Consider the following 56,203-nt stretch of genomic DNA (forward strand, 5'->3'; position numbering starts at 1 on the left):
ACCGGCCTCGACGACGCACTCGTCGCCCAGCGCGATGCCGATGCCCGACTCGGCGCCGAGCAGGCAGCGCTCGCCGATCGAGATGATCTGCTTGCCGCCGCCGGACAGCGTGCCCATGGTCGAGGCGCCGCCGCCGATGTCGGTGCCGTCGCCGATGACCACGCCCGCGCTGATCCGGCCCTCGATCATGGAGGTGCCCAGGGTCCCGGCGTTGAAGTTGACGAAGCCCTCGTGCATCACGGTGGTGCCGGCCGCGAGGTGCGCGCCCAGGCGCACCCGGTCGGCGTCCGCGATCCGCACCCCGGAGGGCGCGACGTAGTCGGTCATCCGCGGGAACTTGTCGACGCTGGTGACCTGGAGGTGCTGGCCGTCGGCGCGGGCGTTGAGCCGCACCTTCTCCAGCTGGTCGACGGCCACCGGGCCCAGCGAGGTCCAGGCGGCGTTCGCCAGCAGGCCGAAGATGCCCTCCAGGTTCTGCCCGTGCGGCTTGACCAGACGGTGGCTGAGCAGGTGCAGGCGCAGGTAGGCGTCGTGCGCGTCCAGCGGCTTGTCGTCGAGGGAGGCGATGACCGTACGGACGGCGACGACCTCGACCTCGCGGACCGGGTCGGGGCCGATCGCCTTGAGGGCGGCGGCCCCCAGCAGTTCGGTGGCGCGCTCGTCGTCGAGGCGCTCGGTGCCGGCCGGGCCGGGGCCCTCGGCGGTCACGGCGACCAGCTCGGGCGCCGGGAACCAGGTGTCGAGAACGGTGCCGTCGGAGGCGACGGTGGCGAGCCCGGCGGCGACGGCGCCGGTGGTACGGGCGGTACGGGAGGAAGCAGCATCGGTCATGTTCGAAACCTAACCGGAGGGCGCCCGCGGTGGCGAACCGGTCTCAGCGATCGGGCCCGGTCCGTGCGGTCGCACAACGGCGTTCGTAGGGCCGCACAAGCCGCATCGCCGTGCCCCCGGGCGCCGCCTCAGCCCAGCACCCCGGCCAATCCGGCGCGTACCGCGGCGGGTTCGAAGGGCCGGCCGGTCAGCAGATGCTGCAGCAGCAGTCCGTCGGTGAACGCCACCACCGCCCGCGCGGTGCGCACATCGGCGATCCGCCGTCCGAGCAGGGCCACCATCTCGTCCAGGCACTCGGACGCGATCGGCCGTACCGCCGGATGCCGCAGCGCCGCCAGATACAGCTCGTACTCCAGCTCCACCCGCGAGCGGTCCTGCGCCAGGGTGCGCCCGACCAGCGCGGCCACCTCGTCGGCGAGCGGCGCCGTCGGGTCGATCGCGTCGACCCAGCGCGCGTAGTCGGCCAGCCACTCGCCGTTGACCTGCCGCAGCGCGGCGATCAGCAGATCGTCGAGGGTCGCGAAGTGGTAGGTCGTCGAGCCGAGCGGGACATCCGCCGCGGCGGCCACCGCGCGGTGGCTGAGCCCGGCGATCCCCCGCTCACCGACGACCGCGATCGCCGCCTCGATGATCCGCTGCCGACGATCGGGGTCGTAGCGCCGGGGCATCAGTGCGCCCCGTCGAGATTGAGCACCACGACCCCGGCGATGACCAGGAGCACCCCGAGGATCTTGAGCGCACTGGCGCTCTCCCCCAGGAACACCATCCCGATCGCCGCGATCACCGCCGTCCCGGCGCCGGACCAGATGGCGTACGCGGTCCCCACGCTCATCGACTTCAGCGTCTGGGCGAGCAGGGCGAACGCCAGCAGATAGCCGAGCGCGGTCCCCAGCGACGGCCACAGCCTGCTGAAGCCGTGGCTGTACTTCATCGAGGTGGTCGCCAGGATCTCGGACACGATCGCGCAGGCGAGCGTCAGATAGACCATGTGTACGAGCGTACACAACGTTGCGTACGTGCGTACATATCGCGGACTCAGCCGGCCTTGGGCGCCAGCCGGGCCAGGGCGCCCGCCAGCGCCTCGACGCGGCGCCGGCGCTGCGGGACGCCACGGCCGAGACCAAGGGGCTGCCGGCCCCCGGCGTGGGAGAGGGCCCCGCCACGGCGTCCGGACCGCGGCGGGGCTGAAACGCGACAAGGCCCCGGCATCGAGCCGGGGCCTTGTGCACGCGAGAGATCAGACGTTGAAGCCGAGCGCGCGGAGCTGCTCGCGGCCGTCGTCGGTGATCTTGTCCGGGCCCCACGGGGGCATCCAGACCCAGTTGATCTTCAGCTCGTTGACGATGCCGTCCGTGGCGGACTTCGCCTGGTCCTCGATGACGTCGGTCAGCGGGCAGGCCGCGGAGGTCAGCGTCATGTCGATGGTGGCGATGTTGGCGTCGTCGATGTGGATGCCGTAGATCAGCCCGAGGTTGACGACATCGATGCCCAGCTCGGGGTCGACGACGTCGTAGAGGGCCTCGCGGACCTCCTCCTCGGAGGCCGGCTTGGTGGTGGTCGGGCTCTCGGTCATGCGGTCTTCGCCTCCTCGGAGAGGGCCTTGGCCGTGGCGTCCTTCCAGGCCATCCAGCTCAGCAGCGCGCACTTCACGCGTGCCGGGTACTTCGAGACGCCGGCGAACGCCACCGCGTCCTCCAGCACCTCCTCCATCGCGTCGTCCGGCTCGACCTGCCCCTTGGACTGCATCAGCTCCAGGAACGTCTCCTGGATCCGCTGTGCCTCGCCCAGCTCCTTGCCGACCAGGAGGTCGTTGAGCACCGACGCGCTGGCCTGGCTGATGGAGCAGCCCTGGCCTTCGTAGGACACATCCTCGATCTTCGCGCCGTCGAGCCGCACGCGCAGCGTGATCTCGTCGCCGCACGTGGGGTTGACGTGGTGCACCTCGGCGTCGCCGTCCCGAAGACCGCGCCCATGGGGGTGCTTGTAGTGGTCCAGGATGACGTCCTGGTACATGGAATCCAGCTTCACGGCTCAGTCAGTCCCGTCCTCATCCGCTGTGCCTTGGTTAACCGAAAAAGTTGCGGACGTGCTCCAGGCCCTCGACCAGGGCGTCGACCTCGGCCGGCGTGGAGTACAGATAGAACGACGCTCGCGTGGTCGCAGGAATTCCGAAGCGCAGGCAGACCGGACGGGCGCAGTGGTGCCCCACCCGGACCGCGATGCCCTGCTCGTCCAGCACCTGGCCGACATCGTGCGGATGGATGTCGCCAAGGGTGAAGGAGATCGTCGCGCCGCGCTCCTCGGCCGTGCTCGGGCCGATGATGCGCAGGTCGGGGACCTCCAGCAGCCGCTTGACGGCGTACTCGGTGATCGCGTGCTCATGCGCGGCGATCTTGTCCATACCGATCGAGGTGAGGTAGTCCACGGCCGCGCCGAGGCCGACGGCCTGGGCGATCGGGGGCGTACCGGCCTCGAACTTGTGCGGCGCGGGCGCGTAGGTCGAGGAGTGCATGGACACCGTCTCGATCATCTCGCCGCCACCGAGGAACGGCGGGAGGTCCTCCAGCAGCTCCTGGCGGCCCCACAGGACGCCGATACCGGTCGGACCGCACATCTTGTGGCCGGTGAAGGCCACGAAGTCGGCCTGCAGCGCCTGCACGTCCAGCACCATGTGCGGGGCGGCCTGCGAGGCGTCGATGCAGACCAGCGCGCCGACCTCCTGGGCCCGGCGGATGATCGTCTCGACCGGGTTGACGGTGCCCATGATGTTGGAGACCAGCGTGAAGGAGACGATCTTCGTCTTCTCGGTGATGATCTCTTCGATGTTGGACAGGTCCAGGCGCCCGTCGTCGGTGATGCCGAACCACTTCAGCTTCGCACCGGTGCGCTGCGCGAGCAGCTGCCACGGGACGATGTTGGAGTGGTGCTCCATCTCCGTGATGACGATCTCGGTCTCGCGGTCCACCCGGTAGGGCTCTTCGGCCCAGCCGAGCATGTTCGCGACGAGGTTGAGCGACTCCGAGGCGTTCTTGGTGAAGATCACCTCGTTGCGGCTCGGCGCGTTGATGAAGGCCGCCACCTTGTCGCGAGCGCCTTCGTACAGCGCCGTGGCCTCCTCGGCGAGCACATGCACGCCGCGGTGGACGTTGGCGTTGTGGCGTTCGTAGTAGGCGTTCAGGGCGTCGAGGACCTGGCGCGGCTTCTGGGACGTCGCCGCGTTGTCCAGGTAGACGACCTTCTTCCCGTCGTGGATCTGGCGGTCCAGGATGGGGAAGTCCTTACGGATCGCCTCTGTGTCGAGGAGGCCCGGCAGCTGTGTCACGCGGTTGCGCCACCCTTCGTGTAAGCCTCGTAGCCCTCGGCCTCCAGCTTGTCGGCGAGCTCGGCGCCACCGGACTCGGCGATGCGGCCGTCGGCGAAGACGTGGACGTGGTCGGGCTTGATGTAGCGCAGGATGCGCGTGTAGTGGGTGATCAGCAGGGTGCCCACCTGGCCGGTCTCGCGGACGCGGTTGACGCCCTCGGAGACGATCCGCAGCGCGTCGACGTCCAGACCGGAGTCGGTCTCGTCGAGGATCGCGATGGCCGGCTTGAGCAGCTCCAGCTGGAGGATCTCGTGGCGCTTCTTCTCACCGCCGGAGAAGCCCTCGTTGACGTTGCGCTCGGCGAACGCCGGGTCCATGTTGAGGCGCTCCATGGCCTCCTTGACCTCCTTGACCCACAGCCGCAGCTTGGGGGCCTCGCCGCGGATCGCGGTGGCGGAGGTGCGCAGGAAGTTGGAGACCGAGACACCGGGGACCTCGACCGGGTACTGCATGGCGAGGAAGACGCCGGCCCGGGCGCGCTCGTCGACGGACATCTCCAGGACGTCCTCGCCGTCGAGGGTGACGGTGCCGCCGGTGATCGTGTACTTGGGGTGACCCGCGAGGGAGTAGGCGAGGGTCGACTTGCCGGAGCCGTTGGGGCCCATGATGGCGTGCGTCTCGCCCTGCTTCACGGTCAGGTCGACGCCCTTCAGGATCTCGCGCGGGCCGTTCTCGGCCTCGACGGAGACGTGCAGGTCGTGGATCTCAAGCGTTGCCATGGGTGACTCAGGACTCCTGGGTGACGGAGACGAGCACGTCGTCCCCTTCGATCTTTACGGGGTAAACGGGGACGGGGCGCGTCGCGGGAAGGCCGTTCGGCTTGCCGGTGCGCAGGTCGAAGCTCGAACCGTGCAGCCAGCACTCGATCGAGCAGTCCTCGACCTCGCCCTCCGAGAGGGAGACGTTCGCATGCGAGCAGATGTCGTTGATCGCGAACACCTCGCCCTCGGTGCGGACGAGGGAGACGGGGACGCCGTCGAGTTCCACCCGCTTGGGGGTGTCCTCCTCCAGCTCGCTGAGCGCCGCTGCGCGTACGTACGTCATACCGCGGACGCTTCCAGCTCGGCCTCGATCTTGCTCATCAGCCGCTCCTCGACGTCCGGGAGGCCGATCTGCTGGACCAGCTCGGCGAAGAAGCCGCGCACGACCAGCCGGCGGGCCTCGTCCGCCGGGATGCCGCGGGCCATCAGGTAGAACAGCTGCTCGTCGTCGAAGCGGCCGGTCGCCGAGGCGTGGCCGGCGCCGACGATCTCACCGGTCTCGATCTCCAGGTTGGGCACCGAGTCGACCCGCGCGCCGTCGGTGAGGACGAGGTTGCGGTTGAGCTCGTAGGTGTCCGTGCCGGTCGCCGATGCCTGGATCAGGACGTCGCCGATCCAGACGGCGTGCGCGTCCTCGCCCTGCAGGGCGCCCTTGTAGACCACGTTGGAGCGGCAGTTGGGCACCGCGTGGTCGACGAAGAGCCGGTGCTCGTGGTGCTGGCCCTGCTCGGTGAAGTACAGGCCGTAGAACTCGGCCTCGCCGCCGGGGCCCGCGTAGGTGACGCGCGGGTGGAGGCGGACGAGGTCGCCGCCGAAGGTGACGGCCACGGACTTGAAGGTGGCGTCCCGGCCGACCAGGGCGTTGTGCTGCCCGACGTGCACGGCGTGCTCGTCCCAGTCCTGGACGGAGACGACGGTCAGCTTGGCGCCGTCACCGAGGAGGTAGTCGACGTTGGCGGCGAGCACCGCGTCACCGGTGTGGTCGATGACGACGACCGCCTCGGCGAACGCGCCGAGCTCGATGACCTGGTGGCCGAAGACCGTACCGCCCTCGCCGTGGACGGCGATCCGGATCGGCTCGGTCAGCACGGTCTCCTTGGGGACCGTGACCACCGACGCCTTCTCGAACGAGCTGTATGCCTGGGCGGCGACCCGGTCCACGGGCTTGCCGGCCTTGCCGACCCGCGGGTCGGCGCGGTCGACCAGCTCGTGGGTGACGCCCTCGGGCGCGGTGATGTCCATCTTCAGGTCGGGGCCGCCGGCCGCCGCGCTGCCGTCGTGCAAGCCCTTGAGGCGCGCGAGGGGCGTGAAGCGCCACTCCTCCTCGCGGCCGTGCGGCACCGGGAAGTCCGCCACGTCGTAGGACGGCGGGGCGCTCATCCGGGTGGCGACGGTGGACTCCGCGGCCACCGCGATGGAGCCGGTGGTCGTGGAACCCGCCGGGATGTTCTGAGCCTCAGCCATGGCTGTCGTAGTGCTCGCTTTCTGCGTTCAGGGAGTCAGTCGCTGCTGGGGGCCGGGCGTCAGCCGACCGCGCCTTCCATCTGCAGCTCGATCAGCCGGTTCAGCTCCAGCGCGTACTCCATCGGCAGCTCACGCGCGATCGGCTCGACGAAGCCGCGCACGATCATCGCCATGGCCTCGTCCTCGGACAGGCCACGCGCCATCAGGTAGAAGAGCTGGTCCTCGCTGACCTTGGAGACGGTCGCCTCGTGGCCCATGGAGACGTCGTCCTCGCGGACGTCGACGTAGGGGTAGGTGTCCGAGCGGGAGATGGTGTCCACCAGCAGGGCGTCACACAGCACGTTGGACTTGGAGCCCGCGGCGCCCTCGCCGATCTCGACCAGACCCCGGTAGGAGGTGCGGCCGCCGCCTCGCGCCACCGACTTGGAGACGATGTTGGAGGAGGTGTTCGGCGCCATGTGGACCATCTTGGAGCCGGCGTCCTGGTGCTGGCCCTCGCCCGCGAAGGCGATGGACAGGGTCTCGCCCTTGGCGTGCTCGCCCATCAGGTAGACCGCCGGGTACTTCATCGTCACCTTGGAGCCGAGGTTGCCGTCGACCCACTCCATGGTCGCGCCCTCGTAGGCGACGGCGCGCTTGGTGACCAGGTTGTAGACGTTGTTCGACCAGTTCTGGATGGTCGTGTAGCGGCAGCGGCCGCCCTTCTTGACGATGATCTCGACGACCGCGGAGTGCAGCGAGTCCGACTTGTAGATCGGCGCCGTGCAGCCCTCGACGTAGTGCACGTAGGCGTCCTCGTCGACGATGATCAGCGTCCGCTCGAACTGGCCCATGTTCTCGGTGTTGATCCGGAAGTAGGCCTGCAGCGGGATGTCGACGTGGACACCCTTGGGGACGTAGATGAACGAGCCGCCGGACCACACCGCGGTGTTCAGCGACGCGAACTTGTTGTCACCGACCGGGATGACCGTGCCGAAGTACTCCTGGAAGAGCTCCGGGTGCTCCTTCAGCGCGGTGTCGGTGTCCAGGAAGATGACGCCCTGCGCCTCCAGGTCCTCGCGGATCTGGTGGTAGACGACCTCGGACTCGTACTGCGCGGCGACACCGGCGACCAGGCGCTGCTTCTCCGCCTCCGGGATGCCGAGCTTGTCGTAGGTGTTCTTGATGTCCTCGGGCAGGTCCTCCCAGGAGGCGGCCTGCTGCTCGGTGGAGCGGACGAAGTACTTGATGTTGTCGAAGTCGATGCCCGACAGGTCCGAGCCCCAGTTCGGCATGGGCTTCTTGTCGAACAGGCGCAGGCCCTTGAGACGGAGCTTGAGCATCCACTCCGGCTCGTTCTTCTTCGCCGAGATGTCGCGGACGACGGCCTCGGAAAGACCGCGCTTGGCGGAGGCGCCGGCCACGTCGGAGTCGGCCCAGCCGTATTCGTACTTGCCCAGGCCCTCGAGCTCAGGGTGAGCAGTCTCCGTGGGGAGCGTCATGCGGGGTTCCTCCCGGCCGTGCTTGCAGATGCTGTGGTGGTCTTTGTGGTGGTGCTGTGAGCGGGCTTGCCGGCACCGGCCTTCGGGACGAAGGTCGTGCACACCCCGTCACCGTGGGCGATGGTGGCAAGACGCTGTACGTGGGTCCCGAGCAAACGGGAGAAGACCTCGGTCTCCGCCTCGCACAGCTGCGGGTACTGCTCGGCGACATGGGCGACCGGGCAGTGGTGCTGGCAGAGCTGTTCACCGAGCTGCGGATTGGGGGCGCTGCGCGCCGTAGCAGCGTACCCGTCCGCGGTCAACGCCTTCGCAAGGGCCTCGGTACGGGCCTCCGGCTCGGCGCTCTCGACCGCCTCGCGGTAGCCCTCGGCCTGCTCGGCGAGGCGCGCGCGGGCGAACGCGGCGACCGCCGCCTCGCCCTTCTCGCCGCCGCCCGCGCTCTGCGCGATCCAGCGCAGCGCGTCGGAGGCGAGCTGGTCGTAGGCCTGGTCGAAGGCGTCGCGCCCGCAGTCGGTGAGGGCGAAGGACTTGGCCGGGCGGCCGCGCCCGCGCGCGCCGTAGACCCGCTTCTCGCGGGGCTCGACGACACCCTCGGCGACCAGCGCGTCCAGATGGCGGCGGACCGCGGCCTGGGTCAGCTCCAGGCGGAGCGCCAGCTCGGCCGCGGTGGACGGACCGTGGTCGAGGATGGAGCGGGCGACCCTGTTGCGGGTGCCCTGCTGTTCGTCGTGCGGCGCCGGGGCGGTCGCTCTCGCCTGCTCGGTGCGCCCGTGCGCGGAGGCAGCGGGCCCGGCGGTCTGGTCGACCACGGGCTCCCTCTGATCCTCGCTCGCGTATTTCACAACGCCATTGTTGCGTAATTCGTCAAACCGGTTCAAGCCTCGTCCACACCGTGGACTGGTGGCCTCTATCACTTAGGCATACCTAATTCAAGCCCCCTCTGGGAGCCCCGAAACCGGCTCCGACCTGCGGTGGTGCACCCCGGTGCGGACGGGCGCGACCATGGCGGACACGGCGGCCGAAAATCATGGCGCCGCACACCGCCGTATTGACCACCCCGGGCCCGCCGGGTCCCGTCGGCCCCCTGCGCCCGTCAGGCCCCGGGCGCCCCACATGGCGCCCGGCCCCGCGCCCCCTGGACGCCAAACCCCCGTTGATGACCACCCGGTCCGCCTTCGTAGACTTCCCGGCATGCGCAGCAGCTCCCCGGGGGGCGCCCCCCGGACCCCCGGCCGAGAGCCTGCCGTCGAGATCGTCGGCCTGGTCAAGCGATACGGGACCAAGACCGCCGTGGACGGGCTCGACCTGACCGTCGCCCGCGGGGAGGTCACCGCCGTCCTCGGCCCGAACGGCGCCGGCAAGACCACCACCGTCGAGACCTGCGAGGGCTACCGCCGCCCGGACGCCGGCCAGGTCCGCGTCCTGGGCCTGGACCCGGTCGCCGACGCCGCGGCACTGCGGCCGCGGATCGGCGTGATGCTGCAGTCCGGCGGCGTCTACGCGGGCGCCCGCGCCGAGGAGATGCTGCGGCACACCGCCACCCTGCACGCCCACCCCCTCGACGTCGCCGCGCTCATCGAGCGCCTCGGCCTGGGCTCCTGCGGCCGGACGCCCTACCGGCGGCTGTCCGGCGGCCAGCAGCAGCGCCTGGCGCTGGCGATGGCCGTGGTCGGCCGCCCCGAGCTGGTCTTCCTCGACGAGCCGACGGCCGGCCTCGACCCGCAGGCCCGCCGCGCGACCTGGGACCTCGTACGGGAGCTGCGCGCCGACGGCGTCAGCTGTGTGCTGACCACGCACTTCATGGACGAGGCCGAGCAGCTCGCCGACGATGTCGCGATCATCGACGGCGGCCGGGTGATCGCCCAGGGCAGCCCGGAGGAGCTGTGCCGCGGCGGCGCGGAGAACAGCCTGCGCTTCACCGGGCGACCGGGGCTGGACCTCGCCTCGCTGCTCAAGGCCCTGCCGGCGGACAGCGTCGCCACCGAGCCGATCGCCGGTTCGTACCGCGTGCACGGCAAGATCGACCCGCAGCTGCTGGCCACGGTCGCCTCGTGGTGCGCGCAGAACGGGGTGCTGCCGGACGCGATAGCCGTCGAGCGGCACACCCTGGAGGACGTTTTTCTGGAGCTCACCGGTAAGGAGCTGCGCGTATGAGGCAGAGCCACGCGTCTTTCGGCCGGGGGTCCGGGGGTTGTCCCCCGGGACGGCACAGCCTGGAGCTCACCGGTAAGGAGCTGCGCGTATGACCGCCACCGAGGCCGGTACCGCCGCCGGCACGTTCACCCCGCGGCCCGGGGCGGCGCCGCTGCCCCGGATGATCCGCGCGCAGGCCGCCCTGGAGACCAGGATGCTGCTGCGCAACGGCGAGCAGCTGCTGCTGACCGTGGTCATCCCGACGCTGCTGCTGGTGCTGTTCTCCGCCGTCGACATCGTCGACACGGGGGCCGGGAAGGCGGTGGACTTCCTCGCGCCGGGCGTCCTCGCCCTCGCGGTGCTGTCCACCGCGTTCACCGGGCAGGCCATCGCCACCGGCTTCGAGCGCCGCTACGGCGTCCTCAAGCGGCTGGCCGCCTCCCCGCTCCCCCGCTGGGGGCTGATGACGGCCAAGACCTGCTCGGTGCTGGTCACCGAGGTCCTCCAGATCGTGCTGCTGACCGTCATCGCCTACGCGCTGGGCTGGTCCCCCCGGGGAAACCCGCTCGCGGTCGTGCTGCTCCTGGTGCTCGGTACGGCGGCGTTCTCCGGCCTCGGTCTGCTGATGGCGGGAACCCTGAAGGCCGAGGCGACCCTCGCCGCCGCCAACCTCGTCTTCCTCCTGCTGCTCGTCGGCGGCGGGGTGATCGTCCCGCTGGAGAAGTTCCCGGACGCCGCCCAGTCGGTGCTCGGGCTGCTGCCGATCTCCGCGCTGTCGGACGGGCTGCGCGAGGTGCTCCAGCACGGCGCCGGAGTGCCCTGGGCCGACCTCGGCATCCTCGCCGTATGGGCGGTGCTCGGGCTGGGCGCGGCGGCGCGGTTCTTCCGCTGGGAGTAGGTCCGGGAGCGGGACACCTTTCCACGCCCCGGACCCCTCGTGCCGCGTCTTCCCCGGGAGCCGACTCCCCGGGACCCCTCGCGCCGCGCCTTCCCCGGGAGCCGACTCCCCGGGACCCCTCGTGAAAACTTGCACAAGCCGCCGCCTACGATGTCTTCCGTGCCGAACACGCTGAATCCCTTTGAGCTGATCGCCCGTCGCTGGCAGCCGTCCGCGGCCTTCGTACGACGGGCCGCGCTGGCGACCGTCGTGATGGCCGTGATCATCGTCGTCACGGGCGGCGCGGTCCGGCTCACCCAGTCCGGACTGGGCTGCTCGACCTGGCCCAAGTGCACGCCGGAGAGCCTGACCCCGACTGCCGCGATGGGCATCAACGGCCTCATCGAGTTCGGCAACCGGATGCTGACGTACGTGCTGTGCGCCTTCATCGGGCTGTTCATCGTGGCCGCCCGGACCCGCGCGCCGCACCGCCGCTCGCTCACCCGGCTCGGCTGGGGGCAGTTCTGGATCGTCATGGGCAACGCGGTCTGGGGCGGCATCGTGGTGCTGACCGGGCTGAACCCCTACCTCGTCGCCGCGCACTTCCTCCTCACCACCGCCCTGCTCACGGTCTGCGTGCTGTCCTGGCAGCGCGCCAAGGAGGGCGACGAGGAGCCGCGCGACCTGGCCGCCCGCCCGGTGCGGCAGCTGGCCTGGCTGCTGGTCGTGGCGACCGCCGCGCTCACCGTCATCGGCACGGTCGTCACCGGCGCGGGCCCGCACGCCGGCGATGCGCACAAGGTCCACCGCATCCCGCTGGACTGGCAGGAGATCACCCAGCTGCATGTGGACTTCGTCTACATCGTGGTCGGGCTGAGCGTCGCGATGTGGTTCACGCTGCGCGCCGTCAAGGCCCCGGCCGCCCCGCGCCGGCGGGTCCTGGAGCTGCTCGGCTGCCTGGCCCTGCAGGGCGTCTTCGGCTACGTCCAGTACTTCCTCGGCCTGCCGGAACTCGTCGTCGGCCTGCACATGTTCGGCTCGACGCTGGTGTGGATCTGCGTCCTGCGGGTGCTGCTCGCACTGCGCGACCGCGGTCCCGTACCGGAGGCGGCCGACGAGGCCGAGGAGCCCGGGGCGTCGGAGCCTCAGCGGGCCGCGGCGGCCTCCGCGCCCAGCCGGTAGACCCGGCGCGCGGTCCCCGACGCGACCATCTCCGTGATGCGCCGCCCGTCCTCGGGGCCGCACAGCCCCTCGGTGGTCCACTCCCGTACCAGGCGCTCCATGGCGCGGACGAAGAACCGGGCCCCGGTCACATAGAGCTCCGGCAGCCCGCGGGCCCCCGAGGAGAACAGCAGCTTGCCGAACGGCGCCTGGGGCAGGGTCTCCTCGGGCCGGGGGCCGGCGTCGGCGTAGACATGGGCGTGGGCGGCGGCGAGCTGCGCCGCCCGGCGGTGGTGCGGGACCGCGGGGAGCAGGACGAGATCCGAGCCGATACCGGTGGTGGCGCGCAGGAAGGCCGCCAGGGGGCGCGGGTCGGGGCCGTGGAGCTGTACGGGCAGGCCGGTGGCCACCGCGCTCCACAGCAGATGGCGTACGAGCGCGGGCTCGGCGAGCCGGTCACCGGGGCGGCGGGTGCGCAGCCAGCGGTCCGCGGCGCGGCGTACCTCACCGGCCTCGGGAGCGGTGCCGTCGCAGTAGGTGGCGCCGGAGGCGAAGGCGGTGGCGTGCTGCGCCGCCGCGTAGAGGGCCTCGGCGGTGTAGCCGATGAAGGAGTCGACGCTGCCGGAGGTGTCGGCGACCTGCTCGGCAAGCGGCTCCAGGCGTACGACCTCATGGGCGCGGGCCTCGGCGGCGGTGGCGATCTCGGTGGCCGAGGTCAGCTCGCTGGGAGTGCCGGCCTCCAGCAGGAAGGTGCCGATGCCGGAGCCCCGCAGCAGCATCCGGCCGGCTTTGTAGGCGCCCACCTCGCGTCTGCGGGCCAGATAGCGGGCCGGCGGACAGTGCGGCTCCAGGCCGAGCAGCGGGGGGCACCAGCGGCGTATCGCCAGGCCGATGAGGCTGTCGAAGTAGCTGGTGCCGGCCGGCGCCGGGGCGTGCGCGCCGACCGCGGCCGCCAGATGGGTCTCGAAGGAGCCGAGGCCCAGCTCGCCGTGCACCGCGCCGTGGCTGTACCCGTCGATGAGCGGTGGCTGATCTACCAGGAAGGGAAGGCCGTCCATCCGCTCCTCCTCGCCGAAAGCCCACCGGGGCGGCCGAAGCGCCGCGCCCGGTGGGCTTAACGGAGGAGGTGGTGGTGAGGTAGCGGGCTCCGCTTGTGGCGTGCGCCCCGGAGCCGCCCTGCGGGGCCGTCAGGGGTTAGCCGGACCGCCCACCTGGATGCCCGCCATCCGGGACCACTCGTACGGGCCGGTGCGGACCTTGGCGGCCAGCTCGCCGTCGAAGTCGTCCTGGAGGGTGACCCCGGCCTTGGCTGCGGCCTCCTTGGCGGAGTCGAAGCTGTCCGCGACGAGGTTTCCCCACTCGCCGTTGGCGCCGACGAGGGCGATCCGGGTGCGGCCGCGGCCGATGTGCGCGAGCTGGCCCTCAGCGGTGCCGCCGTGCGACTGGGCGAAGGCGCGGATCTGCTGGGCGAGCTTCGTCGTGCGCCGGTCGGCCTTGCCGGTGGCCGCCGCCGGCTGCTCGTCCGCCTGCTGGGTGTCTGCCATGCACAGCATGCTACCCGCCAGTACTGCTTTTTGTGGGGGTGATCCCCCACACCCTCTACCTGAGGAAGGGATCCACGGCGACGGCGACGAACAGCAGGGAGACATAGGTGATGGACCAGTGGAACAGCCGCATCTCCTTGAGCTTGGCGCCCGTGATCCCGGCCTTGGCGCGGGACTGCAGGGCGTGCGCCTCCTTGAGCCAGAAGGCGCCGCAGGCGAGGGCGACCGCGGTGTAGAACCAGCCGGTGTAGCCCAGCGGCTGCAGCAGCAGCGAGACGGCGACCATCACCCAGCTGTAGGCGACGATCTGCCGGGCGACGGCCTTGTTGCCGGCGATGACCGGCAGCATCGGCACGCCGACCCGCTCGTAGTCGTCCTTGGCCTTCATCGACAGCGGCCAGTAGTGCGGCGGCGTCCAGAAGAAGATGACGAGGAAGAGGACCAGCGCCGCCCAGGAGACCGAGTCGGTCACCGCGGACCAGCCGATGAAGACCGGCATACAGCCCGCGATGCCGCCCCAGACGATGTTCTGCGAGGTGCGCCGCTTGAGGATCATCGTGTAGACGACGACGTAGAAGAGCAGCGCCCCGAGCGACAGCATCGCCGACAGCGGGTTGACGAGGAACCAGAACCAGGCGGTGGAGCCGACCGCGAGGACGGACGCGAAGACCAGGCACTCGCGCGGCGAGACCATGCCGGTGACCAGCGGCCGCTGCGAGGTGCGGTCCATCAGCGCGTCGATGTCGCGGTCGATGTACATGTTGAAGGCGGCCGCGCCACCGGCGGAGAGGTATCCGCCGACGCAGGTCGCCAGCACGAGCCACAGGTCGGGGACGCCGCCGGCCGCCAGGAACATCACCGGAATCGTCGTCATCAGCAGCAGCTCGATGACGCGCGGCTTGGTGAGTTCCACGAACGCCTTGACGCGGGCACCGGGCGAGCGGTGATCTGGGCCCCCGGGGCTCTGGGAGAGCTCCTCCATGGCCTGAACGGCAGGGGAGGCACCCCCACCCGCAGGACGGGATTCGACGGCCGTCACGCACACCCCTGGAAGTAACATCAGCGGCTCCCGCCGCGGAAGAGATAAGGCATGCAAGCCCTTCCGGCCGTGTAAACCCGGCAAAGCTTGCGCGTACCACGCCACTTTAGACGTTGGCCATACAGCGATCTTCGCGGGGGTCGGTCGTGTTGGGGCCGGGACCGCAGGCCGGCGCCGACGGGATTTCCCGGACGTTCGCCCGATGTTCGGGAGGCGAACGCGACCGGTGCCCGGCACTCTGGTCGTATGGGCTGCCGGATCCGGGCCGGGAATGCCGAGGGTCCTGATGTGGTTGCCCAAAGCGACGAGCCCCGCGGGCCCGCCCCCGACCGATTGAGCGTCCGGAGCGCCGACTGAGCACCGACTGAGCGCCGAAAACACCGACTGAGCGTCGAAAAGGCGCACGCACCAGCGGGGGTAGGCTCGACACCGCCTGGCGGGCATACCGTCCGCGGCATTCGACATGTGGAGAGGAGCCCTGACTCAGGGTGAGCACCAAGCCGACCACCACAGATTTCGAGTGGACCGAACTGGACCAGCGGGCGGTGGACACCGTCCGCGTCCTGGCCATGGATTCCGTGCAGAAGGTCGGTAACGGCCATCCCGGTACGGCCATGAGCCTGGCGCCGGCCGCCTATGTGCTGTTCCAGAAGCTCATGCGGCACGACCCGGCGGACGCGAACTGGACCGGCCGCGACCGGTTCGTCCTCTCCGCGGGGCACTCCAGCCTGACCCTCTACATCCAGCTCTACCTCGCCGGCTACGGCCTGGAGCTGGACGACCTCAGGGCCTTCCGCACCTGGGGCTCGAAGACCCCCGGCCACCCGGAGTACGGCCACACCACCGGCGTGGAGACCACCACCGGCCCGCTGGGCCAGGGTGTCGCCAACGCCGTCGGCATGGCGATGGCGGCCCGCTACGAGCGCGGTCTGTTCGACCCCGAGGCGGCGCCGGGCACCTCTCCGTTCGACCACACCATCTACGTCATCGCCGGTGACGGCTGCCTCCAGGAGGGCATCTCCGCCGAGGCATCCTCCCTGGCGGGCCACCAGAAGCTCGGCAACCTCGTACTGCTGTGGGACGACAACCACATCTCCATCGAGGGCGACACCGAGACCGCGGTCTCCGAGGACACCCTCAAGCGCTACGAGGCCTACGGCTGGCACGTCCAGCGCGTCGAGCAGCTGCCCAACGGCGACCTGGACCCCGCGGGTCTGGCCAAGGCCCTTGAGGCCGCCAAGGCCGAGACCGGGCGCCCGTCGTTCATCGCGGCCCGCTCGATCATCGCCTGGCCGGCCCCCCACGCCCAGAACACCGAGGCCGCGCACGGCTCGGCGCTGGGCGAGGAGGAGGTCGCGGCCACCAAGCGCGTCCTGGGCTTCGACCCCGAGCAGCACTTCGAGGTCGCGGACGAGGTGCTCGCGCACACCCGCGCCGCCCTCGACCGCGGCCGCGACGCCAAGAAGGAGTGGGAGAAGTCCTTCGCCGCCTGGCGCACCGCCAACGCGGAGCGCGCCGCGGAGTTCGACCGGATCGCCGCGGGCGAGCTGCCCGAGGGCTGGGAGGACCACCTCCCGGCGTTCGAGACCGGCAAGTCCGTGGCCACCCGCGCCGCGTCCGGCAAGGTGCTGCACGCGCTCGGCGCGGTGATCCCGGAGCTGTGGGGCGGCTCGGCCGACCTGGCCGGCTCGAACAACACCACGATCGACAAGACCTCCTCGTTCCTCCCGGCGGGCAACCCCCTGCCGGAGGCCGACCCCTACGGCCGCACGATCCACTTCGGCATCCGCGAGCACTCCATGGCCGCGGAGATGAACGGCATCGCGCTGCACGGCAACACCCGCATCTACGGCGGCACCTTCCTGGTGTTCTCCGACTACATGCGCAACGCCGTCCGGCTGTCGGCCCTGATGCACCTGCCGGTGACGTACGTGTGGACGCACGACTCCATCGGCCTGGGCGAGGACGGCCCGACGCACCAGCCGATCGAGCACCTGGCCTCGCTGCGCGCCATCCCGGGGCTGAACATCGTCCGCCCGGCCGACGCCAACGAGACCGCCATCGCCTGGCGCGAGATCCTCAAGCGCTACACCAAGGAGTACGGCGTGGGCGCCCCGCACGGCCTCGCGCTGACCCGCCAGGGCGTGCCGACGTACCCGGCCAACGAGGACGCCGCCAAGGGCGGTTACGTCCTGTTCGAGGCCGCCGGCCCCGACGGGCAGAGCGCCGCGCCGCAGGTCGTGCTGATCGGCACCGGATCCGAGGTGCAGCTCGCCGTCGAGGCGCGCGAGCAGCTGCAGGCCGAGGGCGTGCCCACCCGCGTGGTCTCGATGCCGTCGGTGGAGTGGTTCGACCAGCAGGACCCGGCCTACCGGAACAGCGTGCTGCCGCCGTCCGTCAAGGCCCGGGTCGCCGTCGAGGCCGGCATCGGTCTGACCTGGCACCGCTTCGTCGGTGACGCTGGTCGGATCGTGTCGCTGGAGCACTTCGGCGCCTCGGCCGACGGCAAGGTCCTCTTCCGCGAGTTCGGCTTCACCGCCGACGCGGTCGCCGCCGCCGCGCGCGACTCCCTGGCCTCGGCCGCGGAGCTCGAAGCCGCCGCGCGCTGACGCCCGTACTCAACCAGTAGGAGATGCAAGAACCCATGACAGACGCACTCAAGCGGCTCTCCGACGAAGGCGTCGCCATCTGGCTGGACGACCTGTCGCGCAAGCGCATCACGTCCGGCAACCTCGCCGAGCTGATCGACCAGCAGCACGTCGTCGGCGTCACGACGAACCCGTCGATCTTCCAGAAGGCGATCTCCTCGGGTGACGGCTACGAGCAGCAGGTCAAGGACCTCGCCGCCCGCAAGGTCACCGTCGACGAGGCCATCCGCATGATCACGACGGCGGACGTCCGGGACGCCGCCGACATCCTGCGGCCGGTCTTCGACTCCACCGGCGGCCAGGACGGCCGGGTCTCCATCGAGGTCGACCCGCGGCTGGCGCACCAGACCGTGGCGACCGTCGCCGAGGCCAAGCAGCTGGCGTGGCTGGTGGACCGCCCGAACACGCTGATCAAGATCCCGGCCACCAAGGCGGGCCTGCCGGCGATCACCGAGGTCATCGGCCTCGGCATCAGCGTCAACGTCACGCTGATCTTCTCGCTGGAGCGCTACCGCGAGGTGATGGACGCCTACCTGGCCGGTCTGGAGAAGGCCAAGGCCGCGGGCCTGGACCTGTCCCTGATCCGCTCGGTGGCGTCGTTCTTCGTGTCCCGTGTGGACAGCGAGATCGACAAGCGCCTGGAGAAGCTGGGCACGCAGGAGGCCAAGGCCCTCAAGGGCAAGGCCGCGCTGGCCAACGCCCGGCTGGCCTACCAGGCGTACGAGGAGGTCTTCTCCTCGGACCGCTGGGCCGCCCTGGACAAGGCCGGCGCCAACAAGCAGCGTCCGCTGTGGGCCTCGACCGGCGTCAAGGACCCCGACTACAAGGACACCCTGTACGTCGACGAGCTGGTCGCCCCGGGCACGGTCAACACCATGCCGGAGGCCACGCTGGAGGCCACCGCGGCCCGCGGCGAGATCACCGGCGACACGGTGCGCGGCGCGTACGCGTCCGCCAAGGCCGACCTCGACGCGATCGGGCAGCTCGGGATCTCCTACGACGACGTCGTGCAGCTCCTGGAGGACGAGGGCGTGGAGAAGTTCGAGGCGGCCTGGAACGACCTGCTCAAGTCCACTGAGGCGGAGCTCAAGCGCCTCGCTCCCTCGGAGGGCTGATCTCCCTTGTCTGGTTCACACGGAGCCAACCCGCTTCGTGACGCCGCGGACCGACGGCTCCCGCGTATCGCGGGGCCGTCGGGCCTGGTCATCTTCGGCGTCACGGGCGATTTGTCCCGTAAGAAGCTGATGCCTGCCGTCTACGACCTGGCCAACCGCGGACTGCTCCCGCCGGGTTTCTCGCTCATCGGGTTCGCCCGCCGCGAGTGGGAGAACGAGGACTTCGCGCAGGAGGTGTACGAGGCGGTCAAGCAGCACGCCCGTACGCCGTTCCGCGAGGAGGTCTGGCAGCAGCTGGTCCAGGGCTGCCGCTTCGTCCAGGGCAACTTCGACGACGACGAGGCATTCGAGACGCTCAAGGCGACCATCGAGGAGCTCGACAAGGCGCAGGGCACCGGCGGCAACTTCGCCTTCTACCTGTCCGTGCCGCCGAAGTTCTTCCCCAAGGTCGTCCAGCAGCTCAAGAAGCACGGGCTGGCCGACCAGAAGGAGGACTCCTGGCGCCGCGCCGTCATCGAGAAGCCCTTCGGCCACGACCTGGAGAGCGCGCAGGAGCTCAACCGGATCGTCCACGAGGTCTTCCCGCCCAACGAGGTCTTCCGGATCGACCACTACCTGGGCAAGGAGACGGTCCAGAACATCCTGGCGCTGCGGTTCGCCAACACGATGTTCGAGCCGCTGTGGAACCGCGGCTATGTCGACCACGTCCAGATCACGATGGCCGAGGACATCGGCATCGGCGGCCGGGCCGGCTACTACGACGGCATCGGCGCCGCCCGCGACGTCATCCAGAACCACCTCCTCCAGCTGCTCGCGCTGACCGCGATGGAGGAGCCGGCCTCCTTCGACGCGGACGCGCTGGTCGCGGAGAAGACCAAGGTGCTGGGCGCCGTCCGGCTGCCCAAGGACCTCGGCAAGGAGACCGTGCGCGCGCAGTACGCGGCGGGCTGGCAGGGCGGCGAGAAGGCCGTCGGCTACCTCCAGGAAGACGGCATCGACCCCAAGTCGAAGACCGACACCTACGCCGCGATCAAGCTGTCGATCGACAACCGCCGCTGGGCGGGCGTCCCGTTCTACCTGCGCACCGGCAAGCGGCTGGGCCGCCGGGTCACCGAGATCGCGGTGGTCTTCCAGCGCGCCCCGCACTCCCCCTTCGACCACACCGCCACCGAGGAGCTGGGGCAGAACGCCCTGGTCATCCGGGTGCAGCCGGACGAGGGCGTGACCGTGCGGTTCGGCTCCAAGGTCCCGGGCACCTCGATGGAGGTGCGGGACGTGTCGATGGACTTCGCCTACGGCGAGTCCTTCACGGAGTCCAGCCCGGAGGCCTACGAACGGCTGATCCTCGATGTGCTGCTGGGTGACGCCAACCTCTTCCCGCGACTGGAGGAGGTCGAGCAGTCCTGGCGCATCCTCGACCCGATCGAGGCGTACTGGGACCGGCACGGCAAGCCCGCGCAGTACCCGGCGGGCACCTGGGGCCCCATCGAGGCGGACGAAATGCTCGCACGAGACGGACGGAGCTGGCGTCGGCCATGAAGATCGATCTGACGGAAACCACGGCCAGCAAGATCAACAAGGCGTTGGTCGAGGGCCGTCGCGCGGTCGGCACCCCTGCCATCGGCATGGTGCTCACCCTCGTCATCGTCACCGACGAGGAGAACGCCTACGACGCCCTCAAGGCGGCCAACGAGGCGTCCCGTGAGCACCCCTCGCGCACCCTCGTCGTCATCAAGCGGGTCAGCCGGTCGCCGCGCGACCGGGCCAAGGCCCGCCTGGACGCCGAGGTGCGGGTCGGCACGGACGCCGGCACCGGCGAGACGGTGATACTGCGGCTCTACGGCGAGGCGATCGACCACGCCCAGTCCGTGGTGCTGCCGCTGCTGCTGCCGGACGCCCCGGTCGTGGTCTGGTGGGCGGTCAACGCCCCGCTGGACCCCGCCAAGGACCCGCTCGGTGCGCTGGCCCAGCGCCGGGTCACCGACGCCTACGCCGCCGAGCAGCCCGTCCGGGAGCTGAGCGCTCGCGCGCAGACGTACACCCCCGGCGACACGGACCTGTCCTGGACCCGGATCACCCCGTGGCGCTCGATGCTCGCGGCGGCGCTCGACCAGGCCCCGTGCACGGTCACCTCGGCCGAGGTGGAGGGCGAGGAGTTCAACCCCAGCTGCGAGCTGCTCGCCATGTGGCTGGCCAGCAGGCTGAACGTCCCGGTCACCCGCAAGGTGTCGGCCGGCCCCGGCCTCACGGCCGTACGCATGGAGTCCAGCGGCGGCTCGATCGTGCTGGACCGCCCGGACGGCTCGCTGGCCACGCTCTCCATGCGCAACCAGCCGGACCGCGCGGTGGCGCTCAAGCGGCGGGAGACCTCGGAGCTGCTCGCCGAGGAGCTGCGCCGGCTCGACCCGGACGACATCTACGCCGGCGCGCTGAAGTTCGGCGTGGACCGGCTCGGCGACCCCTCGGACGAGCCCGCGGCCGGGGATCCGGCGCCGGACGCCGGCGAGGGCGCCCAGGACAAGCCGGCGGCGAAGAAGGCGACCGCCAAGCCCGCCAAGAAGGCGGCCGCCAAGTGAGTGCTCCGCAGGTCGTCGTCCACCGCGACAAGGAGCTGATGGCCAAGGCCGCGGCGGCCCGGCTGATCACGAAGATCGTGGACGCCCAGGCCACCCGCGGCTTCGCCTCCGTGGTCCTGACCGGCGGGCGCAACGGCAACGGGCTGCTCGCGGCCCTCGCCGAGGCGCCCGCCCGGGACGCGGTGGACTGGTCGCGGCTCCATCTGTGGTGGGGGGACGAGCGGTTGCTGCCCGACGGCGATGCCGAGCGCAACCACACCCAGGCCCGCGAGGTGCTGCTGGACAGCGTCCCGCTGGACCCGGCCCGGGTGCACCCCATGCCCGCGTCCGACGGCCCGTACGGCAACGACGCCGACGCCGCCGCCGAGGCGTACGCGGCCGAACTCGCCGCCGCGGCGGCCCATGAGACCGCCTCACCGCCGGCCGGTGCCGGGGGCGGCCCGGTGCCGACCTTCGACGTCCTGCTGCTGGGCGTCGGCCCGGACACCCATGTCGCCTCGCTCTTCCCCGAGCTGCCGGGCGTACGGGAGACGGAGCGGACGGTGGTAGGTGTGCACGGCGCGCCGAAGCCGCCGCCCACCCGTGTCTCCCTGACCCTGCCCGCGATCCGCGCGGCGCGGGAGGTCTGGCTGCTGGCGGCCGGCGAGGACAAGGCCAACGCCGTGGCCATCGCGCTCTCCGGCGCCGGCGAGGTGCAGGCCCCCGCGGCCGGCGCCCGGGGCCGCAACCGGACCCTGTGGCTCCTGGACGAGGCGGCGGCCACCCGGCTGCCGCGCGAGCTCTACCCGCCGGCCTCGGCCTGAGAGGCATCTTCCGCCGGCAAGGGCCCCACACCTGACGGTGTGGGGCCCTTGCTCATCCGGCAACTATCAATGGGGCAACCCCTACGGCGAGACACCCCGTCCGCGAGAGCGGCGCCGACTCAGGCGCAAAGGGGTGCTCAACGGCCGCGCAGCTCGCGGTACTTGGCGACCAGGCCGGCCGTCGAGGCGTCCAGCCCCGGCACCTCGGCGCCTTCGGTCAGGGCCGGTTCGACCCGCTTGGCGAGGACCTTGCCGAGCTCCACGCCCCACTGGTCGAAGGAGTCGATGTTCCAGACCGCGCCCTGCACGAACACCTTGTGCTCGTAGAGCGCGATCAGCTGGCCCAGCACCGAGGGGCTGAGTTCCTTGGCCAGGATCGTGGTGGTGGGGCGGTTGCCCTGGAAGGTCTTGTGCGCCACCAGCTCCTCGGCCACGCCCTCGGCGCGTACCTCGTCCGGCGTCTTGCCGAACGCCAGCGCCTGGCCCTGGGCGAAGAGGTTGGCCATCAGCAGGTCGTGCTGGGCGACCAGGCCGGGCCGGAGGTCCTCGACGGGCTGCGCGAAGCCGATGAAGTCCGCCGGGATCATCTTCGTGCCCTGGTGGAGCAGCTGGTAGTAGGCGTGCTGGCCGTTCGTGCCGGGCGTGCCCCAGACGACGGGGCCGGTCTGCCAGCCGACCCGATTGCCCTCGCGGTCCACGGACTTGCCGTTGGACTCCATGTCCAGCTGCTGCAGATAGGCGGTGAACTTGGAGAGGTAGTGGCTGTAGGGCAGCACCGCATGCGACTGGGCGTCGAAGAAGTTGCCGTACCAGATGCCGAGCAGACCCAGCAGCAGCGGGGCGTTCTCCTCCGGCGGGGCGGTGGTGAAGTGCTCGTCGACGAGGTGGAAGCCGGCCAGCATCTCGCGGAACCGCTCCTTGCCGATGGCGATCATCAGCGACAGACCGATCGCGGAGTCGTACGAGTAGCGGCCGCCGACCCAGTCCCAGAACTCGAACATGTTGTCCGTGTTGATGCCGAACTCCGCCACCTTCTCGGCGTTGGTCGACAGCGCCACGAAGTGCTTGGCCACCGCGTCGGTGTCGGCCCGCAGGCCGGTCAGCAGCCAGTCGCGGGCCGAAGTGGCGTTGGTGATGGTCTCGATGGTGGTGAAGGTCTTCGAGGCGATGATGAACAGCGTCTCGGCCGGGTCCAGATCGCGCACCGCCTCGTGCAGATCGGCGCCGTCCACGTTGGAGACGAAGCGGAACTGCATGTCCCGGTGGGTGTAGGCGCGCAGCGCCTCGTACGCCATCGCCGGGCCCAGGTCCGAGCCGCCGATGCCGATGTTGACGACCGTCCTGATGCGCTTGCCGGTGTGGCCCTTCCAGTCGCCCGAGCGGACCCGGTCGGAGAAGGTGCCCATCTTCGTCAGGACGGACTGCACCGCGGGGACGACGTTCTCGCCGTCGCTCTTGATGACCGCCGAGCCCGGCGCGCGCAGCGCGGTGTGCAGCACGGAGCGCCGCTCGGTGATGTTGATCTTGTCGCCGCGGAACATCGCGTCCCGCAGCCCGGCCACGCCGCGCGCCGCGGCCAGTTCCCGCAGCAGCCGCAGGGTCTCGTCGGTGACCAGGTGCTTGGAGTAGTCCAGGTGCAGATCGCCGACCTGGAGGGTGTAGCGCTCGGCGCGCGCGGGATCCCGCTCGAACAGCTCGCGCAGATGCACCTCCCCCAGCTGCTCGCGGTGCTTGCTCAACGCGGTCCACTCAGGCGTCTGGTCGAGCCTGCTGCGGCCTTCTGCGTTCATCTCGGACATCAGCCTTCTTCATCTCGTAGCGGCCCCGCCATCTCCCAACCTAATTGATCAGCGCGCCGTATGAGGCATCTGTCCCCCGCCCGACGGGAGGCTGTCGGGGGTCTGAAGAACGGGTGGCGGCGACGGCGGCCGACGGCGCCGGGGAGTTGGGTCCGCACATACGCGGCCGGCCCGGCCGGAGGGCGTGTCCCTCCGGCCGGGCCGGCCGAGTGCGTACGGGTCCCGTCAGATCTCGCCGCGGAGCTTGGCGAGCGCCTCCGCGAGGATCGCCTCGCCGTCGGCGTCGCTGCGGCGCTCCCGGACGTAGGCGAGGTGGGTCTTGTAGGGCTCGGTGCGCGGCGGGTCCGGCGGGCTGTCCCGGTCCTTGCCGGCCGGGAAACCACAGCGCGGGCAGTCCCAGGTGTCCGGAACCTGCGCATCGCCGGCGAAGCTGGGCTGCGTCTCGTGCCCGTTGGAGCACCAGAAGGAGATGCGGATGCGCGGCGCGGACTCGCCGCGCTCGGCCTCCCCCATCGGCCCCGCCCCGACCCGACTTCCTCGGATCGCGTTGCCACTTGCCACGGTCGTAACTCCCTGCGTAATGGTGCTGCCACGCCTTCACAGCAGCTGCGCTGCGGAACGCCCCAGTCTACGTAAGGCCCAACGCGCGTCCAGTGAGCGGAGTTACCCGTCCAAGGACGCCGCCCTCATGATAGGCCGCGCCTCCGACGGTATGTCAGCTCCCGAGCTTCATCAGGACACCGAGGACGACAATGCAGGCGAACCACAACAGACCGATCACAATGGTGATGCGGTCGAGGTTGCGCTCGGCGACCGAGGAGCCGCCGACGGAGGACTGCATGCCGCCACCGAACATGTCGGACAGGCCGCCGCCCTTCCCCTTGTGCATGAGCACCAGCATCATCATCAGCAGGCTGAAGACGATGAGGGCGATCGAGAACCCGATGACCACGGCTGGACCAACTCTCTAGGACTGACGGACGGACGTACGGATCAAGACGTCTGGATCAAGACCCATGGAACAAATGGTGCGGGGCCGGGACGGCGCATACACCGGTCCCGGCCCCGACAGGGTACGACGAGGGCTCGCCCTCGTCATAGCTGCTACTGGTCGCGGAAGCGGACGATCTTCACGAATTCCTCCGCGTCGAGGGCCGCGCCGCCGATCAGCGCACCGTCCACGTCCGGCTGCGCCATGATCGCGGCGACGTTGCCGGACTTGACCGAGCCGCCGTACTGGATGCGGACCTTGTCGGCCAGCTCCTGGCTGTAGAGCTCGGCGAGGCGGCCGCGGATCGCCCCGCAGACCTCCTGCGCGTCCTCGGGGGTGGCGACCTCGCCGGTGCCGATGGCCCACACCGGCTCGTAGGCGATCACGATGGTCTCGGCCTGCTCGGCCGGGATGTCCTTCAGACCGCCGTCGACCTGGGCGAGGGTGTGCGCGACCTGGTTGCCGGCCTTGCGGACGTCCAGGCCCTCGCCGACGCACAGGATCGGCGTGAGGCCGTTGCGGAAGGCGGCCTTGACCTTGGCGTTGCAGATCTCTTCGTTCTCGCCGTGGTACTGGCGGCGCTCGCTGTGGCCGACGGCCACGAACGTGCACTTGAGCTTGGCGAGCATGGGGCCGGCGATCTCACCGGTGTAGGCACCGGAGTCGTGCGCCGAGAGGTCCTGGGCGCCGTACTTGATCTTGAGCTTGTCGCCGTCGACCAGCGTCTGCACCGAGCGCAGGTCCGTGAAGGGCGGCAGCACCGCGACCTCTACGGCGTCGAAGTCCTTGTCGGTGAGGGCGAAGGCGAGCTTCTGGACGTGCGCGATGGCCTCAAGGTGGTTGAGGTTCATCTTCCAGTTGCCCGCCATCAGCGGGGTGCGGCCGTTGTTGACAGCGTTCACGGTGTTTCAGTCCTCCAGAGCGGCGAGGCCGGGGAGCGTCTTGCCTTCGAGGTATTCGAGGCTGGCGCCGCCACCGGTCGAAATGTGGCCGAAAGCATTCTCGTCGAAGCCCAGCAGCCGGACCGCGGCGGCACTGTCGCCGCCGCCGACGACGGTGAAGGCCGGCGAGTCCAGCAGCCCCTGCGCGACGGCCTTGGTGCCGCCGGCGTAGTCGGGGTGCTCGAAGACGCCCATCGGGCCGTTCCAGAAGACCGTGCCCGCGTCGGCGAGCTTCGCGGCGTAGAGCTCGCGGGTCTTCGGGCCGATGTCCAGGCCCTCCTTGTCGGCCGGGATGGCGTCCGACGCGACGGTGTCGGGGTTCGCCGGGGCCTTGGTCTTCAGGTCCGGGAATTCGGCCGAAACCAGCACGTCGACGGGGAGCACGAACTCCACGCCGCGCTTCTCGGCCCGCGCCAGGTACTCCAGGCAGGCCGGGACCTGGTCCTCCTGCAGCAGCGAGATACCGACCTCGTGGCCCTTGGCCTTGAGGAAGGTGTACGCCATGCCGCCGCCGACCAGGATGCGGTCGGCCTTCTCCAGCAGCTGGTCGATGACCGCGAGCTTGTCGGAGACCTTGGCGCCGCCGAGCGCGACCACGTAGGGGCGCTTGACGTCGTCGGTGAGCTTCTTCAGCACGCCGACCTCGGTGGCGATCAGATCGCCGGCGGCGTGCGGAAGGCGCCGGGGCAGGTCGTAGACGGAGGCGTGCTTGCGGTGCACGGCGCCGAAGCCGTCGCCCACGTACAGGTCCGCGAGGGCGGCGAGCCGGTCGGCGAAGGCGCCCCGCTCGGCGTCGTCCTTGCTGGTCTCGCCCGCGTTGAAGCGGAGGTTCTCCAGCACGGCGACCTGGCCGTCGGCCAGGCCCGCGACGGCGGCCTCGGCGGCCTCCCCGACGGTGTCCGTGGCGAATGCCACGTCCTTGCCGAGGATCTCCCCCAGCCGCACGGCCGCGGGGGCCAGCGAGAAGGCCGGGTCCGGGGCGCCCTTGGGACGTCCCAGGTGGGAGGCGACGATCACCTTGGCGCCGCGCTCGGCGAGCTTGGCGATCGTCGGGGCGACGGCGCGGATCCGGCCGTCGTCGGTGATGGTGGTGCCGTCCAGCGGCACGTTCAGGTCGGCGCGGACAAAGACCCGCTTACCCGCTACCTGGAGGTCGTCGATCGTCTTCATGAGGAGTGACTCCATCACATGGGTCGGTCGGTCGCGGAACGGGGCCCGTACGACGCCTCATCGCGTCGTACGAGCCCCGTCCTCACATCTCGGTGCCTCGGCTGTGAACCAGGGTCAGAGCTGGCCGCCGACGAAGGCGGTCAGGTCCACCAGGCGGTTGGAGTAGCCCCACTCGTTGTCGTACCAGCCGACGACCTTGACCTGCTTGCCCTGAGCCATCGTCAGCTGGGAGTCGAAGGTGCAGGAGGCCGGCCAGTTGACGATGTCCGAGGAGACGATCGGGTCCTCGGTGTACTCCAGGATGCCCTTGAGCTGGCCCTCGGCGGCCTTCTGGAAGGCGGTGTTGATCTCGTCCTTGGTGACCTCGCGGTCGAGCTCCAGGACGAGGTCGGTGACCGAGCCGGTGGGGACCGGGACGCGCATGGCGATGCCGTCCAGCTTGCCCTTGAGCTGCGGGAGGACCAGGGCGGTGGCCTTGGCGGCACCGGTCGAGGTCGGGATGATGTTCTCCGCGGCGGCGCGGGCGCGGCGCAGGTCGCTGTGCGGGAAGTCCAGGATGCGCTGGTCGTTGGTGTAGGCGTGGACCGTGGTCATCATGCCCTTGACGATGCCGAAGTTCTCGTCGAGGACCTTCGCCATCGGCGCCACACAGTTGGTGGTGCAGGAGGCGTTGGAGATGACGTGGTGGTTGGCCGCGTCGTACTTGTCCTGGTTGACGCCCATCACGATGGTGATGTCCTCGCCCTTGGCGGGCGCGGAGATCAGGACCTTCTTGGCGCCGGCGGCGAGGTGCTTGGCGGCGTCCTCGCGCTTGGTGAAGATGCCGGTCGACTCGATGACGATGTCGGCGCCGAGCTCGCCCCAGGGGAGCTGCGCCGGGTCGCGCTCGGCCATCGTCTTGAAGGTCATGTCGCCGACCGTGATGGTGTCGTCGGTGTGACTGACGTCCTGCTTGAGACGACCCAGAATGCTGTCGTACTTCAGCAGGTGGACCAGGGTGGCGTTGTCGGTCAGGTCGTTGACACCGACGATCTCGATGTCCGCCCCCTGCTCCAGGAGCGCGCGGAAGTAGTTACGACCAATGCGGCCGAATCCGTTGATGCCTACGCGGATCGTCACGAACCGATCTCCTCGTTGGTACGCCGGCGCAGTTACCGGCGAGCTGTATGGGATGTCCCCGACCGCCTCCGACCCTACCCCCTGAACGAGACGTACGTGACATTGACATCGGCGCCCAAAGGTGCTCAAGTGAGCGACCTTCAGCCCCTCTGACGCCCGTTCCGTCCGCGCTCGCGAAACACCTCCGCATACGACCGCGCCCCCGGCGCCCTGTGCGGGCGCCGGGGGCGGGTGACGACGAAGGACGCGGCTTCCGTTCAGCCGACCATGCCCTCGGCGAGCTCCTCGGTGAGGTTGGACTCGGTGCCGGGGATGCCGAGGTCCTGGGCGCGCTTGTCGGCCATCGCCAACAGGCGCCGGATCCGGCCGGCGACGGCGTCCTTCGTCAACGGCGGGTCGGCGAGGGCGCCCAACTCCTCCAGCGAGGCCTGCTTGTGCTCCATGCGCAGCCGGCCGGCGGCCGCCAAGTGCTCGGGGACCTCCTCGCCGAGGATCTCCAGGGCCCGCTGGACCCGGGCGCCCGCGGCGACCGCGGCCCGCGCCGAGCGGCGGAGGTTGGCGTCGTCGAAGTTGGCGAGGCGGTTGGCCGTGGCGCGGACCTCGCGGCGCATCCGCCGCTCCTCCCACGCGAGCACGGACTCGTGGGCGCCGAGCCGCGTCAGCAGGGCGCCGATCGCATCACCGTCACGGACGACGACGCGATCCACCCCCCGCACCTCGCGGGCCTTGGCTCCGATGCCCAGCCGGCGGGCGGCACCGACCAGCGCCAGTGCGGCCTCCGGCCCGGGGCAGGTGACCTCCAGCGAGGAGGAGCGGCCGGGTTCGGTGAGCGAGCCGTGGGCGAGGAAGGCGCCGCGCCAGGCCGCCTCGGCGTCGCAGGTCGCGCCGGAGACCACCTGCGGGGGCAGCCCGCGGATGGGGCGGCCGCGGCCGTCGACCAGGCCGGTCTGGCGGGCCAGCTGATCGCCGCCGGCCACCACCCGTACGACATAGCGGCTGCCGCGCCGCAGGCCGCCGGGGGCCATCACCACCAGGTCGGAGCTGTGCCCGAAGATCTCCAGGATGTCCTTGCGCAGCCGCCGGGCGGCGATGCCCGTGTCCAGCTCCGCCTCGATCACAATGCGCCCGCTGACCAGGTGCAGTCCCCCCGCGAAGCGCAGGATCGACGAGACCTCCGACTTCCGGCAGCAGGTCCGGGTGACGGGGAGCCGGGAGATCTCATCCTTCACCGCAGCCGTCATCGCCATGGGCCGATCCTTCCATGCATCCGAAAAATACGGTCGTACGCGGCTGCCAGCAGCTCCGGGTCGTGCCGGTCGGGGGCTCCCCCGGCGTGCGACCGGGCGTCGTCTCCTTGTGCCGCGACCGCCGCCAGCTCGACCTCGCTGCCGACGAGCTGCTTGGCGGCAACCGTCAGACCTTCGATGTCGGGCACGGCGGCCCTGTCGGCCAGCACCACGTCGAAGGCGAGTTTAGGGGCGTGTCGGGCCAAAACCTCCAAATGACGCTGCGGGGAGAAGCCATCGGTTTCGCCGGGTTGCGGCGCGAGGTTGAGTGAGAGGACCTTCCGGGCCTTGGTCTCCTGGAGCGCCTGGAGCAGCTCCGGCACCAGCAGATGGGGGATCACCGAGGAGAACCACGAGCCGGGGCCGAGCACCACCCAGTCGGCGTCGCGCACCGCGGCGACCGCCTCGGGGACGGCCGGCGGGTCCTCGGGGACCACGTGGACCGACTGCACCTCACCGCGGGTGAGCGCCACCGTCGCCTGGCCCCGGACCGTGGAGACCTCGTCCGGGCGGTCCGGGTCGTGGCCCCTGACCTGGGCCTGGAGCTCCAGGGGCACCGCCGACATGGGCAGTACCCGGCCATGGGCGCCGAGCAGCTTGCCGACCAGGTCGAGCGCCTGGACATGATCGCCGAGCTGCTCCCACAGGGCGACGATCAGCAGATTGCCGACGGCGTGGTCGTGCAGCTCGCCCTCGCTCTGGAAGCGGTGCTGGATGACCCGGGCCCAGGTCTGGCCCCAGTCGTCGTCCCCGCAGAGCGCGGCCAGCGCCTTGCGCAGATCGCCCGGCGGCAGCACGCCCAGCTCGTCGCGGAGCCGGCCGCTGGAGCCGCCGTCGTCGGCGACCGTGACCACGGCCGTCAGATCGCCCGTGATGCGACGCAGCGCGGTGAGCGAGGCGGACAGGCCCATGCCGCCGCCGAGCGCCACCACCTTGGGGGTGGCGCCCTTCGTCGTACGGACGCTGGGGACGAATCTGCGGACCCGGCGAAGCCGTGGTGTGCGCCCGCTCACTCGCGCCCCATGTCCCGGTGGACGACGACGGTTTCCACCCCTTCGGAGACCAGGCGGCGGGCCAGCTTCTCCGACATCGCGACGCTGCGGTGCTTGCCGCCCGTACAGCCCACGGCGATGGTCACATAGCGCTTGCCCTCCCGGCGGTAGCCCTCGGCGACGATCCGCAGCAGCTCGGCGTAGCCGTCCAGGAACTCCTTGGAGCCGGGCTGGCTGAACACGTAGTTCGAGACCTCGTCGTTCAGGCCGGTGAACGGGCGCAGCTCGGGGACCCAGTGCGGGTTGGGGATGAAGCGGCAGTCGATGACCATGTCGGCGTCGACCGGCAGGCCGTACTTGAAGCCGAAGGACATCACCGTGGCGCGCAGCTCGGGGACCTCCTCGCCGGCGAACTGGGCGTCCATCTTGGCGCGCAGCTCATGGACGTTGAGGCTGGAGGTGTCGATGACCAGGTCGGCGTCGCCGCGCAGCTCGCGCAGCAGATCGCGCTCGGCGGCGATCCCGTCGACGATCCGGCCGTCGCCCTGGAGGGGGTGCGGGCGGCGCACCGACTCGAAGCGGCGCACCAGGGCCTCGTCGGAGGACTCCAGAAAGACGATGCGGCGCTTGACGTTCTGCGCGTCGAGGGTGGCCAGCGACTCCTTGAGGTTGGCGAAGAAGCGGCGGCCGCGGACGTCGACGACGACCGCGATCCGGGCGACGTTGCCCTGCGAGCGGGCGCCCAGCTCCACCATCGGCGCGATCAGCTCGGGCGGGATGTTGTCGACGACGAACCAGCCCAGATCCTCCAGGCACTTCGCTGCCGTGCTGCGGCCGGCGCCGGACATCCCGGAGATGATCACCAACTCGGGGATCGCGGCGCTCTCTCCCTGGTCGGACTCGCCGACCGTGCCCGTACTCACCTGTGCACCGTCTTTCTCGGTTTGCTCTTCGTGCGGTGTGCTCATCGTTCCTGCCCCCGTTCTGCCGACAACGCGGCCGGTGGGACCCCGTCATCCTCAATGATCTCTCCTGTGGCGGTGTTCACCGCAGGGGCGGACGGCGCCGCCCCGGCCAGCGCCGCGGCGACCGTCTCCGCGGTCTTGCGCCCGACGCCCGGGACCTCGCAGATCTCGTCGATCGTCGCGGCCCGCAGCCTCTTCAGCGAACCGAAGTGCTTGAGGAGCGCCTGGCGGCGGGTGTCGCCCAGGCCCGCGACGGTGTCGAGCGGCGAGGACTTCAGCCGCTTGGTGCGCTTGCTGCGCTGGTAGGCGATGGCGAAGCGGTGCGCCTCGTCGCGGACGCGCTGGAGGAGGTAGAGGCCCTCGCTGCTGCGCGGCAGCACCACCGGATCGTCGTCCTCGGGCAGCCAGACCTCCTCCAGGCGCTTGGCCAGACCGCAGACGGCGACATCGTCGACGCCCAGCTCGTCCAGGGCCCGGCGGGCGGCCGCGACCTGGGGGGCGCCGCCGTCGACGACCACCAGCTGGGGAGGGTAGGCGAACCGCTTGGGGCGGCCATCGTCGTCGACGGGGCCGCCGGCGGTGCGGTCCGCGTCCACCTGGCCCTCGCCCTCCACCGGGGCGTCGCCGTCCGGCTCCTGTATCCACTCCCCCGACTTCTGCTTCTCCTGGAGGTAGCGCTTGAAGCGGCGGCCGACGACCTCGTGCATGGACCGGACATCGTCCTGGCCCTGGAACCCCTTGATCTGGAAGCGGCGGTATTCGCTCTTGCGGGCGAGACCGTCCTCGAACACCACCATCGAGGCGACGACGTCGTCGCCCTGGAGGTGGGAGATGTCGAAGCACTCGATGCGCAGCGGCACCGAATCCAGGCCGAGCGCCTCGGCGATCTCCTCCAGGGCCCGGGAGCGGGTCGTCAGGTCGGAGGCCCGCTTGGTCTTGTGCAGGGCGAGCGCCTGCTGGGCGTTGCGGCCGACCGTGGCCATCAGGTCCTTCTTGTCGCCGCGCTGCGGGATGCGCAGCGAGACCTGGGAGCCGCGGCGCTGGGTGAGCCACTGCGCGACCGGCTCGACGGGCTCGGGGAGCGCCGGTACCAGGACCTCCTTGGGGACGGCGTCGCCCCGCTCCTCGCCGTAGAGCTGCTGGAGGGCGTGCTCGACGAGGTCACCGGTGGTGACGGCCTCGACCTTGTCGGTGACCCAGCCGCGCTGTCCGCGCACCCGTCCGCCGCGGACGTGGAAGATCTGGACGGCGGCTTCCAGCTCGTCCTCGGCGACGGCGATCAGATCGGCGTCGGTGGCGTCGGCGAGCACCACGGCGCTCTTCTCCATGGCCCGCTTGAGCGCGCCTATGTCATCCCGCAGCCGGGCGGCGCGCTCGTACTCCATCTCCTCGGCGGCGTCCTGCATCTGCTGCTCCAGCCGGCGGATGTACGCGCCGGTGCGGCCCGCCATGAAGTCGCAGAACTCCTCGGCCAGTTCGCGGTGCTCCCCGGGGGAGATCCGGCCGACACAGGGAGCCGAGCACTTGCCGATGTAGCCGAGCAGGCAGGGGCGGCCGATCTGCGCGGAGCGCTTGAAGACACCGGCGGAGCACGTGCGCACCGGGAAGACGCGGAGCATCAGGTCGACGGTCTCGCGGATGGCCCAGGCATGGGCGTACGGGCCGAAATAGCGCACGCCCTTCTTCTTGGCGCCGCGCATGACCTGGGCGCGCGGGAACTCCTCGTTGAGGGTGACCGCGAGATACGGATAGCTCTTGTCGTCGCGGTACTTGACGTTGAAGCGGGGGTCGAACTCCTTGATCCAGCTGTATTCGAGCTGGAGCGCCTCGACCTCGGTGGAGACGACGGTCCACTCCACGGAGGCGGCGGTGGTCACCATCGTGCGCGTACGCGGATGGAGGCCGGCCAGGTCCTGGAAGTAGTTGGCCAGGCGCTGGCGCAGGCTCTTGGCCTTGCCCACGTAGATGACCCGGCCGTGCTCGTCGCGGAACTTATAGACCCCCGGCGAGTCGGGGATCTGTCCCGGCTTGGGTCGGTAGCTGCTGGGGTCTGCCATGAACACCACCCTACTGACCGCCACCGACAATCACGGTTTCCGGATCGCTCCCGTTCGCTCCCGGGCAGCCGCGGGACGGCGCCGCGGGGGCCGCGGGCCCTGCGGGCTGCGGCAGCTGCGGCGCGGCGAGAGCGCCCGACGGGGCGGGGGCGGGAGGGGCCGGGAGGAGCCGGGGCAGGGTGTGGGGTGCGGCGGGGAGGGCAGGGGGAAGCGGATCGATGGGGGCGTCAAGGGCCTTGGCGGGAGGCGGAGTCCGGCCCTGACGGGGCGGAGTCCGGCCGTGGTGGGGCGGAGTCCGGCCGTGGTGGGGCGGAGTCCGGCCGTGGTGGGGGACGAAATCGGCTGTGGTGGGGGGCGGAGTCCGGCCTGGCGGGGCGGTGGAATTCGGCCGTGGTCGTCGCCTCCCCCACCCCCGAACCCTCCCCCGCCCCCTCCCCTATGGGGGAGGGGGGAGGGGGCGGGGCACAAGCCACGTCGGCCGCCGCACCGGAGCCGACGTGTCGCTCACCGCGCCCGGCCGCCGACCGGCCGGGCCGGCTCGCCGGCGGGCCGGGTCAGTCGCCGCGCCGCCTGCGCAGCGCCACCGTGGCGGACAGCCCGAGGGCGAGCGCGGCGGCGAGGGCCGCCACCGTCGTCGCGGCGGTCACCGGCAGGGCGTCGTCCGTGAGCGCGCCGGCCTCGGCGGGCTTCTGGGCGGCGGCCGCGTGCCCCTTGTCCGCCGGCTTCTGCGCGAGGGGCGCCCCGGCCGCGGGCGCCCCGGCGCCGGGGGCGGCCTCTCCGTAGCCGCCGGCCTCGCCCCGCTTGTCGTACGCGGAGCCCGGGAGCTTGTCCCCGTACGCCTTGGCCACCCGCTTCTGGTAGGCCGCCACGGTGGTGCCGGCCGCGCCGACGGCCTTACGGGCCTCCGCGTCCAGCGGCTCGATGCGGTCGCCGCGCTGCACGTACCAGGCGTCGATCTGCGGCTCGTGGAAGACGGTGCCGGCCCGGTCCCGGGCGGCCCCGGCCGCGGTGTAGCGGGCCTCGTCGTCACCGCTGGCGATGTTGACGACCTTCCAGACACCGCCCCGGCGCACGGTCCACACGGACGCGGTGCGGCCGTCGGCGGCGACGGCCTTGCTGGCGAGGAACTCCAGGCGGGCGACGGGGGCCTTGCCGCTGCCTCGGACGAAGTCCGGTGACAGGACGTAGACGGGCACGGTGGCGCCCTCGATGTGCGGGGCGGCCTTCGTGGCGCCGGGGGCGGCCGCGGGGGCGCCCCCGCGCCTGCCCTCGGCGGCGAAGAAGCGGGCGAGGGTGTCCAGGGTCGCGTCGGAGGTGGCCGCTTGGCGGGCGGCGGTGACGCTCGCCCGGGCCGGCGCCTGGGGTCCGGGCACGGGGGCGGCCAGCGCGGCGTGCGGGGCGAGGCCCATGAGGGCGGTGGCGAGGGCGCCGGTGGCGACGGCGCGGACGGCGGTGCGCTGCGTCATGGCCTCAGGCTCCTATCCGGTAGAGGGAGTGCGTCCAGGAGAAGGAGCTGCCGTTCACGTAGTAGTCAAAGTCGCCCCAGTTGTAGCGGTCGTTGGAGCCCCAGGGGTCACCCCAGTAGATCCAGTTGCGGTCGGTGTCGTAGCCGTAGACGACGTGCATATGGCCGCCTCCGGAGGACCACTGGATGCGGGTCTCGACGGGCCGGTTGGCGTTGATCTCGCTCTGGACGGTGCCGTAGCGGAGCCACCCCGACACATATGAGCCGGAGTTGATCCCCATCGCGTCGAACGCGGTCTGCACATTGCCGAGGGTCGCCTGGTTGTTGGGGCATGTGCTGCCCTGCTGGCGGTTGAACGCGGCGTTGCAGAACTCGTTCTGGCTGTAGTTCCTGCCGTACCAGGTCGCGATGGTGTTGCCGGAGGCCGCCCAGCACCAGTTGGACCGCTCCTGGGCCTGCATGGAGATGTTGAGGCGGTTGGCGGCGCGGGGTGCGGTGGCGTGCGGGGAAGTGGTGGAGGCGGTGGCAGTGGCGCGGTGTGATGCGGTGGCGGTGCGCGCAGAGGGCGCTAGGGGCGTGGCCGCGGTGGCGGTGGCCCCGGGGAGCGCGGTCAGTACGGCGGCCGTGAGCGCCGCCGCCGACAGCCATCTGCGGTGGGGACTGCGTGCGTGGGGTGCACGGGTCATGGCGTTCCTCCCGACTGGGGGGTGAGGGGGAGAGGAGCGCATCCGGATGCTTGCGAGGAGCATCGGGTGTTGTCGCAGGCAGGTCAACACGCTTCAATGCGAGGTGACATGGGGGTGTGGACGGACGGGCCCGGATGTGAACGGCCGATGCCCGGCGTACTGCAGTGAACAGGCAGGAAGAGCACGCGGCGCGCGATCCGGTTGTGAACGTTCACCTGCGCGCCGGAGGATTGAGGCAATGGCACAGGACACCCCCCAGTCGGCGGAGCTGGCGCAGCTGCTGCGGACCGGCCCCTTCCATCTCGCACTGCGCTCCGCGCTCACCGCCCGGGGTCTCGCCCTCACCCGCGTCCAGCACAAGCTCGCCCAGCGCGGTGTCACCATCGGGGTGACCAGCCTGAGCTACTGGCAGCAGGGCGCCCGGCGGCCGCAGCGCCCCGAATCGCTACGGGCGGTGCGCGCGCTGGAGGAGGTCCTCGACCTGCCCGCGTACTCGCTGCACCGGCTGCTGGTCCCGGAGGGCGGGCACCGCCCGGAGGCCGAGCGGCCGGCCGCCCGCTCGTACCGCTCGCTGGTGGTGCCCGCCGACGCGCTGCAGCGGCTCTTCACCGAGCTGGAGACCCCCGCGGACGGCGGGCTGCACACCGTGGGGCATCACGAGCGGGTCCGCATCGGGCCCGAACGCCAACTGATCGAGCGGGAGTCGCTGCAGGTGGTGCGCGCCCACCGGGACGGCGTGGACCGCTATATCGCCATCCATCGGGGCGAATCCGGCTGCGAGCCGGCCCGGGTGCGGGTGCACCCCGGGGAGAACTGCCGGCTGGGCCGGGTGCGGGGCGACGACGCGGCCGGTGTGGTGGTCGCCGAGCTGCTCTTCGACACCCGGCTGCGGGCCGGTGACACCCATGTCTTCGGCTACGCCTTCGAGGACGGCAGCGGCGGACCGAGCACCGAGTACCTGCGCGGCTTCAGCTTCGCCGGCGGCCAGTACGTCCTTCAGGTGCGCTTCGACGAGGCGGCGCTGCCGGTGCGCTGCCGCCGCTTCACCCAGGCGTCGGCGGGCGCCCCGCGCAGCGCCCGGCAGGAGCTGACCCTCAGCGGCCGGCACCGCGCCGTGCACCTCGTGGAGCAGGGGGTGCGGCCCGGGATACTGGGCATCGGGTGGGATTGGGGATAGAGCCAGTATCGGGTGGGATGGGGGATAGAGCCAGTATCGGGTGGGATGGGGGATAGAGGCAGCATCGGCTGCGATGGCCCGGGCGGGATGGGGATCGGGTGCCGGCCGCCGGGACCGGGAGGTTGCGGGGCGGCGCTCCGCGGCCGCCTCAGCCCGCGATCAGCTTGCCACCCTTGACCCGGACCGGGACCTCCTCCAGCGGGCGGGTCGCCGGGCCCTGGGCGACCTCGCCGGTGGCGACCTGGAAGCGGCTGCCGTGCAGCGGGCAGACGCCCTGCTCCTTCTCGATCTTGTTCAGGATCGCGCCCATGTGCGTGCACACGGTGCTGAAGCACTTGAACTCGCCCTTGGCGGGCTGCGAGACCAGCAGCCGCTGGTCGCCGTAGATCTTGGCGCCGCCGACCGGCACCTCCGAGGCCGGGCCCAGCTCGATGGGCGCGTCCGAGGCCGGACGGTTCGACTTCTGCTCCCCCGAAGCACAGGCGGCGGCACCGAAGCAGGCCGCGCCCACGAGCGCAGCCCCGCGCAGCACGGTCCGGCGGTCGGGGGACGCGGTCATGTCGTAGCTCCTGATCAGTGGGTGGCGCCGGCCTCCGACGATACCGGGGCGCTCTGCGCGCCTCCGCGGCGGTCCGCCCTGCCCAGCAGCAGGTCCGCCGCACCGGCCGCAGCCGCGGGGAGACCAGCCCCTCCAGGAGCGGGGTGAGGGCGATGTCGTTCCTGATGAAGAGCATGGCGCCGGAGATGACCCCGGTGCCATAGCCCCACAGGATGCCGCCCAGGGCTCCGAAGACCCAGATCAGCGCGTTCTTGAGGCGTGCGGGCACGGGGTCGGCCCTGCTGCGGGGCGAGGTGGATCTTGCGGCCGGTGCCGGCCCGGAAGCGGGCGACCGCCTCGTCGAACCCGTCCGGGCCGTGGACGTCGCCGACCAGCGCGTCGAGGTCGAGGCCGGCGGCGAGCAGGTCGATGGTGGGCTGGAAGCTGTGGTGCACCGCCATCGAGCCGATGATGTCGATCTCGTGGTGGTGGACGCGGTACGGCGACCAGCTCCGCGAAACCGCCGGCGCGGGTGACGCCGATCGCGGCGCAGTCCTCGCAGAGGTTGCCGCGGCCGATCCGGCAGTAGCGGCAGGCACCGCACGGCATGTTGGGGTCGACCGCCACCCGGTCGCCGACCGCCCGGTCCGCCACCGCCGCGCCGACGGCCACGATCTCCCCGGTCAGCTCCTGCCCGGGGATCAGCGGGCAGGACGCGGCGGGCAGCTCGCCGCCGAGCAGGTGCATGTCGGTGCCGCACAGCCCGCAGGACGTGACGCGCACGACCACCTCGTCGGGCTCCGGGTGGGGGGCGGACAGTTCGGAAACCGCGGCGCTGCCCGGATTGCCCGGTGCGGTGACCACGAGAGCGCGCATGAAGGCGCCTCCGCACGACGTCGTGCGGGTGGCGATGCCCGGACCGTACAGAAGACGACGCCCACACGTAAACGCTTGCGTAAGCGTTTACGTGTGCTGGCGGATACGCGTAATGTGGTCGACTCGCGGGCCGGGCCGTGCAGGAGCGGCCGTGGGCGCCGCCGAGGCGCCCCGCACGCGGGGAGGAAGCAGCCGGATGACGACGATGGTGGATGTGGCGCGGCGGGCGGGGGTCTCCGTCGCCACGGTCTCGCATGTGCTCAACGAGACCCGGCCGGTGCGCCCGGACACCCGGGCCGCGGTGCTCGGCGCCATCGAGGAACTCGGCTACACCCACAACACCCTGGCCCGCTCACTGGTGACCTCCCGCACCCGCTCGATCGGCCTCGCGGTCTCCGCGATCAGCAATCCGTACTTCACCGAGATCCTCCAGGGCGTCGAGGCCGGTGCGCTGGAGGCCGGCTACAGCCTGCTGCTCGCCGATCCGCACGACGACCCGCGCCATGAGCGCAAGGTCGTCCAGCTGCTGCACGAGCGGCGGGTGGACGGCATGATCGTCGCGCCGTCCGCGGAGCCCGCGGAGACGGTCGGCTATCTGGCCCGGCGCGGAGTCCCCACCGTCTTCCTGGACCGGCTGGTCGGTGACGAGTACGACCAGGTCTGCGCCGAGAGCACCGGTCCGGTGCGCCAACTGGTCGAGCACCTGGCCGACTTGGGGCACACCCGGATCGGCCTGGTGGCCGGGCTGCCCGGACTGAGCACGACGACCGAGCGGGTGCAGGGCTACCGCGAGGGGCTGCGCGCCCGCGGCCTGCCCTTCGCGCCCGAGCTCCTCGCCGGCGGCAACTCCGAGGCGGACGGCGCCCAGGACGCCACCCGCCGGCTGCTCGCCGCACCGCAGCCGCCCACCGCGATCATCACCGCCAACAACGCGATGACGATCGGCGCGCTCCGGGCGCTGGGCGCACTGGGCCTGGAAGTGCCCCGGGACATCGCGCTGGCCTGCTTCGACGACTTCTCGTGGGCGGACCTGTTCACGCCCCGGCTGACCGCGATCGCCCAGCCCGGCAAGGACATCGGGGCCGCGGCGGTCCGGCTGCTGCTGGAGCGCCTGGAGGATCCGGACCGTCCGGCGCGCACCCTTCGTCTCCCCTGCGCGTGGGTGCACCGTACGTCGTGCGGCTGCGCCGAACCCGCCCCGGCCGCACCCCCGACCGCCCTGGAAAGGAACCGCACCTCGTGATCGTCGTCGCCGGCGAGGCGCTGATCGACCTCGTCCCCAGCCCGCAGGACCCCTCTCCGGACGGCCGGTTGCCTCTGGACGGCCGGTTGCCGACGCTGCTGCCGCGGCGCGGCGGCGGGCCGTACAACACCGCCGTCGCGTTGGGGCGGCTGGGCTCGCCCGCCGCCTTCTGCTCCCGGGTCTCCACCGACACCTTCGGCGAGGCGCTGCTGCACGGGCTGCACGACGCCGGGGTGGACACCTCGCTGGTGCAGCGCGGCGGTGAGCCGACCACGCTCGCCGTGGCGGACATCAGCCCGGACGGGTCGGCCGGCTACGGCTTCTACGCCGACGGCACCGCCGACCGGCTCTTCGCCCTGCCGCCGGCGCTGCCCGACACGGTCCGTGCGGTGTCGCTGGGCACCTGCTCGCTGGTCCTGGAACCGGGCGCGAGCGCATATGAGTCGCTGCTGCGCCGGGAGGCGCGGCGTGGGGTCTTCACCGCGCTCGACCCCAATATCCGGCCCGGTCTGATCCCCGACCCGGACGCCTATCGGGCCCGCTTCCGCTCCTGGCTCCCGGATCTGGCGCTGCTGAAGCTGTCGGAGGAGGACGCGCTGTGGCTGGCCGGGACGGACACCGGTGGGGGCTGGGACGCGGTCGGCGCTGCCGCCCGGGAGTGGCTGGGCGCCGGGCCGGCGGCGATCGTGGTCACTCGTGGCGGTGCGGGGCTGACGGTGCTGACGCGGGACGGCGGTGAGCTGACCGTGCCGGGCGAGCGGGTGACCGTCGTCGACACCATCGGCGCCGGCGACACGGTCAATGCGGCGCTGCTGCACCGCCTGGACGCCCATGGCGCCCTCTCGTACGAGGCAGTCGCCGCGCTGGGCGCCGACGCCTGGCAGGACACCCTGCGCTTCGCCGCCCGCGCGGCCGCCATCACCTGCTCACGCGCGGGCGCGGAACCGCCGTTCGCCACGGAGTTGGCGGCGTAGGAACACCGGGGACCGGTCGTTCGCCATGAGGTCGGCGGCGTAGCGCGCCTCGGATCGGCCGGGTGGTGTGCTGACGGCGGCGGGCCGCCACCGCGCCCTTGGTACGGGAGCGGTGACGGCCCGGCCGGAACGTCCCCTCGGCGTCAGGAGCTTCGGCCGGCCCGCGCCGTCGTCTTCCTGGCCGTGGTCTTCTTCGCCGCGGTCTTCTTGGCGGCCGGCTTCTTCGCCTGCGCCGGCACCGGCGCGGCGTCGCTGACGCGGTCGCCGAGGATCTCCCGCAGGAACTTGCCGGTGTGGCTGGCCGGGATCGACGCGATCTCCTCCGGCGTGCCCTCGGCGACGACCATTCCGCCGCCGTTGCCGCCCTCGGGCCCCATGTCGATGACCCAGTCCGCCGTCTTGATCACATCGAGGTTGTGCTCGATGACGATCACGGTGTTGCCCTTTTCGACCAGCCCGGACAGCACCTTGATCAGCTTGCTGATGTCGTCGAAGTGCAGACCGGTGGTCGGCTCGTCCAGGACATAGACCGTGCTGCCCGTCGAGCGCTTCTGGAGTTCGCTGGCCAGCTTGACCCGCTGGGCCTCACCACCGGAGAGCGTCGGCGCGGACTGGCCGAGCCGGACGTAGCCGAGGCCGACCTCGTTGAGCGTCTTGAGATGCCGGGCGATGGTCGGCACCGCCTCGAAGAAGCTCAGCGCCTCCTCGATGGGCATGTCCAGCACCTCGGCGATGGACTTGCCCTTGTAGTGGACCTCCAGCGTCTCGCGGTTGTAGCGCGCGCCGTGGCAGACCTCGCACGGCACGTACACATCCGGCAGGAAGTTCATCTCGATCTTGATCGTGCCGTCGCCGGAGCAGTTCTCGCAGCGGCCGCCCTTGACGTTGAAGGAGAAGCGCCCCGGCAGATAGCCGCGGACCTTGGCCTCCATCGTCTCCGCGAAGAGCTTGCGGACGTGGTCGAAGACACCGGTGTACGTGGCCGGGTTCGACCGCGGGGTGCGGCCGATCGGCGACTGGTCGACATGCACGACCTTGTCCACCAGATCGTCGCCGGCGACCCGGGTGTGCCGTCCCGGGACGGACTTGGCGCCGTTCAGCTCGCGCGCGAGGTGGGTGTAGAGGATGTCGTTGACCAGCGTCGACTTGCCGGAGCCGGAGACGCCGGTGACGGCGGAGAACACCCCGAGCGGGAAGGAGACGTCGATGTCGCGGAGGTTGTTCTCCTTCGCGCCGTGGACCGTCAGCTGCCGCTTGGGGTCGGCGGGCCGCCGGATGTCCGGTGTCGCGATGGCCTTCTTGCCGGACAGATACTGCCCGGTGATCGACTCCTTGTTGGCCAGCAGCTGCTTCATCGGGCCGCTGTGCACGACCTTGCCGCCGTGCTCACCGGCACCGGGGCCGATGTCCACGACCCAGTCGGCGACCTTGATGGTGTCCTCGTCGTGCTCGACGACGATCAGGGTGTTGCCCATGTCGCGCAGCCGCACCAGCGTTTCGATCAGCCGGTGGTTGTCGCGCTGGTGCAGGCCGATCGACGGCTCGTCCAGGACGTAGAGCACGCCCACCAGGCCGGAGCCGATCTGGGTGGCGAGGCGGATGCGCTGGGCCTCACCGCCGGAGAGGGTGCCGGCCGCGCGGTTCAGCGAGAGGTAGTCCAGGCCGACGTCGACCAGGAACTTCAGCCGTTCGTTGACCTCCTTGAGGACCCGCTCGGCGATCTTCTTCTCGCGGGCGTCGAGCTTCATGTCCCGCAGGAAGTCGGCGCAGTCGCTGATCGACATGGCCGCGACCTCGGCGATCGACTTCTCCTGGACCGTCACGGCGAGCACGATCGGCTTGAGCCGGGTGCCCTCACAGGTCGGGCAGTGCACCTCGCGCATATAGCCCTCGAAGCGCTCGCGGCTGCTGTCGCTCTCCGCTTCGGAGTGCCGCCGCTTGACGAACGGCACGGCGCCCTCGAAGGGGGTGGTGTAGGCCCGCTCGCGGCCGTACCGATTGCGGTAGCGCACCTCGATCTGGGTCTTGTGGCCGTGCAGCAGGGCTTTCTTGGCGCGGGCCGGCAGCCCGGCCCAGGGGATGTCCGTACGGAAGCCGAGGGCATCGGCCAGCGCGCCGACGAGGCGGCCGAAGTAGTCCTTGGTGTGGCCGTGCGACCAGGGGTGGAGGGCGCCCTCGTCGAGGGAGCGGTCCTCGTCGGGGACGATCAGCTCGGGGTCGACCTCCATGCGCGTACCGATACCGGTGCAGTCCGGGCAGGCGCCGAAGGGCGAGTTGAAGGAGAAGGAGCGGGGCTCCAGCTCCTCGAAGGACAGATCGTCGTAGGCGCAGTACAGATGCTCCGAATACATCCGCTCGCGCTGCGGGTCGTCCGGCTCCAGATCCACGAAGTCGAGGATGACCATGCCGCCGGAGAGCCCGAGGGCGGTCTCAACGGAGTCGGTCAGCCGCCGCTTGGCGCTCTCCTTGACCGTGAGGCGGTCGACGACCACCTCGATGGTGTGCTTCTCCTGCTTCTTCAGCTTGGGCGGCTCGGAGAGCTGGATCGTCTCACCGTCGACCCGCGCCCGGCTGTAGCCCTTGGTCTGGAGGTCGGAGAAGAGATCGACGAACTCGCCCTTGCGCTCCCGCACCAGGGGGGAGAGCACCTGGAAGCGGCTGCCCTCGGGCAGCTCCAGGACCTTGTCGACGATCGCCTGCGGCGACTGCCGGGCGATGGGGCGCGCGCACTCGGGGCAGTGCGGCTTGCCGATGCGGGCGAACAGCAGGCGGAGGTAGTCGTAGACCTCGGTGATCGTGCCGACGGTCGAGCGCGGGTTGCGCGAGGTCGACTTCTGGTCGATCGACACCGCGGGGGACAGGCCCTCGATGAAGTCCACATCGGGCTTGTCCATCTGCCCGAGGAACTGCCGGGCGTAGGAGGAGAGCGACTCGACATAGCGCCGCTGCCCCTCGGCGAAGATCGTGTCGAAGGCGAGCGAGGACTTGCCCGACCCTGACAGCCCCGTGAAGACGATGAGGGAATCGCGGGGGAGGTCGAGCGAGACGTTCTTGAGATTGTGCTCGCGAGCGCCACGGACGATGAGACGGTCGGCCACGCCGGTCGGCACCTTTCTTGGAGGGGGCGGGAGCCGCGGCTCTGCGTCCGCCGCTCGGTGAATGAGCAGAGGCGGCGAAGCGAAGCGGAGCGGAGCCCCGCCCCAGGGTATGGGGCCCGCCACGGCACTGTCTTTGGGATGCCACACACGAGCCTATAGCACGCGCATTCGATTTACGGGGTTCGCAAGCCCTCTTCACCCAAACGTGTGGCGGCCCCACATCCTTCCCGCCCCGCCGCACGCCCGTACGCTGCGCAAACCCCGCCACCCCGGCGGTTCAGCGGTCTCCGGGCAGCGCCCGCTCCAGCGCATCGAACGTCCGCCGCAGCACCTCGACCTGCTCAACGGCCACCTCGTCCGCCGGGTCACCGCGCAGCTGCCGGCCGGCGGCCTCGGCGTACGCCACGCGGATCCCCGCGACGATCAGCGCCGCGGCCAGCCGGGAGCCATGGCCCGGCCGCGCGGCGTCACCGCCCGCGGCCTCGGCGAGCAGCCCGGCGAGCGCGTCCTCCAGCTCCTCGACCGCCTCGCGGCCCCGCGCGCGCAGCGCCGGCGAGTCCAGCACCGTACGCCAGAAGTGCTCGAACCCCTCCCCCACTCCGCCCAGCGGATGGCGCTGCTCCACCAGCTCCGACGTCAGCCGGCGCAGCGCGGCCAGCGGCGACTCGCCCGCGCCGCGCTCCCGGACGGCACGGGTGAGCAGCTCCAGCGCCTCGGGGATCCGGTCGAGGAAGAGGTCCTCCTTCCGCGGGAAGTAGTTGAAGACGGTCATCGTGGACACCTCGGCGGCGCGGGCCACCTCGGCGACGGTGACGTTGTCGAAGCCGCGCCGGATGAACAGCAGCGTCGCCTCGCCGGAGATCCGCTGCCGGGTGCGCAGCTTCTTGCGCTCGCGCAGCGTCAGCCGGCCGTCCTCCTCGCCGAAGCCGGTCTCCGCTTCCTGGCCGGCGATCCATCCGCCACCTGCCGTCCCCGCGCCGTCGCGCCGCTGCTCATCCACCATGCCCGGAATCCTAGGCCGCCCCTTCGAAAATTTTGTAGTCGCAAAAAACTTTTAGTGGCTACACTCTCGCCCATGAACCATGACGCAGACGTAGTGGTGGCAGGGGGCGGCCCGGTGGGGCTGATGCTCGCCTGCGAACTGGCACTGGCCGATGTCCGGGTCGTCGTCCTGGAGCGGCTGACCGAGGTGGACACGACGATCAAGGCGGGGGCGATCAACTCCCCCAGCGCGGAGGCCTTCTACCGGCGCGGATTGCTGCCCGACCTGGCGGAGGTGCAGCGCGCCGCCGTCGAGAAGTTCAGCTCGTTCCTGCGGCAGCGGCAGGCCGCGGGCGCGTCCGGGGTGCAACGGCCTCCGAAGTTCGCCGGGCACTTCGCCGGCATCATGCTGCGCGGCGATCTGCTGGACGAGTCCGACCCGGACTTCGAGGCCCCCGGACCGGCCTCCGAGGTCGGCCTCGTCCCCCAGGAGTCCCTGGAGCGGCTGCTCGCCGACCGCGCCGCCGAACTGGGCGTCGACCTGCGCCGCGGGGTGACGCTGAGCGGTTTCGACGCCGACGAGGACGGCGTGCGCGTCCACACCTCCCACGGGTCGCTGCAGACCGGTTGGCTGGTGGGGTGCGACGGCGGGCGCAGTACGGTTCGCCGGCTCGCCGGCTTCCCGTTCCCGGGGACGGACCCCGAGATCACCGGCCATCAGGCCATCGTGGAGATGTCCGGATCCGAGAAGCTGGGGGCCGGCTGGAACTGGACCGGGACCGGCACCTACGCGCACGGCCCGATTCCCGGCCGGATCCTCACCGTGGAGTTCGACGGACCGCCCGCGGACCGCGAAGCGCCCGTTACCGCCGAGGAGTTGCAGGCATCCCTGCGGAACGTCTCCGGTGTCGAGGACGTCGAGATCCACAAGGTGCTCTCGGCGACCCGCTTCACGGACAACGCCCGCCAGGTGCCCGACTACCGGGCGGGGCGGGTGCTGCTGGCCGGCGACGCGGCGCATGTGCACTCGCCCTTCGGCGGCCAGGGGCTGAACCTCGGCATCGGCGACGCGATGAACCTGGGCTGGAAGCTGGCCGCCACGGTGCACGGCTGGGCGCCTGAGGGGCTGCTCGACACCTACACGGCCGAGCGGCACCCGATAGGCGCCTGGGTGCTGGAGTGGACCCGGGCCCAAGTGGCGCTGATGCGGCCGGAGTCGCACGCCCGGGCGCTGCGCACGGTGCTCACCGAGCTGACCGGAACCGTCGCCGCCACCACCTTCTTCGCCAAGAAGATCTCCGGTGTCCAGCATCGCTACGACCTGCCGGGCGATCACCCGCTGACCGGCCGCAGCGCCCCCGACCTGGAGCTGGCCGACGGCAGCCGGCTCGCGGACCATCTGCGCGGCGGGCAGGGGCTGTTGCTCGACCTCGCCGACGACGAGGGGCTGCGCAAGCGCGCCGCCGGGTACGACTCCCGTTTGCGGGTGCTGACCACCGCCTGCCCGGGGCGGCCCGACCTGGCCGGCCTCCTGGTACGGCCGGACGGCTGCACCGCCTGGGCGGCGGACATCCCGGACTCGGCCACCGCCCCGGACGACCTGGGCGCCGCGCTCCGCCGGTGGTTCGGAACCCCCGAAGCGTCGGCCTGACCACCGGGAGACACCGCGGGCGGCGTCCCATCGGCCCCCGGGCCGCCACGCGCCGCCCACCCCGCCCGCGTACGCCCCCGAACGGCGCGGACGACTCCCGAACTCGCCTTCGTGGCGCTAGCGTCGGACCATGACCGTCACCCCGCCTGACTTCCCGCACGACGTGGCCGCCGTACGCGAGGCCACCGAACGGCTGCTGGTCTCGGTGAGCAAGCTCGACGACACGGCGATCGGCGAGCCGTCGCTGCTCCCCGACTGGACCCGCGGCCATGTCCTGGCCCATCTGGCACGCAACGCGGACGCGCTGGTCAACCTCCTCACCTGGGCGCGTACGGACGTCCCCGCGCCGATGTACGCGAGCGCCCGGGCCCGGGACGCCGACATCGAGCGGGACGCCGACCGCCCGCTGGCGGCGCACCTGGAGGACCTCAAGGAGAGCGCCGAGCGGTTCGACGCCGCCGTGGACGGGCTGCCGGAGGAGCGCCGGTCCTACGAGGTCGAGATGCGCAACGGCGTCGTCGAACGGGCCGACCGGCTGCCGCTGCGCCGGCTCGCCGAGGTGGAGCTGCACCACCTCGATCTCGGTGTCGGCCACACCCTCGACCAGCTGCCGACGGGCTTCGTCGACGGCTACCTCGCCTTCCTCGCCACGATCAAGTTCGCCGGCCACCGGGATCTGCCGGCCCTGGAGCTGCGCACCGACGACGGCCGCCGCTGGCGCACCGGCCGCACGGCGGCCGCCCCGGGCACCGAGGCCGCGTCCGTGGTGGTCTCGGGCTCCGCGACGGCGCTGGTGGGCTGGCTCACCGGACGCGGCGACGGCTCCGCGCTCGACAGCCACGGCTCCGACCTGCCTGTCGTACCCCCGCTCTAGAGTGGACTCATGGGCTATAGCGGAGCAGTGAAGGTCGGCGGAGCGGCCGACGTGCACGAACTGTCCGACCTGATGATCTCGAAGGTCGCGGTCGGCCGGATGGACAACAACGCCTATGTGCTGCGGTGCCGTGCGACCGACGAGCAGCTGCTGATCGACGCGGCCGCCGATCCGCACACCCTTCTCGCGCTGATCGGCGACAGCGGCATCGCGTCCGTCGTCACCACACACCGGCACGGCGACCATTGGGGCGCGCTGCGCGAGGTGGTCGACGCGACGGGTGCGCGCACCTACGCGGGCCGGTACGACGCCGAGGGCATCCCCGTGCCCACGGACGTCCTGGTCGACGACGGCGACACGATCACCGTCGGGCGCGTCACGCTGACCGCGCGCCATCTGGTCGGCCACACCCCCGGCAGCATCGCGCTGGTCTACGACGACCCGCACGGCGCGCCCCATCTGTTCACCGGCGACTGCCTGTTCCCCGGGGGCGTGGGCAACACCTGGGGCAATCCCGAGCACTTCGCCAGCCTGATCGACGGTGTGGAGAGCAAGCTCTTCGGCGAACTCCCCGATGAGACCTGGGTCTATCCGGGGCACGGCAACGACACCACGCTCGGCGCGGAGCGACCGCATCTGGCGGAGTGGCGCAAGCGGGGCTGGTAGCGAAGGACTGATGGCGCGACGGCGCCCGGCCCCACTCCGTTCGGGAGCGGGGCCGGGCGCCGTCGGTGGTGCGCCTGGGACGTCGAGCCTCAGGCGTCGACGGGCTCCTTGCCGGCGGCCGCCTTGTCGGCCTCGGCCGCCGCCTGCTTCTTCGAGGCGCGCAGGCTGGTGATCGTGGTGACGACGAGCACGGCGCAGATGACGCCCAGGGAGACCGGAATGCTGATCTCCGGCACGGCCACCCCGGACTCGTGCAGTGCGTGCAGCACCAGCTTCACGCCGATGAAGCCCAGGATGATCGACAGGCCGTAGGAGAGGTGGACCAGCTTCTTCAGCAGCCCGCCGATCAGGAAGTACAGCTGCCGCAGGCCCATCAGGGCGAAGGCGTTGGCGGTGAAGACGATGTACGGGTCCTGGGTGAGGCCGAAGATCGCGGGGATGGAGTCCAGGGCGAACAGGACGTCGGTGGTGCCGATCGCCAGCATGACGATCAGCATCGGCGTCATCAGCCGCTTGCCGTTCTCGACGATGAACAGCTTGGTGCCGTGGTACTTGTCGGTCGACGGGAAGCGCTTCTCGACCAGCTTCAGGAAGCGGTTCTCCTCGAACTCCTCGTCCTCGTCCTCGGCACGGGCCTCCTTGATGAGCTTCCAGGCGGTCCAGATGAGGAACGCGCCGAAGAGGTAGAAGACCCAGGAGAAGTTGGCGATGATCGCGGCGCCGGCGCCGATGAAGCCGGCCCGCAGCACCAGCGCGATCAGCACACCGACCATCAGCACGCGCTGCTGGTAGACCGCGGGGACCGCGAACTTCGCCATGATCAACACGAAGACGAAGAGGTTGTCGACGCTCAGGGACTTCTCGGTGATGAAGCCCGCGAAGAACTCACCGGCCGGCGCGGTGCCGCCGAAGAGCAGCAGTCCGAGGCCGAACAGCGCGGCGAGCGCGATCCAGACGGCGGTCCAGATTCCAGCCTCCTTGAGGGAGACCTCATGCGGTTTGCGTCCACCGATGAAGAAATCGGCGGCTATCAGGGCACAGAGACCAAGGATGGTCAGCACCCACAGGTTCAGGGAAACGTCCACTGCTCCTCCGGCAGAGTCGTACGGCACTCACAGCGTCGTCGCTGCCGGAGGTCTCTTCCGCCCCGTTCCACCTGAGGGAACGGGGCCGACGCCCCGGGATCTCGTCACACTCGCAAATCCGTGATGACGGGTACGTCGTGATGGGAATACTCCCCTCCGCACCAAGAAGGGTAAAGGAAGGCCAAGTAATAGTAAAGAGATAGGTAAAGTCGCTGGTCAGGGGGTTGGACGTGGTGTTGGGCAGGCGTCCGTTCGCTGGGGGGCGGGCGGACGCACGGGAGGGCCGTCCGGATCAGCCGCGTCCGGCGCGGCGGGCCTGGGCGAGCCGGTCGAGCACCTGGCGCACCACCTGGCTGCCCCTCGGGGCCAGCGGCGGCTCATACGTCCAGGCATGGCCGACCCAAGGGTCGGCGAGGTGCGCGTCGGGCACCGGCGTGATCCGCAGCAGCGAGCGCCACAGCGGGTCCAGGACCGGGCCGTACTCCCGGGCCTGGGCGCGGTCGGCGACCATCATCAGATGCACCCCGACCGCGGGGCCCTCGTCGGCCAGATAGCGGAGCTGGGTCAGGGCGCGGTCGTCGAAGCCGTGCGGGAAGTCGTGCACGATCAGCAGCTGCTCGGCGGTGTCGAGATCCGGCGGCAGCGCGTCCGCGGCGCGACTGCGCACGGCCATCTGGACGAGGTCGACCCGCCGGGTCAGCCCCTCCAGGACCGCGGCCACCCCCTTGGCACCTGGCATCGGAGGGGCGAGCACACCGGACTCCAGGAGCGGTGCCAGCGCCGGGGCCGCCGTGCCGCCCGGGTCGATGACCTGGACCGCGAACTCGCCGACGGGGTGGACCGCCAGCAACCGGGCGGCGATGGCCACGGCGGTCTCCGTGGCGAGCCGGCGCAGCTCGGCCTCGTCCGGCGGCCCGTCCGTCAGCGCGCTGCCCAGCTCCCGCCGGCCGTACTCGCGCTCGGGGAGGGAACCGCCGCGGTCGTATGCGTCGGGCCCGCTGTCGATCCACAGACCGCGCTCCAGGGGGAGCCGTACGAGCATGGGGATGCGCAGGTCCAGGACCTCCGGAAGGTGCAGATCGCCCAGGCGCAGCGCCATCGGGCGCTCCAGTGGGACGTGATAGCCCTGCCATACGGGGTTGTCCCAGCGGGCGAAGGCGGGCGGCAGGGCCGGTTCCACCACCTCCGACTCGGCCGCGAGCTGCCCGAGGTCGCGGTCCAGGGCGGCCCGGGCCTGGGTGACCAGGGTGGCGTGCTTGTCGCGGGCGGTGGCACGGGCGACGTCGGCGGCCGTACCGAGGCGGTTGCGCGGGTCGGCGAGGGCCTTGTCGAGCTCCTGCTCCAGGCGGGACTCGGCGAAGTCGGACGCGCTGCGGTACGCCGCGACCGAACGGGCCAGGTCCTCGAACATGCCCCAGACCTGGTTGTAGAGCCGCTCCTCCATGCTCCATCCGGCGGCGTCACCGGCGACGGGGCGCGGGGGGCCGTCGGGAGCGGCGGGGGTGGCCGGGGCCGGGCCGCTGGGTGCGGGGGTACTGCGGCGCGCGGGGTGCCGGTAGTCGACGGGGCCGTGGGACGCCGGGGACCCGGCGGCCTTGGGCGCGGCCGCGGAACCCGCTCCGGTGGGGCCGGCCCCCGCCGCGCCGGGCCCGGATGCCGCCAGGCCGTCGGCCGCCGTCGGGGGCGCGGGGGCGGGCCGCCGGGCGGTGGGCGCGGCCGCCGGACCCGCCGCGGAGCGCTCCGGCCGCTCGGACCGGCTCGCCGCGGCCGGCGCGGGGGCCGGCACCGCGCGGGCGTGCCCCAGGCTGACCGCCTGCTCGATCTGTGCGGCGAGCTCCGCCGCCTGTGCGAGCCCCTGGTCGCGCAGCATCGCGGTGAGGCCGTCGGCGTATCCCTGGCCTACCGCGCGCACCTTCCAGGCGCCCTGCCTGCGGTACAGCTCCACGGCGACGACGGCGGACTCGGCCCCCAGGCCGGCGATGGTGTAGTCGGCCAGGTGTGTGCCGTCGAGGCCGGTGACCGCCACGGACGGCGCGGCGGCGGCGCCGAAGGTGGTCAGCGCGCCGATGCCGGTGGGCAGCGCCAGCAGCACGCTGACCCGGTGGACGGCCTCGGGCAGCGCGTCGAGGTCGACCGCGATGCGGTGCTCGGCGGCCGCCTGGCGGGGAACCTCGATGCCGGTGCGCCGGGGCGCGCCGGGGTGGGCCACCGCCTCGGCTCCCGGGAGCCTGCCCTGCTCGTCGCCGAGCGTCACTCCGGCGACGACGGGGCCGCCCGCCGTGATCCGGATCTCCACCCGTGTGCGGTCCAGCGGGTGGTTCTGCCCCCGGACCAGCTCGGCCGTCATCGTTGTTCCCCCTGATGGTGATTGCGTCCCGGGCCGGGCCCGGGCGCGGGCCCGGGATGCGGCGGCACGGCCCGGGGAGCGCCGCCGCGACGTGCGGTGCTTACAGGTGCGGCACGATCGCCGGCACCAGGTCCTGGAACGTACGGCCGACGGCGGGCTCACCGATGGCGGTCATCTGCCAGCCGCTGCCCGTGCGGTGGACCTTGGCCATCACCTGGGCGGTGTAATCGCCGCCGCCCGTAAGGGTGTAGCGGGCCAGCTCCTGGCCGGTGGTCTCGTCCACCAGACGGCAGAAGGCGTCCTGCACCTCGGCGAAGGTCTGACCGGTGAAGGAGTTGACCGTGAACACGATCTGGTCGATGTGCACCGGCAGCCGTGCCAGGTCGACCAGGATCGCCTCGTCGTCGCCGCCCTGGCCGGCACCGCCGACCAGGTTGTCGCCGGTGTGCCGGACGGCGCCGTCATCGCTGATCAGATGCTGGAAGAAGACGACGTCCATCGGCTTCTTGTCGGCGAACAGCACCGCGGAGGCGTCGAGGTCGATCTCGTTGGTGCGCCTCCCGAACAGGCCGCGCCGCGGCGCCGAGCGCCACCCGAGCCCCATCCGCACCGCGGTCAGCGTTCCGCCGTCGGACTTCTGCAGGCTGATGCCCTGCCCCTTGGACAAATTGACCGACACGCGCCGTCCCTTCTCCGTACTGTCCCCGCCCAGCTCTCCGGCGGGCCCCCTCGACCCTACGCACGACGGCGGACGCGGGGCGCCCCGGGCCCGCGTTCTGTGGCGTTTCTGCAACACCGGGGCGGCCGCGACCCGCCCGTCGCGGCCCCGTCACTGCACGCCGGCCTCCCTCATTTGCCGCAGCTCCTTCTTCAGTTCACCCACCTCGTCGCGCAGCCTGGCGGCGACCTCGAACTGCAGCTCGGCCGCGGCGGCCCGCATCCGCTCCGTCATCTCCTCGATGAGGTCGGCCAGTTCGGCGGCGGGACGGTCCGTCAGCACCGCACCCGCCTTGCCCTTGCCCTTGGCCTTGCCGGCCTGCGCGCCGAGCGACGGCACCGGGGCCTTGCCCTTGGCCTCCTTGGCCTCGCCCGACTTGCGGTAGCCCGAGCCCAGCAGCTCCTGGGTGTCGATCTCCTCGCGGGCGATCGTGGCGACGATGTCGCCGATCTTCTTGCGGAGCGGCTGCGGATCGATGCCGTGCTCCTTGTTGTACGCCAGCTGCTTCTCCCGCCGGCGGTTGGTCTCCTCGATGGCCTTCTCCATCGCCGGGGTGACCTTGTCGGCGTACATGTGCACCTGGCCGGAGACGTTGCGCGCCGCGCGTCCGATCGTCTGGATCAGCGCCGAACCGGACCGCAGGAAGCCCTCCTTGTCCGCGTCCAGAATGGACACCAGGGAGACCTCGGGCAGGTCGAGGCCCTCGCGCAGCAGGTTGATGCCCACCAGGACGTCGTATTCACCCGATCGCAGTTCCCGCAGCAGCTCCACGCGCCGCAGGGTGTCCACGTCGCTGTGCAGGTAGCGGACCTGGATGCCGAGCTCCAGGAAGTAGTCCGTGAGGTCCTCGGCCATCTTCTTGGTCAGGGTGGTGACCAGGACGCGCTCGTCCTTCTCCGTACGTGCCCTGATCTCGTGCACCAGGTCGTCGATCTGCCCGTCGGTGGGCTTGACCACCACCTCCGGGTCGACCAGGCCGGTCGGGCGGATGATCTGCTCCACGAAGCCGTCGCCGCGGGCGAGCTCGTACCGGCCGGGGGTCGCGGACAGATAGACCGTCTGGCCGATGCGCTCCAGGAACTCCTCCCACTTCAGCGGGCGGTTGTCCAGGGCGGACGGCAGCCGGAAGCCGTGGTCGACGAGGGTCCGCTTGCGCGAGGCGTCGCCCTCGTACATGGCGCCGATCTGCGGCACGGTGACGTGCGACTCGTCGATGACCAGGAGGAAGTCGTCCGGGAAGTAGTCGATGAGGGTGTTGGGCGCGGAACCGGGCTCGCGGCCGTCCATGTGCATCGAGTAGTTCTCGATGCCCGAGCAGGAACCGATCTGCCGCATCATCTCGATGTCGTACGTGGTGCGCATGCGCAGCCGCTGGGCCTCAAGCATCTTGCCCTGCTTCTCCAGGGTGGCGAGGCGGTCCGCCAGCTCGGCCTCGATCCCGGCGATGGCCCGCTCCATGCGCTCCGGTCCGGCGATGTAGTGGCTGGCCGGGAAGATGTACAGCTCCCGGTCGTCGCTGATGACCTCGCCCGTGAGCGGGTGGAGGGTGGACAGCGCCTCGATCTCGTCGCCGAACATCTCGATCCGCACGGCCAGCTCTTCGTAGACCGGGAAGATCTCGATGGTGTCGCCGCGGACCCGGAAGGTGCCCCGGGTGAAGGCCACGTCGTTGCGGGTGTACTGGATGTCGACGAAGCGGCGCAGCAGCTGGTCGCGGTCGAATTCGTCGCCGACCTTCAGCGGGACCATCCGGTCGACGTACTCCTGCGGCGTACCGAGTCCGTAGATGCAGGACACCGAGGCGACCACGACGACGTCACGCCGCGTGAGCAGCGAATTGGTCGCGGAGTGGCGCAGCCGTTCGACCTCCTCGTTGATGGAGGAGTCCTTCTCGATGTACGTATCGGACTGCGGGACGTAGGCCTCGGGCTGGTAGTAGTCGTAGTAGGAGACGAAGTACTCGACCGCGTTGTTCGGCAGGAGCTCGCGGAATTCGTTGGCGAGCTGGGCCGCGAGGGTCTTGTTGGGCGCCATAACGAGCGTCGGCCGCTGCAGCTTCTCGATCATCCATGCGGTGGTCGCCGACTTGCCGGTGCCGGTGGCGCCCAGCAGGACGACGTCCTTTTCACCCCCGCGGATGCGCCGCTCCAGCTCGGCGATGGCCGCCGGCTGGTCGCCATTGGGCTGGTAGGGGCTGACGACCTCGAAGGGCGCCACCGTGCGTTCGATCTTTGATTCGGGCCGCATGGGATCCACCGTACGACCCAGCACTGACAATCGGCGTGAAAATCTCTCCGACCTGCGGCTTTGCGGCGATATCGGCCGGCCGCGGCGGGCCGCTCGGCGAGCGGGGGGACGCCGGGCGGCGGCGACGGCGGGGCGGCGCGTGGGGCCCTTGGCGGCACGGCCGCGGGAGGTGCGGGGCGCATGTCCCGGGGCCCCTGCCATGAGAGCGGCGCGCTCGCGAACGGAGCGGCGTCGCGGTGACCGCTCATTCACTACATATGACCAAAACCGGTCAGAAGCACGAGGGGTGACGCACCATCGGCCAAGATGCGCGGATGCCGCGACTCCGGCAAGTTGGACGGCATCGGAGCGCACGTCTGTTGCACGGCTTTTCCGGGCATCCTGCAATTGCGCGACGCTCCACGGAAGACCGGCCATTTCTCGTTCAGCCCTCGGCCACCGTACGACCGCCTCCCGCTCTGGCCCGGCTGCGAGCCTCTGCCCGTCCGACCCGGTACACGTCACTCACGTCCGCTCACGCCCACGACGTCACGAGGAGTCCGTATGCGTATCCGCCCCGTCGCCACCGTTGTCGCCGGTGCGCTCATGGGTCTGTCCGCGCTCGTCCTCTCCACCAACGCCGCCCAGGCCTCACCGCACGGACACGCTCCGGTGACGGTCGCCCACCGCGGCGCCTCGTCGTACGCGCCCGAGAACACCCTCGCCGCCATCGACGCGGCCGCCGAGCTCGGCATCGAATGGGTCGAGAACGACGTTCAGCGCACCAAGGACGGTGAGCTGGTCATCCTCCATGACAACTCGCTCGCCCGGACGACCAACGTCAAGAAGGTCTTCCCCGACCGCTCCCCCTGGAACGTCGCGGACTTCACCCTCAAGGAGATCGAGAAGCTGGACGCGGGCAGCTGGTTCGGACAGAAGTTCGAGGGCGAGCGGGTGCCGACGCTCGAGGACTACATGGACGAGGTCGAGCACAACGACCAGAACCTTCTGATGGAGCTCAAGTCGCCGGAGCTCTATCCGGGCATCGAGAAGCAGACCCTCCTCGAGCTGCGCCGCGGCGGCTGGCTGGACAGGGACCACCTCAAGCACCGTCTGATCATCCAGAGCTTCAACGCCGACACCCTCAAGACCGTCCACACGCTCCGGCCGGACATCAAGACGGGCTTCCTGGGCAACCCGTCCGTCGCCGACCTCCCGAAGTACGCCAAGTACTGCGATCAGATCAATCCCGTCCACACGGCGGTCACCCCGGAGTACGTCGCCGCCGTGCACGGCCTGAAGGGCCCGCACCGCCGGCAGCTGGACCTGTACACCTGGACCGTCGACGACCCGGCAGTCGCGATCAAGCTCGCCGACCTGAATGTGGACGGCATCATCACCAACAAGCCCGATGTGGTGCAGGACGCGCTGGAGAACAAGCACAAGAACGGCGCCTGAGCCCGCGGTGCCGACGGGGAGCGGCACCGGGCGACGGCCGCCGGCCCGTTCCCCGTCGCATTGTCAGTGGCTCGTCCTACTCTGATCAGGTGACGCATTCCGAGCAGGTTTCCGAACAGACCTCCGCGCCGCCGGGGCCCGCGAGCCGCCGCGACTGGGCCTGGACGCGTCTGGAGACCCCGATCGGCCCGCTGCTGCTCGCCGCGACCCGGGAGGGCCTGGTCCAGGTCGCCTTCCATGCCGACGAGCGGACGACCCGCCGCGCGCTGACCCGACTGGAGCAGTTCTTCGGCGGCTCACCGCTCCCGGAGACGCCCCATCTGACGACGGCCGCCGCCGAGCTGACCGCCTACTTCTCCGGGGATCTGCGGTCCTTCACCGTCCCCCTGGACTGGTCGCTGTCCTCCGGCTTCCACGCCCGGGTCCTGCACGCCCTGGCCTCCGACGTCCCCTATGGCAGCGTGGTCGGCTATCAGGACCTCGCCGACCGGGTCGGGGAACCGGGCGCGGCCCGCGCGGTGGGCGCGGCGATGGGCTCCAATCCGCTGCCGGTCGTCGTCCCCTGCCACCGCGTCGTGGCCAGCGACGGCGGGATCGGCGGATTCGGCGGCGGCCTGGAGACCAAGCGCCTGCTGCTCGCCCTCGAAGGCGTGCTGCCGGCCCCGCTCTTCTGATCCCGGCCGTCGTCCGTCCGCACCCGGGCCGGACCCTCACGAATGGCAGCGCCATGTCCCGTCAGATCGCTCTGCTCCGCGGCATCAACGTCGGAGGCCACAACTCCTTCCCCAAGGCCGGCCAGCTGGCGCTGGCCGAGTCCCTGGGGTTCCGGGACGTCTCCGTCCTGCTGCAGACCGGCAACATCGTCTTCGCCGACCCCGGTATGCCGCCGGAGGAGACGGCCCGGACGATCCAGGACCGGATCGCCGCCGAGCTCGGCCTGACGGTGCCGGTCGTCGTCCGGACCCGCGACGAGCTGGCCGCCGCGATCGCCGCGAATCCGTTTCCGCAGGCCGTGCCGGAGCC

Annotated in this window: 51 protein-coding genes and 1 pseudogene (2 of these 52 cut by a window edge); 18 read left to right on the plus strand and 34 right to left on the minus strand. The window is 71.1% G+C overall.

The window, feature by feature from the left end:
- The 11 genes from dapD to ACZ4NB_RS12055 all read right to left on the minus strand — a co-directional run.
- Positions 1 to 831: the 5' portion of a 2,3,4,5-tetrahydropyridine-2,6-dicarboxylate N-succinyltransferase gene (gene dapD, locus ACZ4NB_RS12005; RefSeq protein ID WP_467660519.1), read on the minus strand. Its footprint begins 180 nt before the window's first position; only the first 831 of its 1,011 coding nucleotides appear in the window; its start codon is at positions 829 to 831; its stop codon lies off the left edge, out of view.
- A gap of 128 nt (positions 832 to 959) precedes the next feature.
- The gene (locus ACZ4NB_RS12010; protein ID WP_467660521.1) at positions 960 to 1,499 is read right to left on the minus strand and encodes a TetR/AcrR family transcriptional regulator; all 540 of its coding nucleotides are present in this window, start codon (positions 1,497 to 1,499) and stop codon (positions 960 to 962) included.
- On the minus strand, positions 1,499 to 1,819 hold the full coding sequence (locus ACZ4NB_RS12015; protein ID WP_467660523.1) for a DMT family transporter: 321 nt from the start codon (positions 1,817 to 1,819) through the stop codon (positions 1,499 to 1,501). Before ACZ4NB_RS12015 ends, ACZ4NB_RS12010 begins: the two co-directional genes overlap by 1 nt.
- Positions 1,820 to 2,068: 249 nt before the next feature.
- Positions 2,069 to 2,404, minus strand: a complete 336-nt coding sequence (locus tag ACZ4NB_RS12020) for a metal-sulfur cluster assembly factor (RefSeq protein ID WP_393491889.1) — start codon at positions 2,402 to 2,404, stop codon at positions 2,069 to 2,071.
- Positions 2,401 to 2,859 (minus strand): Fe-S cluster assembly sulfur transfer protein SufU, encoded by a 459-nt coding sequence (gene sufU / locus ACZ4NB_RS12025; RefSeq protein ID WP_393491891.1) that lies wholly within the window; start codon positions 2,857 to 2,859, stop codon positions 2,401 to 2,403. The genes ACZ4NB_RS12020 and sufU overlap by 4 nt, the downstream gene beginning before the upstream one ends.
- A gap of 37 nt (positions 2,860 to 2,896) precedes the next feature.
- Complete coding sequence (locus ACZ4NB_RS12030) at positions 2,897 to 4,153, minus strand: cysteine desulfurase (protein WP_467660525.1); 1,257 nt, start codon at positions 4,151 to 4,153, stop codon at positions 2,897 to 2,899.
- Positions 4,150 to 4,914: a Fe-S cluster assembly ATPase SufC gene (sufC, locus tag ACZ4NB_RS12035; RefSeq protein ID WP_467660527.1), complete on the minus strand. Its 765-nt coding sequence runs from the start codon at positions 4,912 to 4,914 to the stop codon at positions 4,150 to 4,152. The genes ACZ4NB_RS12030 and sufC overlap by 4 nt, the downstream gene beginning before the upstream one ends.
- A 7-nt stretch (positions 4,915 to 4,921) precedes the next feature.
- Positions 4,922 to 5,239, minus strand: a complete 318-nt coding sequence (locus tag ACZ4NB_RS12040; protein WP_393491898.1) for a non-heme iron oxygenase ferredoxin subunit — start codon at positions 5,237 to 5,239, stop codon at positions 4,922 to 4,924.
- A complete protein-coding gene (gene sufD, locus ACZ4NB_RS12045; protein ID WP_467660529.1) occupies positions 5,236 to 6,420 on the minus strand; it encodes a Fe-S cluster assembly protein SufD in 1,185 nt (394 codons plus the stop codon). Before sufD ends, ACZ4NB_RS12040 begins: the two co-directional genes overlap by 4 nt.
- Before the next feature lie 59 nt (positions 6,421 to 6,479).
- The gene (gene sufB, locus ACZ4NB_RS12050) at positions 6,480 to 7,901 is read right to left on the minus strand and encodes a Fe-S cluster assembly protein SufB (protein WP_069568320.1); all 1,422 of its coding nucleotides are present in this window, start codon (positions 7,899 to 7,901) and stop codon (positions 6,480 to 6,482) included.
- Entirely contained in the window at positions 7,898 to 8,743 is an 846-nt protein-coding gene (locus tag ACZ4NB_RS12055; RefSeq protein ID WP_467660531.1) for a helix-turn-helix transcriptional regulator, read from the minus strand. Before ACZ4NB_RS12055 ends, sufB begins: the two co-directional genes overlap by 4 nt.
- A gap of 349 nt (positions 8,744 to 9,092) precedes the next feature.
- Between ACZ4NB_RS12055 and ACZ4NB_RS12060 the strand changes: the two genes are divergently transcribed.
- From ACZ4NB_RS12060 to ACZ4NB_RS12070, 3 genes are all read left to right on the plus strand, one after another.
- On the plus strand, positions 9,093 to 10,055 hold the full coding sequence (locus tag ACZ4NB_RS12060) for an ABC transporter ATP-binding protein (protein WP_467660533.1): 963 nt from the start codon (positions 9,093 to 9,095) through the stop codon (positions 10,053 to 10,055).
- An 88-nt stretch (positions 10,056 to 10,143) separates the two neighbouring features.
- Complete coding sequence (locus tag ACZ4NB_RS12065; RefSeq protein WP_467660534.1) at positions 10,144 to 10,932, plus strand: ABC transporter permease; 789 nt, start codon at positions 10,144 to 10,146, stop codon at positions 10,930 to 10,932.
- A gap of 159 nt (positions 10,933 to 11,091) precedes the next feature.
- The gene (locus ACZ4NB_RS12070) at positions 11,092 to 12,093 is read left to right on the plus strand and encodes a COX15/CtaA family protein (protein ID WP_467660536.1); all 1,002 of its coding nucleotides are present in this window, start codon (positions 11,092 to 11,094) and stop codon (positions 12,091 to 12,093) included.
- On the opposite strand, the gene ACZ4NB_RS12075 is transcribed toward ACZ4NB_RS12070, so the two are convergent.
- From ACZ4NB_RS12075 to ACZ4NB_RS12085, 3 genes are all read right to left on the minus strand, one after another.
- Positions 12,057 to 13,130, minus strand: coding sequence for an amidohydrolase (locus tag ACZ4NB_RS12075; protein ID WP_467660538.1), 1,074 nt, complete (start codon positions 13,128 to 13,130; stop codon positions 12,057 to 12,059). The two genes, ACZ4NB_RS12070 and ACZ4NB_RS12075, sit on opposite strands and share 37 nt — an antisense overlap.
- A 129-nt stretch (positions 13,131 to 13,259) precedes the next feature.
- Positions 13,260 to 13,625, minus strand: coding sequence for a hypothetical protein (locus ACZ4NB_RS12080; RefSeq protein ID WP_467660539.1), 366 nt, complete (start codon positions 13,623 to 13,625; stop codon positions 13,260 to 13,262).
- A 46-nt stretch (positions 13,626 to 13,671) separates the two neighbouring features.
- A complete protein-coding gene (locus ACZ4NB_RS12085; RefSeq protein WP_467660541.1) occupies positions 13,672 to 14,655 on the minus strand; it encodes a heme o synthase in 984 nt (327 codons plus the stop codon).
- 488 nt (positions 14,656 to 15,143) lie between these two features.
- Between ACZ4NB_RS12085 and tkt the strand changes: the two genes are divergently transcribed.
- The 5 genes from tkt to pgl are packed head-to-tail and all read left to right on the plus strand — an operon-like array spanning position 15,144 to position 21,797.
- Positions 15,144 to 17,264 (plus strand): transketolase, encoded by a 2,121-nt coding sequence (gene tkt / locus ACZ4NB_RS12090; RefSeq protein ID WP_467660543.1) that lies wholly within the window; start codon positions 15,144 to 15,146, stop codon positions 17,262 to 17,264.
- 35 nt (positions 17,265 to 17,299) lie between these two features.
- Positions 17,300 to 18,418, plus strand: a complete 1,119-nt coding sequence (gene tal / locus ACZ4NB_RS12095) for a transaldolase (RefSeq protein WP_467660545.1) — start codon at positions 17,300 to 17,302, stop codon at positions 18,416 to 18,418.
- Positions 18,419 to 18,424: 6 nt separating this feature from the next.
- The gene (gene zwf, locus ACZ4NB_RS12100; protein ID WP_467660547.1) at positions 18,425 to 19,957 is read left to right on the plus strand and encodes a glucose-6-phosphate dehydrogenase; all 1,533 of its coding nucleotides are present in this window, start codon (positions 18,425 to 18,427) and stop codon (positions 19,955 to 19,957) included.
- Positions 19,954 to 20,994 carry a glucose-6-phosphate dehydrogenase assembly protein OpcA gene (opcA, locus tag ACZ4NB_RS12105; RefSeq protein ID WP_467660549.1) on the plus strand — a complete coding sequence of 347 codons (1,041 nt, stop codon included), beginning with the start codon at positions 19,954 to 19,956 and terminating at the stop codon, positions 20,992 to 20,994. Before zwf ends, opcA begins: the two co-directional genes overlap by 4 nt.
- On the plus strand, positions 20,991 to 21,797 hold the full coding sequence (gene pgl, locus ACZ4NB_RS12110) for a 6-phosphogluconolactonase (protein ID WP_467660550.1): 807 nt from the start codon (positions 20,991 to 20,993) through the stop codon (positions 21,795 to 21,797). The genes opcA and pgl overlap by 4 nt, the downstream gene beginning before the upstream one ends.
- Before the next feature lie 137 nt (positions 21,798 to 21,934).
- Here pgl and pgi read toward each other — a convergent pair whose 3' ends face one another.
- From pgi to ACZ4NB_RS12170, 12 genes are all read right to left on the minus strand, one after another.
- A complete protein-coding gene (gene pgi / locus ACZ4NB_RS12115) occupies positions 21,935 to 23,587 on the minus strand; it encodes a glucose-6-phosphate isomerase (RefSeq protein WP_467660847.1) in 1,653 nt (550 codons plus the stop codon).
- A 234-nt stretch (positions 23,588 to 23,821) separates the two neighbouring features.
- Entirely contained in the window at positions 23,822 to 24,157 is a 336-nt protein-coding gene (locus tag ACZ4NB_RS12120) for an RNA polymerase-binding protein RbpA (protein ID WP_016578660.1), read from the minus strand.
- Between the two features lie 154 nt (positions 24,158 to 24,311).
- Entirely contained in the window at positions 24,312 to 24,548 is a 237-nt protein-coding gene (gene secG, locus ACZ4NB_RS12125) for a preprotein translocase subunit SecG (RefSeq protein WP_393491941.1), read from the minus strand.
- A gap of 152 nt (positions 24,549 to 24,700) precedes the next feature.
- Positions 24,701 to 25,456, minus strand: coding sequence for a triose-phosphate isomerase (tpiA, locus tag ACZ4NB_RS12130; RefSeq protein WP_467660849.1), 756 nt, complete (start codon positions 25,454 to 25,456; stop codon positions 24,701 to 24,703).
- A gap of 39 nt (positions 25,457 to 25,495) precedes the next feature.
- The gene (locus ACZ4NB_RS12135) at positions 25,496 to 26,698 is read right to left on the minus strand and encodes a phosphoglycerate kinase (protein WP_467660553.1); all 1,203 of its coding nucleotides are present in this window, start codon (positions 26,696 to 26,698) and stop codon (positions 25,496 to 25,498) included.
- 114 nt (positions 26,699 to 26,812) lie between these two features.
- A complete protein-coding gene (gene gap / locus ACZ4NB_RS12140; protein ID WP_467660555.1) occupies positions 26,813 to 27,817 on the minus strand; it encodes a type I glyceraldehyde-3-phosphate dehydrogenase in 1,005 nt (334 codons plus the stop codon).
- Between the two features lie 257 nt (positions 27,818 to 28,074).
- Complete coding sequence (gene whiA, locus ACZ4NB_RS12145) at positions 28,075 to 29,064, minus strand: DNA-binding protein WhiA (protein ID WP_018091880.1); 990 nt, start codon at positions 29,062 to 29,064, stop codon at positions 28,075 to 28,077.
- Complete coding sequence (locus tag ACZ4NB_RS12150) at positions 29,055 to 30,116, minus strand: gluconeogenesis factor YvcK family protein (RefSeq protein WP_467660556.1); 1,062 nt, start codon at positions 30,114 to 30,116, stop codon at positions 29,055 to 29,057. The genes whiA and ACZ4NB_RS12150 overlap by 10 nt, the downstream gene beginning before the upstream one ends.
- A complete protein-coding gene (gene rapZ, locus ACZ4NB_RS12155) occupies positions 30,113 to 31,063 on the minus strand; it encodes an RNase adapter RapZ (protein ID WP_467660558.1) in 951 nt (316 codons plus the stop codon). The genes ACZ4NB_RS12150 and rapZ overlap by 4 nt, the downstream gene beginning before the upstream one ends.
- Positions 31,060 to 33,117 carry an excinuclease ABC subunit UvrC gene (uvrC, locus tag ACZ4NB_RS12160; RefSeq protein ID WP_467660560.1) on the minus strand — a complete coding sequence of 686 codons (2,058 nt, stop codon included), beginning with the start codon at positions 33,115 to 33,117 and terminating at the stop codon, positions 31,060 to 31,062. Before uvrC ends, rapZ begins: the two co-directional genes overlap by 4 nt.
- Positions 33,118 to 33,671: 554 nt before the next feature.
- On the minus strand, positions 33,672 to 34,583 hold the full coding sequence (locus ACZ4NB_RS12165; RefSeq protein WP_467660561.1) for a hypothetical protein: 912 nt from the start codon (positions 34,581 to 34,583) through the stop codon (positions 33,672 to 33,674).
- Between the two features lie 4 nt (positions 34,584 to 34,587).
- Entirely contained in the window at positions 34,588 to 35,268 is a 681-nt protein-coding gene (locus tag ACZ4NB_RS12170) for a papain-like cysteine protease family protein (RefSeq protein ID WP_467660562.1), read from the minus strand.
- Between the two features lie 238 nt (positions 35,269 to 35,506).
- Here ACZ4NB_RS12170 and ACZ4NB_RS12175 point away from each other — a divergent pair, with 238 nt between their 5' ends.
- Entirely contained in the window at positions 35,507 to 36,445 is a 939-nt protein-coding gene (locus ACZ4NB_RS12175; protein ID WP_467660564.1) for a hypothetical protein, read from the plus strand.
- Between the two features lie 148 nt (positions 36,446 to 36,593).
- On the opposite strand, the gene ACZ4NB_RS12180 is transcribed toward ACZ4NB_RS12175, so the two are convergent.
- Complete coding sequence (locus tag ACZ4NB_RS12180; RefSeq protein WP_467660566.1) at positions 36,594 to 37,004, minus strand: Rieske (2Fe-2S) protein; 411 nt, start codon at positions 37,002 to 37,004, stop codon at positions 36,594 to 36,596.
- 212 nt (positions 37,005 to 37,216) lie between these two features.
- Between ACZ4NB_RS12180 and ACZ4NB_RS12185 the strand changes: the two genes are divergently transcribed.
- Positions 37,217 to 37,519, plus strand: a complete 303-nt coding sequence (locus tag ACZ4NB_RS12185; RefSeq protein ID WP_467660862.1) for a hypothetical protein — start codon at positions 37,217 to 37,219, stop codon at positions 37,517 to 37,519.
- A gap of 19 nt (positions 37,520 to 37,538) precedes the next feature.
- Here the strand turns inward: ACZ4NB_RS12185 and ACZ4NB_RS12190 are convergent.
- Positions 37,539 to 37,859, minus strand: a pseudogene (locus tag ACZ4NB_RS12190) (alcohol dehydrogenase catalytic domain-containing protein); the annotation flags it as partial.
- A gap of 196 nt (positions 37,860 to 38,055) precedes the next feature.
- Here ACZ4NB_RS12190 and ACZ4NB_RS12195 point away from each other — a divergent pair.
- Positions 38,056 to 39,102, plus strand: coding sequence for a LacI family DNA-binding transcriptional regulator (locus ACZ4NB_RS12195; RefSeq protein WP_467660568.1), 1,047 nt, complete (start codon positions 38,056 to 38,058; stop codon positions 39,100 to 39,102).
- Entirely contained in the window at positions 39,099 to 40,076 is a 978-nt protein-coding gene (locus ACZ4NB_RS12200) for a carbohydrate kinase family protein (protein WP_467660570.1), read from the plus strand. Before ACZ4NB_RS12195 ends, ACZ4NB_RS12200 begins: the two co-directional genes overlap by 4 nt.
- Before the next feature lie 143 nt (positions 40,077 to 40,219).
- On the opposite strand, the gene uvrA is transcribed toward ACZ4NB_RS12200, so the two are convergent.
- On the minus strand, positions 40,220 to 43,174 hold the full coding sequence (uvrA, locus tag ACZ4NB_RS12205; protein ID WP_467660571.1) for an excinuclease ABC subunit UvrA: 2,955 nt from the start codon (positions 43,172 to 43,174) through the stop codon (positions 40,220 to 40,222).
- A 277-nt stretch (positions 43,175 to 43,451) separates the two neighbouring features.
- Positions 43,452 to 44,177 carry a TetR/AcrR family transcriptional regulator gene (locus ACZ4NB_RS12210; protein WP_467660572.1) on the minus strand — a complete coding sequence of 242 codons (726 nt, stop codon included), beginning with the start codon at positions 44,175 to 44,177 and terminating at the stop codon, positions 43,452 to 43,454.
- A gap of 72 nt (positions 44,178 to 44,249) precedes the next feature.
- On the opposite strand from ACZ4NB_RS12210, the gene ACZ4NB_RS12215 reads away from it, so the two are divergent.
- From ACZ4NB_RS12215 to ACZ4NB_RS12225, 3 genes are all read left to right on the plus strand, one after another.
- Complete coding sequence (locus ACZ4NB_RS12215; protein WP_467660574.1) at positions 44,250 to 45,806, plus strand: FAD-dependent monooxygenase; 1,557 nt, start codon at positions 44,250 to 44,252, stop codon at positions 45,804 to 45,806.
- A gap of 130 nt (positions 45,807 to 45,936) precedes the next feature.
- The gene (locus ACZ4NB_RS12220) at positions 45,937 to 46,680 is read left to right on the plus strand and encodes a maleylpyruvate isomerase family mycothiol-dependent enzyme (RefSeq protein WP_467660576.1); all 744 of its coding nucleotides are present in this window, start codon (positions 45,937 to 45,939) and stop codon (positions 46,678 to 46,680) included.
- Between the two features lie 9 nt (positions 46,681 to 46,689).
- Positions 46,690 to 47,346 (plus strand): MBL fold metallo-hydrolase, encoded by a 657-nt coding sequence (locus ACZ4NB_RS12225; RefSeq protein WP_393491978.1) that lies wholly within the window; start codon positions 46,690 to 46,692, stop codon positions 47,344 to 47,346.
- An 89-nt stretch (positions 47,347 to 47,435) separates the two neighbouring features.
- Here the strand turns inward: ACZ4NB_RS12225 and ACZ4NB_RS12230 are convergent, their stop codons facing one another.
- The 4 genes from ACZ4NB_RS12230 to uvrB all read right to left on the minus strand — a co-directional run bounded on the left by ACZ4NB_RS12230 (position 47,436) and on the right by uvrB (position 53,743).
- A complete protein-coding gene (locus tag ACZ4NB_RS12230; RefSeq protein WP_467660578.1) occupies positions 47,436 to 48,431 on the minus strand; it encodes a TerC family protein in 996 nt (331 codons plus the stop codon).
- A 292-nt stretch (positions 48,432 to 48,723) separates the two neighbouring features.
- Complete coding sequence (locus ACZ4NB_RS12235; protein ID WP_467660580.1) at positions 48,724 to 50,778, minus strand: TerD family protein; 2,055 nt, start codon at positions 50,776 to 50,778, stop codon at positions 48,724 to 48,726.
- A 100-nt stretch (positions 50,779 to 50,878) separates the two neighbouring features.
- Entirely contained in the window at positions 50,879 to 51,457 is a 579-nt protein-coding gene (locus tag ACZ4NB_RS12240; RefSeq protein ID WP_467660582.1) for a TerD family protein, read from the minus strand.
- A 150-nt stretch (positions 51,458 to 51,607) separates the two neighbouring features.
- Positions 51,608 to 53,743 (minus strand): excinuclease ABC subunit UvrB, encoded by a 2,136-nt coding sequence (gene uvrB, locus ACZ4NB_RS12245; RefSeq protein WP_467660584.1) that lies wholly within the window; start codon positions 53,741 to 53,743, stop codon positions 51,608 to 51,610.
- A 543-nt stretch (positions 53,744 to 54,286) separates the two neighbouring features.
- Between uvrB and ACZ4NB_RS12250 the strand changes: the two genes are divergently transcribed.
- From ACZ4NB_RS12250 to ACZ4NB_RS12260, 3 genes are all read left to right on the plus strand, one after another.
- Positions 54,287 to 55,180, plus strand: a complete 894-nt coding sequence (locus ACZ4NB_RS12250) for a glycerophosphodiester phosphodiesterase (RefSeq protein WP_467660586.1) — start codon at positions 54,287 to 54,289, stop codon at positions 55,178 to 55,180.
- Between the two features lie 89 nt (positions 55,181 to 55,269).
- Positions 55,270 to 55,854 (plus strand): methylated-DNA--[protein]-cysteine S-methyltransferase, encoded by a 585-nt coding sequence (locus ACZ4NB_RS12255; protein WP_467660588.1) that lies wholly within the window; start codon positions 55,270 to 55,272, stop codon positions 55,852 to 55,854.
- Positions 55,855 to 55,907: 53 nt separating this feature from the next.
- A protein-coding gene (locus tag ACZ4NB_RS12260; protein WP_467660590.1) for a DUF1697 domain-containing protein crosses the window boundary here: on the plus strand, positions 55,908 to 56,203 show its 5' portion. 247 nt of this gene lie beyond the right edge of the window; 296 of the gene's 543 nt are visible here — the first part of the coding sequence; its start codon is at positions 55,908 to 55,910; its stop codon lies beyond the right edge, outside the window.

Source organism: Streptomyces sp. NPDC026575 (genome assembly GCF_055567415.1).

Coding starts and splice junctions, on each gene's coding strand:
- ACZ4NB_RS12010 (WP_467660521.1), bottom strand. CDS start 1,499: ATGCCCCGGCGCTACGACCCCGATCGTCGGCAGCGGATCATCGAGGCG.
- ACZ4NB_RS12080 (WP_467660539.1), bottom strand. CDS start 13,625: ATGCTGTGCATGGCAGACACCCAGCAGGCGGACGAGCAGCCGGCGGCG.
- ACZ4NB_RS12020 (WP_393491889.1), bottom strand. CDS start 2,404: ATGACCGAGAGCCCGACCACCACCAAGCCGGCCTCCGAGGAGGAGGTC.
- ACZ4NB_RS12220 (WP_467660576.1), top strand. CDS start 45,937: ATGACCGTCACCCCGCCTGACTTCCCGCACGACGTGGCCGCCGTACGC.
- sufC (WP_467660527.1), bottom strand. CDS start 4,914: ATGGCAACGCTTGAGATCCACGACCTGCACGTCTCCGTCGAGGCCGAG.
- ACZ4NB_RS12165 (WP_467660561.1), bottom strand. CDS start 34,583: ATGACGCAGCGCACCGCCGTCCGCGCCGTCGCCACCGGCGCCCTCGCC.
- ACZ4NB_RS12185 (WP_467660862.1), top strand. CDS start 37,217: ATGCCGCCCAGGGCTCCGAAGACCCAGATCAGCGCGTTCTTGAGGCGT.
- pgi (WP_467660847.1), bottom strand. CDS start 23,587: ATGAACGCAGAAGGCCGCAGCAGGCTCGACCAGACGCCTGAGTGGACC.
- ACZ4NB_RS12210 (WP_467660572.1), bottom strand. CDS start 44,177: ATGGTGGATGAGCAGCGGCGCGACGGCGCGGGGACGGCAGGTGGCGGA.
- ACZ4NB_RS12195 (WP_467660568.1), top strand. CDS start 38,056: ATGACGACGATGGTGGATGTGGCGCGGCGGGCGGGGGTCTCCGTCGCC.
- ACZ4NB_RS12215 (WP_467660574.1), top strand. CDS start 44,250: ATGAACCATGACGCAGACGTAGTGGTGGCAGGGGGCGGCCCGGTGGGG.
- ACZ4NB_RS12060 (WP_467660533.1), top strand. CDS start 9,093: ATGCGCAGCAGCTCCCCGGGGGGCGCCCCCCGGACCCCCGGCCGAGAG.
- tal (WP_467660545.1), top strand. CDS start 17,300: ATGACAGACGCACTCAAGCGGCTCTCCGACGAAGGCGTCGCCATCTGG.
- tpiA (WP_467660849.1), bottom strand. CDS start 25,456: ATGGCGGGCAACTGGAAGATGAACCTCAACCACCTTGAGGCCATCGCG.
- ACZ4NB_RS12225 (WP_393491978.1), top strand. CDS start 46,690: ATGGGCTATAGCGGAGCAGTGAAGGTCGGCGGAGCGGCCGACGTGCAC.
- sufB (WP_069568320.1), bottom strand. CDS start 7,901: ATGACGCTCCCCACGGAGACTGCTCACCCTGAGCTCGAGGGCCTGGGC.
- ACZ4NB_RS12250 (WP_467660586.1), top strand. CDS start 54,287: ATGCGTATCCGCCCCGTCGCCACCGTTGTCGCCGGTGCGCTCATGGGT.
- ACZ4NB_RS12075 (WP_467660538.1), bottom strand. CDS start 13,130: ATGGACGGCCTTCCCTTCCTGGTAGATCAGCCACCGCTCATCGACGGG.
- rapZ (WP_467660558.1), bottom strand. CDS start 31,063: ATGAGCACACCGCACGAAGAGCAAACCGAGAAAGACGGTGCACAGGTG.
- ACZ4NB_RS12235 (WP_467660580.1), bottom strand. CDS start 50,778: ATGACGGCCGAGCTGGTCCGGGGGCAGAACCACCCGCTGGACCGCACA.
- uvrC (WP_467660560.1), bottom strand. CDS start 33,117: ATGGCAGACCCCAGCAGCTACCGACCCAAGCCGGGACAGATCCCCGAC.
- ACZ4NB_RS12180 (WP_467660566.1), bottom strand. CDS start 37,004: ATGACCGCGTCCCCCGACCGCCGGACCGTGCTGCGCGGGGCTGCGCTC.
- opcA (WP_467660549.1), top strand. CDS start 19,954: ATGAAGATCGATCTGACGGAAACCACGGCCAGCAAGATCAACAAGGCG.
- ACZ4NB_RS12015 (WP_467660523.1), bottom strand. CDS start 1,819: ATGGTCTATCTGACGCTCGCCTGCGCGATCGTGTCCGAGATCCTGGCG.
- whiA (WP_018091880.1), bottom strand. CDS start 29,064: ATGGCGATGACGGCTGCGGTGAAGGATGAGATCTCCCGGCTCCCCGTC.
- ACZ4NB_RS12175 (WP_467660564.1), top strand. CDS start 35,507: ATGGCACAGGACACCCCCCAGTCGGCGGAGCTGGCGCAGCTGCTGCGG.
- ACZ4NB_RS12065 (WP_467660534.1), top strand. CDS start 10,144: ATGACCGCCACCGAGGCCGGTACCGCCGCCGGCACGTTCACCCCGCGG.
- ACZ4NB_RS12040 (WP_393491898.1), bottom strand. CDS start 5,239: ATGACGTACGTACGCGCAGCGGCGCTCAGCGAGCTGGAGGAGGACACC.
- uvrB (WP_467660584.1), bottom strand. CDS start 53,743: ATGCGGCCCGAATCAAAGATCGAACGCACGGTGGCGCCCTTCGAGGTC.
- ACZ4NB_RS12135 (WP_467660553.1), bottom strand. CDS start 26,698: ATGAAGACGATCGACGACCTCCAGGTAGCGGGTAAGCGGGTCTTTGTC.
- sufD (WP_467660529.1), bottom strand. CDS start 6,420: ATGGCTGAGGCTCAGAACATCCCGGCGGGTTCCACGACCACCGGCTCC.
- ACZ4NB_RS12170 (WP_467660562.1), bottom strand. CDS start 35,268: ATGACCCGTGCACCCCACGCACGCAGTCCCCACCGCAGATGGCTGTCG.